At 68.4% G+C, this 56,803-nt stretch carries 52 protein-coding genes and 1 pseudogene (2 of these 53 cut by a window edge); 17 read left to right on the top strand and 36 right to left on the bottom strand.

Translation table 11 applies throughout. The features are described from left to right. Positions 1–396, top strand: partial view of an OmpL47-type beta-barrel domain-containing protein gene (locus tag ACL9RL_RS10960; RefSeq protein ID WP_422780288.1) — the 3' end only. Its footprint begins 2,478 nt before the window's first position; 396 of the gene's 2,874 nt are visible here — the last part of the coding sequence; the start codon falls outside the window, past its left edge; the stop codon is at positions 394–396. Positions 397–554: 158 nt separating this feature from the next. Here the strand turns inward: ACL9RL_RS10960 and ACL9RL_RS10965 are convergent, their stop codons facing one another. The 8 genes from ACL9RL_RS10965 to ACL9RL_RS11000 form a co-directional block, all read right to left on the bottom strand. Next, the gene (locus tag ACL9RL_RS10965; RefSeq protein WP_422780289.1) at positions 555–899 is read right to left on the bottom strand and encodes a hypothetical protein; all 345 of its coding nucleotides are present in this window, start codon (positions 897–899) and stop codon (positions 555–557) included. A 10-nt stretch (positions 900–909) separates the two neighbouring features. Next, the gene (locus ACL9RL_RS10970) at positions 910–2,355 is read right to left on the bottom strand and encodes an ABC transporter ATP-binding protein (RefSeq protein ID WP_422780290.1); all 1,446 of its coding nucleotides are present in this window, start codon (positions 2,353–2,355) and stop codon (positions 910–912) included. Then, positions 2,352–4,190 carry an ABC transporter ATP-binding protein gene (locus tag ACL9RL_RS10975; protein ID WP_422780291.1) on the bottom strand — a complete coding sequence of 613 codons (1,839 nt, stop codon included), beginning with the start codon at positions 4,188–4,190 and terminating at the stop codon, positions 2,352–2,354. The genes ACL9RL_RS10970 and ACL9RL_RS10975 overlap by 4 nt, the downstream gene beginning before the upstream one ends. Before the next feature lie 128 nt (positions 4,191–4,318). Then, positions 4,319–5,296, bottom strand: a complete 978-nt coding sequence (locus tag ACL9RL_RS10980) for a FecCD family ABC transporter permease (RefSeq protein ID WP_422780292.1) — start codon at positions 5,294–5,296, stop codon at positions 4,319–4,321. After that, entirely contained in the window at positions 5,293–6,351 is a 1,059-nt protein-coding gene (locus ACL9RL_RS10985; protein WP_422780293.1) for a FecCD family ABC transporter permease, read from the bottom strand. The genes ACL9RL_RS10980 and ACL9RL_RS10985 overlap by 4 nt, the downstream gene beginning before the upstream one ends. Before the next feature lie 77 nt (positions 6,352–6,428). After that, the gene (locus tag ACL9RL_RS10990; protein ID WP_422780294.1) at positions 6,429–7,451 is read right to left on the bottom strand and encodes an ABC transporter substrate-binding protein; all 1,023 of its coding nucleotides are present in this window, start codon (positions 7,449–7,451) and stop codon (positions 6,429–6,431) included. 93 nt (positions 7,452–7,544) lie between these two features. Further along, positions 7,545–8,192 (bottom strand): TetR/AcrR family transcriptional regulator, encoded by a 648-nt coding sequence (locus ACL9RL_RS10995; protein ID WP_422780295.1) that lies wholly within the window; start codon positions 8,190–8,192, stop codon positions 7,545–7,547. Between the two features lie 30 nt (positions 8,193–8,222). Beyond that, positions 8,223–8,528 carry an ArsR/SmtB family transcription factor gene (locus ACL9RL_RS11000; protein WP_422780296.1) on the bottom strand — a complete coding sequence of 102 codons (306 nt, stop codon included), beginning with the start codon at positions 8,526–8,528 and terminating at the stop codon, positions 8,223–8,225. Between the two features lie 69 nt (positions 8,529–8,597). Here ACL9RL_RS11000 and ACL9RL_RS11005 point away from each other — a divergent pair, with 69 nt between their 5' ends. Then, complete coding sequence (locus ACL9RL_RS11005; protein WP_422780297.1) at positions 8,598–9,815, top strand: MFS transporter; 1,218 nt, start codon at positions 8,598–8,600, stop codon at positions 9,813–9,815. 109 nt (positions 9,816–9,924) lie between these two features. Here the strand turns inward: ACL9RL_RS11005 and ACL9RL_RS11010 are convergent, their stop codons facing one another. Both ACL9RL_RS11010 and ACL9RL_RS11015 read right to left on the bottom strand, forming a co-directional pair. Continuing rightward, positions 9,925–11,352 carry a GmrSD restriction endonuclease domain-containing protein gene (locus tag ACL9RL_RS11010; RefSeq protein WP_422780404.1) on the bottom strand — a complete coding sequence of 476 codons (1,428 nt, stop codon included), beginning with the start codon at positions 11,350–11,352 and terminating at the stop codon, positions 9,925–9,927. Between the two features lie 27 nt (positions 11,353–11,379). Next, positions 11,380–11,493 (bottom strand): annotated as a pseudogene (locus tag ACL9RL_RS11015) (DUF2510 domain-containing protein); the annotation flags it as partial. Between the two features lie 163 nt (positions 11,494–11,656). Here ACL9RL_RS11015 and ACL9RL_RS11020 point away from each other — a divergent pair. After that, on the top strand, positions 11,657–12,358 hold the full coding sequence (locus ACL9RL_RS11020) for a TMEM175 family protein (protein WP_422780298.1): 702 nt from the start codon (positions 11,657–11,659) through the stop codon (positions 12,356–12,358). A gap of 168 nt (positions 12,359–12,526) precedes the next feature. On the opposite strand, the gene ACL9RL_RS11025 is transcribed toward ACL9RL_RS11020, so the two are convergent. The 6 genes from ACL9RL_RS11025 to ACL9RL_RS11050 all read right to left on the bottom strand — a co-directional run bounded on the left by ACL9RL_RS11025 (position 12,527) and on the right by ACL9RL_RS11050 (position 20,292). After that, the gene (locus ACL9RL_RS11025) at positions 12,527–14,980 is read right to left on the bottom strand and encodes an HAD-IC family P-type ATPase (RefSeq protein ID WP_422780299.1); all 2,454 of its coding nucleotides are present in this window, start codon (positions 14,978–14,980) and stop codon (positions 12,527–12,529) included. Continuing rightward, positions 14,968–16,155 carry an LCP family protein gene (locus tag ACL9RL_RS11030; protein WP_422780300.1) on the bottom strand — a complete coding sequence of 396 codons (1,188 nt, stop codon included), beginning with the start codon at positions 16,153–16,155 and terminating at the stop codon, positions 14,968–14,970. The genes ACL9RL_RS11025 and ACL9RL_RS11030 overlap by 13 nt, the downstream gene beginning before the upstream one ends. A 128-nt stretch (positions 16,156–16,283) precedes the next feature. Beyond that, entirely contained in the window at positions 16,284–17,072 is a 789-nt protein-coding gene (locus ACL9RL_RS11035; protein ID WP_422780301.1) for an NAD-dependent epimerase/dehydratase family protein, read from the bottom strand. A gap of 24 nt (positions 17,073–17,096) precedes the next feature. Beyond that, entirely contained in the window at positions 17,097–18,137 is a 1,041-nt protein-coding gene (locus ACL9RL_RS11040; RefSeq protein WP_422780302.1) for an alpha/beta hydrolase, read from the bottom strand. A gap of 91 nt (positions 18,138–18,228) precedes the next feature. Beyond that, complete coding sequence (locus tag ACL9RL_RS11045) at positions 18,229–19,149, bottom strand: hypothetical protein (protein WP_422780303.1); 921 nt, start codon at positions 19,147–19,149, stop codon at positions 18,229–18,231. A 195-nt stretch (positions 19,150–19,344) separates the two neighbouring features. Beyond that, a complete protein-coding gene (locus ACL9RL_RS11050; protein WP_422780304.1) occupies positions 19,345–20,292 on the bottom strand; it encodes an alpha/beta fold hydrolase in 948 nt (315 codons plus the stop codon). A gap of 171 nt (positions 20,293–20,463) precedes the next feature. Here ACL9RL_RS11050 and ACL9RL_RS11055 point away from each other — a divergent pair, with 171 nt between their 5' ends. The 4 genes from ACL9RL_RS11055 (at position 20,464) to ACL9RL_RS11070 (ending at position 24,642) form a co-directional block, all read left to right on the top strand. Continuing rightward, a complete protein-coding gene (locus ACL9RL_RS11055) occupies positions 20,464–20,916 on the top strand; it encodes a MarR family winged helix-turn-helix transcriptional regulator (protein ID WP_422780305.1) in 453 nt (150 codons plus the stop codon). A 113-nt stretch (positions 20,917–21,029) separates the two neighbouring features. Beyond that, positions 21,030–22,334, top strand: a complete 1,305-nt coding sequence (locus tag ACL9RL_RS11060) for an MFS transporter (protein WP_422780306.1) — start codon at positions 21,030–21,032, stop codon at positions 22,332–22,334. Positions 22,335–22,482: 148 nt separating this feature from the next. Next, complete coding sequence (locus ACL9RL_RS11065; RefSeq protein ID WP_422780307.1) at positions 22,483–24,294, top strand: DEAD/DEAH box helicase; 1,812 nt, start codon at positions 22,483–22,485, stop codon at positions 24,292–24,294. A gap of 129 nt (positions 24,295–24,423) precedes the next feature. Then, the gene (locus ACL9RL_RS11070; protein WP_422780308.1) at positions 24,424–24,642 is read left to right on the top strand and encodes a hypothetical protein; all 219 of its coding nucleotides are present in this window, start codon (positions 24,424–24,426) and stop codon (positions 24,640–24,642) included. Between the two features lie 99 nt (positions 24,643–24,741). Here the strand turns inward: ACL9RL_RS11070 and ACL9RL_RS11075 are convergent, their stop codons facing one another. Together ACL9RL_RS11075 and ACL9RL_RS11080 are read right to left on the bottom strand one after the other, a co-directional pair. Beyond that, complete coding sequence (locus ACL9RL_RS11075) at positions 24,742–26,514, bottom strand: ParB-like protein (RefSeq protein ID WP_422780309.1); 1,773 nt, start codon at positions 26,512–26,514, stop codon at positions 24,742–24,744. 206 nt (positions 26,515–26,720) lie between these two features. After that, positions 26,721–27,842 carry a glycosyltransferase gene (locus ACL9RL_RS11080; RefSeq protein WP_422780310.1) on the bottom strand — a complete coding sequence of 374 codons (1,122 nt, stop codon included), beginning with the start codon at positions 27,840–27,842 and terminating at the stop codon, positions 26,721–26,723. An 89-nt stretch (positions 27,843–27,931) separates the two neighbouring features. Between ACL9RL_RS11080 and ACL9RL_RS11085 the strand changes: the two genes are divergently transcribed. After that, on the top strand, positions 27,932–28,555 hold the full coding sequence (locus ACL9RL_RS11085; protein ID WP_422780311.1) for a TetR/AcrR family transcriptional regulator: 624 nt from the start codon (positions 27,932–27,934) through the stop codon (positions 28,553–28,555). 80 nt (positions 28,556–28,635) lie between these two features. On the opposite strand, the gene ACL9RL_RS11090 is transcribed toward ACL9RL_RS11085, so the two are convergent. The 4 genes from ACL9RL_RS11090 to ACL9RL_RS11105 all read right to left on the bottom strand — a co-directional run bounded on the left by ACL9RL_RS11090 (position 28,636) and on the right by ACL9RL_RS11105 (position 31,232). Further along, entirely contained in the window at positions 28,636–28,890 is a 255-nt protein-coding gene (locus ACL9RL_RS11090; protein ID WP_422780312.1) for a DUF86 domain-containing protein, read from the bottom strand. A gap of 78 nt (positions 28,891–28,968) precedes the next feature. Then, positions 28,969–29,289: a nucleotidyltransferase family protein gene (locus tag ACL9RL_RS11095; protein WP_422780313.1), complete on the bottom strand. Its 321-nt coding sequence runs from the start codon at positions 29,287–29,289 to the stop codon at positions 28,969–28,971. 111 nt (positions 29,290–29,400) lie between these two features. Further along, positions 29,401–29,799 (bottom strand): hypothetical protein, encoded by a 399-nt coding sequence (locus ACL9RL_RS11100; RefSeq protein ID WP_422780314.1) that lies wholly within the window; start codon positions 29,797–29,799, stop codon positions 29,401–29,403. Between the two features lie 140 nt (positions 29,800–29,939). After that, positions 29,940–31,232 carry a DUF1254 domain-containing protein gene (locus ACL9RL_RS11105; protein ID WP_422780315.1) on the bottom strand — a complete coding sequence of 431 codons (1,293 nt, stop codon included), beginning with the start codon at positions 31,230–31,232 and terminating at the stop codon, positions 29,940–29,942. A gap of 204 nt (positions 31,233–31,436) precedes the next feature. Here ACL9RL_RS11105 and ACL9RL_RS11110 point away from each other — a divergent pair, with 204 nt between their 5' ends. After that, a complete protein-coding gene (locus tag ACL9RL_RS11110) occupies positions 31,437–32,108 on the top strand; it encodes a GAP family protein (protein ID WP_422780316.1) in 672 nt (223 codons plus the stop codon). A 56-nt stretch (positions 32,109–32,164) separates the two neighbouring features. Here the strand turns inward: ACL9RL_RS11110 and ACL9RL_RS11115 are convergent, their stop codons facing one another. Further along, positions 32,165–32,749, bottom strand: a complete 585-nt coding sequence (locus ACL9RL_RS11115) for a TetR/AcrR family transcriptional regulator (RefSeq protein WP_422780317.1) — start codon at positions 32,747–32,749, stop codon at positions 32,165–32,167. Positions 32,750–32,853: 104 nt separating this feature from the next. Between ACL9RL_RS11115 and ACL9RL_RS11120 the strand changes: the two genes are divergently transcribed. After that, on the top strand, positions 32,854–33,579 hold the full coding sequence (locus ACL9RL_RS11120) for an MBL fold metallo-hydrolase (RefSeq protein WP_422780318.1): 726 nt from the start codon (positions 32,854–32,856) through the stop codon (positions 33,577–33,579). A gap of 43 nt (positions 33,580–33,622) precedes the next feature. On the opposite strand, the gene ACL9RL_RS11125 is transcribed toward ACL9RL_RS11120, so the two are convergent. The 6 genes from ACL9RL_RS11125 to ACL9RL_RS11150 form a co-directional block, all read right to left on the bottom strand. Further along, positions 33,623–34,435, bottom strand: a complete 813-nt coding sequence (locus ACL9RL_RS11125; protein ID WP_422780319.1) for an SDR family NAD(P)-dependent oxidoreductase — start codon at positions 34,433–34,435, stop codon at positions 33,623–33,625. A gap of 130 nt (positions 34,436–34,565) precedes the next feature. Continuing rightward, entirely contained in the window at positions 34,566–37,118 is a 2,553-nt protein-coding gene (locus tag ACL9RL_RS11130) for a polynucleotide kinase-phosphatase (RefSeq protein ID WP_422780320.1), read from the bottom strand. Further along, positions 37,115–38,548, bottom strand: coding sequence for a 3' terminal RNA ribose 2'-O-methyltransferase Hen1 (locus ACL9RL_RS11135; protein ID WP_422780321.1), 1,434 nt, complete (start codon positions 38,546–38,548; stop codon positions 37,115–37,117). The genes ACL9RL_RS11130 and ACL9RL_RS11135 overlap by 4 nt, the downstream gene beginning before the upstream one ends. A gap of 190 nt (positions 38,549–38,738) precedes the next feature. Continuing rightward, positions 38,739–39,596 (bottom strand): siderophore-interacting protein, encoded by an 858-nt coding sequence (locus tag ACL9RL_RS11140; RefSeq protein ID WP_422780322.1) that lies wholly within the window; start codon positions 39,594–39,596, stop codon positions 38,739–38,741. Further along, a complete protein-coding gene (locus ACL9RL_RS11145; protein ID WP_422780323.1) occupies positions 39,596–40,453 on the bottom strand; it encodes a helix-turn-helix domain-containing protein in 858 nt (285 codons plus the stop codon). Before ACL9RL_RS11145 ends, ACL9RL_RS11140 begins: the two co-directional genes overlap by 1 nt. 149 nt (positions 40,454–40,602) lie before the next feature. Next, the gene (locus ACL9RL_RS11150) at positions 40,603–41,595 is read right to left on the bottom strand and encodes an ABC transporter substrate-binding protein (RefSeq protein WP_422780324.1); all 993 of its coding nucleotides are present in this window, start codon (positions 41,593–41,595) and stop codon (positions 40,603–40,605) included. Positions 41,596–42,012: 417 nt separating this feature from the next. Here ACL9RL_RS11150 and ACL9RL_RS11155 point away from each other — a divergent pair, with 417 nt between their 5' ends. Next, on the top strand, positions 42,013–42,966 hold the full coding sequence (locus ACL9RL_RS11155; RefSeq protein WP_422780325.1) for an alpha/beta fold hydrolase: 954 nt from the start codon (positions 42,013–42,015) through the stop codon (positions 42,964–42,966). An 83-nt stretch (positions 42,967–43,049) separates the two neighbouring features. On the opposite strand, the gene ACL9RL_RS11160 is transcribed toward ACL9RL_RS11155, so the two are convergent. The 7 genes from ACL9RL_RS11160 to ACL9RL_RS11190 all read right to left on the bottom strand — a co-directional run bounded on the left by ACL9RL_RS11160 (position 43,050) and on the right by ACL9RL_RS11190 (position 50,424). Next, on the bottom strand, positions 43,050–43,907 hold the full coding sequence (locus tag ACL9RL_RS11160; RefSeq protein WP_422780326.1) for a 3-hydroxyacyl-CoA dehydrogenase: 858 nt from the start codon (positions 43,905–43,907) through the stop codon (positions 43,050–43,052). Positions 43,908–43,987: 80 nt separating this feature from the next. Then, positions 43,988–44,638: a TetR/AcrR family transcriptional regulator gene (locus ACL9RL_RS11165; RefSeq protein ID WP_422780327.1), complete on the bottom strand. Its 651-nt coding sequence runs from the start codon at positions 44,636–44,638 to the stop codon at positions 43,988–43,990. 82 nt (positions 44,639–44,720) lie between these two features. Continuing rightward, positions 44,721–45,752, bottom strand: coding sequence for an SDR family oxidoreductase (locus ACL9RL_RS11170; protein WP_422780328.1), 1,032 nt, complete (start codon positions 45,750–45,752; stop codon positions 44,721–44,723). Between the two features lie 197 nt (positions 45,753–45,949). Beyond that, entirely contained in the window at positions 45,950–47,671 is a 1,722-nt protein-coding gene (locus ACL9RL_RS11175; RefSeq protein WP_422780329.1) for an ABC1 kinase family protein, read from the bottom strand. A gap of 5 nt (positions 47,672–47,676) precedes the next feature. Beyond that, positions 47,677–48,234, bottom strand: a complete 558-nt coding sequence (locus ACL9RL_RS11180; protein WP_422780330.1) for a PadR family transcriptional regulator — start codon at positions 48,232–48,234, stop codon at positions 47,677–47,679. Positions 48,235–48,431: 197 nt separating this feature from the next. After that, entirely contained in the window at positions 48,432–49,199 is a 768-nt protein-coding gene (locus ACL9RL_RS11185; RefSeq protein WP_422780331.1) for an SDR family NAD(P)-dependent oxidoreductase, read from the bottom strand. Between the two features lie 34 nt (positions 49,200–49,233). Beyond that, positions 49,234–50,424 carry an ROK family protein gene (locus ACL9RL_RS11190; protein ID WP_422780332.1) on the bottom strand — a complete coding sequence of 397 codons (1,191 nt, stop codon included), beginning with the start codon at positions 50,422–50,424 and terminating at the stop codon, positions 49,234–49,236. 182 nt (positions 50,425–50,606) lie between these two features. Between ACL9RL_RS11190 and ACL9RL_RS11195 the strand changes: the two genes are divergently transcribed. The 6 genes from ACL9RL_RS11195 to ACL9RL_RS11220 all read left to right on the top strand — a co-directional run. Further along, positions 50,607–51,377, top strand: a complete 771-nt coding sequence (locus tag ACL9RL_RS11195) for an amino acid ABC transporter ATP-binding protein (RefSeq protein WP_422780333.1) — start codon at positions 50,607–50,609, stop codon at positions 51,375–51,377. Positions 51,378–51,498: 121 nt separating this feature from the next. Beyond that, positions 51,499–52,455, top strand: a complete 957-nt coding sequence (locus ACL9RL_RS11200; protein WP_422780334.1) for a glutamate ABC transporter substrate-binding protein — start codon at positions 51,499–51,501, stop codon at positions 52,453–52,455. A gap of 135 nt (positions 52,456–52,590) precedes the next feature. Next, positions 52,591–53,235, top strand: coding sequence for an amino acid ABC transporter permease (locus ACL9RL_RS11205; protein WP_422780335.1), 645 nt, complete (start codon positions 52,591–52,593; stop codon positions 53,233–53,235). Further along, positions 53,232–54,158 carry an amino acid ABC transporter permease gene (locus ACL9RL_RS11210; protein ID WP_422780336.1) on the top strand — a complete coding sequence of 309 codons (927 nt, stop codon included), beginning with the start codon at positions 53,232–53,234 and terminating at the stop codon, positions 54,156–54,158. The genes ACL9RL_RS11205 and ACL9RL_RS11210 overlap by 4 nt, the downstream gene beginning before the upstream one ends. A 122-nt stretch (positions 54,159–54,280) precedes the next feature. After that, on the top strand, positions 54,281–55,309 hold the full coding sequence (locus ACL9RL_RS11215) for an asparaginase (protein WP_422780337.1): 1,029 nt from the start codon (positions 54,281–54,283) through the stop codon (positions 55,307–55,309). Beyond that, positions 55,306–56,803, top strand: the 5' portion of a protein-coding gene (locus ACL9RL_RS11220) for a copper homeostasis protein CutC (protein ID WP_422780338.1). It continues 302 nt past the right edge of the window; only the first 1,498 of its 1,800 coding nucleotides appear in the window; the start codon lies at positions 55,306–55,308; its stop codon lies off the right edge, out of view. Before ACL9RL_RS11215 ends, ACL9RL_RS11220 begins: the two co-directional genes overlap by 4 nt.

Consider the following 56,803-nt stretch of genomic DNA (forward strand, 5'->3'; position numbering starts at 1 on the left):
CCTGGTCAGCAGGTCTCGCTGACGGGCTCTGGCATCCCGGCCGGCGCCTACACGGTCGTGTTCCGCTCCGAGCCGGTGACGGTCGCTTCGACCTCCGTCGACGGGGCAGGCACGCTCGCCGTGACCTTCCGGGTTCCGACGGATGCGACGGCCGGTGCGCACCGCATCGAGCTGACCGCGGCCGACGGCACCGTCATCGCCTCGGCAGATGCGACCGTCGTCGCGGCGGCCGGGGCCGGCACGGGGTCCGGTCTGCTGTCGAGCACCGGCTTCGGAACGGGAGGGCCGTTCCTGGTCGCGTCGCTCCTGTTGCTGCTCGCGGGTGGTGCGCTGCTCATCGCGCGCCGTCGTGCCGCAGCGGCGAAGCTGCACGCGGACGGCTCCGTGACCGAGTAGTCGGGAGACATCCGACGGCGATGCCGACGCGCAGCCTGCGCGTCGGCATCGTCCGTTCAGCCCGACGATCCGGCCGGCTGTCTCAGCGAGGCGACCCAGGCAGGCGAGTCAGCCGACCGGCCTCGCTCACCCGGGCCTACACACCAGGCAACCTCTCATCACTCCGGTCGCTCCGCACCGGCCCCGACCGCGGCGATCCGCCAGCCGGCGGCCTGCGAGCGCTCCCGCCAGTACGCCGCATACACACCCCCCTCCGCCAGCAACGCGGTGTGACTGCCGCGTTCCGCGACGACCGATCCCTCCTCGCCCGGCCCGAGCACCACGATCTCGTCGGCGGTCCGGATGGTTGCGAGACGGTGGGCGATCACGATGATCGTCTTGTCCGCCCGCAACTCGTCGAGCGCCGTCTGCACGATCCGCTCGTTGTGCGGGTCGAGAGCTGCCGTCGCTTCGTCGAGGAGGAGGATCGGCGCGTCCTTGAGGATCGCCCTGGCGATCGACACCCGCTGCCGCTCACCGCCGGACAGCAGCCGTCCCCCCCTCGCCCACCGGCGCGTCCCAGCCCTCGGAGAGACGCGCGGCGATCTCGTCCACACCCGCATGCCGCGCCGCACGTCGCCACTGCGTCTCAGAAGCGTCCGGACGTCCGACCCGCACGCTCTCCTCCAGCGTCTGGTCGAACAGGTACACGTCCTGGAACACCATCGCGACCGCGTCCATGACCGTCTCCGTGGTGAGGTCCCTGATGTCGACTCCCCCGATGAGCACGGCGCCGGATCCGACGTCGGCGAACCGGGGCACCAGACTCAGCAGCGTCGATTTGCCCACGCCGGACGGGCCGACCAATGCGACGAGCGACCCCTGCTTCGCCGTGAACGACACCGAGCCGATCACCCGGTCGCCGCCCGGGTAGCCGAAACCGACGTCGCGGAACTCCACGTCGCCAGGTGCGACGGCGCCGGCGTCAGGAGCGTCGCCATCAGGAGCGGCGGCGTCGACCGCTGGGGCCGGCAGCGGCTGCTCCTCGAGCACCGCGGTGATGCGCGCCAGGTCCGCGCGCGCCATCCGGACGGCTCCCATCAGGTCGCCGACCTCCGCGAGCGGCCCGGTGAACCGTGCGGCGAGCACGAGCGAGGCGATGACCGTGGCCGGTTCCACCGCGGCGCCGAGGGCCAAAGACGCGCCGGTGATGATCACGACGGAGAACGCGAACTGCACGGTCAGTCCGACGAGGAGGGTGCCCGGGACGACGGTGCGGAGCATCGCCGCACGCGACCGTCCGTGCTCGGCGAGGCTCCGCTCGAGCGGCTCGTAGACGCGGCCGGTCCCCCCGAACGCGCGCAGCACGCGCATCGTCCTCGCGTACTCGACGACCCGTTCGCCGACTTCGGCTGACGCCGCATCGACCAGACGGTCACCGCGTTCGATCAGCCGACTCGACCACCAGAACGCGAGCGCGAGCAGGGGCGCCGTCAGCAGGGCGGCCACGCCGATGCGCCAGTCCAGGAAGAGCAGGCACACGACAACGGTCGCCGGGGTGACGATCCCCGTGACGAGCGGTGTGAGCAGGTGCGCGGGCAGCGAGCCGAGGTTCATCGTCCCGTTGGTCACGATGCGGGACAACCGGCCGATCCGCTCCGTCTGGAACCAGCCGAGCGGGAGGGTCGCGACATGGTCGCCGATGCGGTTCTGCAGTGTGCGCAGGAGCGCGAGGGCGACCCGGAAGCCGCGCATCGCCTGACCGTACGACGCGATGGAGGCCACGAGGACGGCGACCGCCATCACCCCGAGCCAGGCCCAGCCCTCGTCGAAGCGAGCGTCGAGCATCGCGGACAGGACGAGTACGAGGGCGGTGACGGCGAGGCCCTGCAACACGGCGGAGGCGAGGAGCCACCCCAGGTACACGCGGAGCTTCCGTCCCTCCACTGGGCCGAGGATGAGTGCGAGCTGGCGGATCATGCTGGGTTCCCATCGTGTGCAGGGGTCGTGGCGGAAACGGTGGCGGTGACGGACGATGCGGAGGCGGAGGATGCGGACGCCGGCGCAGCGCCGACGAGCGCCGGATCCGGCCCCGTCTGCGCCGCCCACAACCGGGCGTATTCTCCCTCCGCCACAAGCAGCGCTTCATGTCGTCCCTGTTCGACGATCCGTCCGTCGCGGAGCACCACGATGTGGTCCGCGCCCGTGATCGTGTGCAGCCGGTGGGCGACCACCAACACCGTCCGGCCGACGATCAACCGCGACAACGCACTCTGGATGGCGGCTTCCGACTGCGGATCGGCGAACGCCGTGGCCTCGTCGAGGACGAGGATCGGGGCGTTGTGCAGGATCGCCCGTGCGATGGAGATCCGTTGCAGCTCACCGCCGGAGAACCGCGCGTCCTCACCGACGACCGAGTCGTACCCGCGTGGCAAGGCCTCGACGCGCGTGTGGATCTGCGCGGCTTCGGCCGCAGCTCTGACCTCCGCATCGCTCGCGTCCTGGCGCCCGAGCCGGATGTTGTCCGCAACGCTGCCGGTCAGCAGTGCGACGTCCTGCAGGACGAATGAGACGTGACGGTAGAGCTCGTCGCCCGCGATTTCGCGAACGTCGACCCCGCCGATCGTGACGGCGCCGACGCTCGCATCCCAGAATCGTGGCAGGAGTTCGACGAGGGTCGACTTGCCTGCACCCGACGGGCCGACGACCGCCGTGACGGTACCTGGCGAACACTCGAGGTCGATGCCCTGGAGGACGTCCCGCTCCCCGTCGTAGGAGAACGAGACCCCGGCGAAGACGACGGTGTTGTCGGCTGGGACGCGCGGCGAGACCGGCTCGACGAGGGACGGCGTGTCCAGGAGGGCCTGGATGCGTCCAGCGGCCGCTGTCGCCTCGCGTTTCGCCGACGCGCCGAATCCGAGGGTCACGAGGACGCCGGGGATCATCACGGCGATCATCAGCTCGGTGACCGCCGCGACCGGCCCGACGACTCCCCCTGAGACGAGCCACAGGCATCCGGCGAGGCTCACGAGCAGCACGACCGGCGGCGTCACCGCGAGGGAGCCGAGCGCGTCGGTGCGCAGCATCGGCCCCACCCAGGCCGCATACGTCTGCCCGAACGTCTCCGCGGCCTCCCGATACGCACGATGCGCCCGGCGCCCGCCGCCGTAGGTCTTGACCACGGCGATCCCCGACACGAACTCGACGAGCGAACTGCTCACCGCGCCGAGCGCTGCGTTCATCTTCAGCATCTGCTCACCCATCCCCCTGGTCATGACCGCGTAGGCCACGACGTACACCGGGATCGTGACGACCGCGAGGATGGCGAGACGCCAGTCGACGGCGACGAGGTACGCGAGCGCACCGAGCGGGAGGACGACCGCTGCGACGGTCTCCACCCTGGCGTGTGCGACGAGGTAGTGGAGGTCGTGTACGTCGTTCTGCACGGTCTTCCGCAGTTGCCCGGACGTCCGCCCGGCGAACCAGCCGAGCGGGAGGGTGGAGAGGTGGGCCGCCATGCGGCGTGCGAGCGTCGCCTGGAGGATCGCGTCCGCCTGGTGTGTCATCGCGAGCGCCGCCCCCATCAGCATCGTGCGCCCGAGCAGGCCGCCGATGACGAGCCAGACCGTCGTCCACACACCGGCCGCGCCTGCGCCGGGGCCATCACCGGCGAGGAGCAGCCTGGTCAGTTCGGCGACCGCGATGAACGGGACGATGCCACACAGCGAGGCGAGAGCGGCGAGCACCATCGCAGCGGTGGTGACACCCCGCACCGGGCGGGTGAGGGTGGTGACGGGGTTCTGTGGTGTGGCCATCAGGTGCCTTTCAGAGCTGGTTCGGCGATGGATCGGGGCGAGTCGGTGGAGCTGGGCTGGAGCCGGAGCGGGGTGAATCAAGCCGGTCGGCGCGAGGGGGTCAGCGGGAACGGGTCAGCGCGAACAGGTCAGCGCGAACGGGTGAGGAGGAGGACCAGCAGGAAGACGCCGCCGACGCACACCGTGACGACGCCGACGGGCAACTGGGCCGGTGCGATCAGACGTTGCGCGACGACATCGGCCGCCCCGAGCACGACTGCGCCGCAGAGCCCGGCGGCAACCGGTCGGAAGCCGGGCGCGCCCGTGAGCAGCCGGGCGAGATGGGGTGCGACGAGCGCGACGAACGCGATGGGTCCGGCCGCAGACACGACCGCCGCCGTGAGGATGACACCGGCGAGCCCGATGCTCCACCGCACCCTGGTCGGTCTGATGCCGAGAGCGGTCGCGAGGTCGTCGCCGAGTTCGAGTGTGCGCGTCGGTCCTGCGCAGACGCCCACGAGAACGACTCCGGCGAGGATCGCGACGGCCGGTGCACCGAGGAGGTCCCAGCGCATGCCGGTCAGCGTGCCCATGCCCCACACGCTCGCCGCCTGCGCCACCTCGACCCGCGCGGTCAGGAGCAGCCAGGTGTTCACGGAGGTCAGCATCCCTGCGACGGCGACTCCGGTGAGGATGAGGCGCAGCCCGGAGCCACGCCGGCCGGCCGCGAGCGCGAACACGATGATCGCGGCTGCCACCCCGCCCACGAGCGCTCCGAGCGTCGTCGCGGTCCGACCGGCCCCGAAGACGAGCATCGCCACGAGCGCGCCCGTGTAGGACCCGGCACCCAGACCGATCACGTCGGGGCTGCCGAGCGGATTGCGGGTGATCGATTGGAAGACCGACCCGCTGACACCGAGCGCCGCACCGAACAGGATCCAGGCAGCCACACGCGGAGCACGCCATTCGGTGACGACCCGGTGCGCGAACCCGTCGCCCAGGAACGCCTGGAGCGTCTCCGCCGGCGAGAGCGGATAGTCGCCAGAGCCGAGCGCCACCACCGCGAGCACCATGATGAGCACCGCGAGTGCGCCGATGACGACGGCCCTCCTCCTGGACACCGTCACCGCCGTCCCTCCAAACGTCCGCTACGGACGGCGACGATGAGCGCCGGCCCGCCGATGAACGTCGCGACGATCCCGGCCGGCACCTCGCCGTCCGTCAACAGCACCCGTCCGACGATGTCCGCCAGCACCACCACAACGGCACCGAACACCGCGGACAGCCCGAGGACCCAGCCGAACCGCGGACCGGCGAACGCCCTCGCGATGAGCGGAGCGACCAGACCGATGAATGCGATGGGACCGGCCACCGCCGTGGCCGCCGACGCCAGCAGTGCGGCGATGAGCACGGCGAGGAGGGTGATCCGTCCAACCGGGACGCCGAAGCTCCGCGCCACGTCCTCCCCCAGTTGCACGGCGCCGAGGCCGCGTGCACAGCAGATCAGCGCAACCGTCGCCACGAGGACGACGAGCGCGGACGCTGCAGGCAGCGACACGTCGTAGACCGCGATCGATCCGGCGAGCCAGCCCTGCATTCTGGCGAACGCCATCGGATCCGCCAGTCCGATGGCGACGGTGACGCCGGTCAGCACGGCGGCGATCGCGACGCCGACGAGCGTCGACTCGAGCGGGTTGCCCCGTCGACCCGAGCGGAGCGCCAGCACCACGACCGTGGTCGCAACCACCAGCGAGCCGCAGAATGCGCCGAGGAGGAGCGCTCCGGGCGACCCGCCTGCTCCGGCCGCGACCACGATGGCGACCGCGAGCGCGGCCCCGGCGTTGATGCCGAGGACACCGGGGTCCGCGATCGGGTTGCGGGTCACGACCTGCACGACCGCACCGGCCAGACCGAGCGAGGCGCCGACGAGCAGGCCCACCATCGTGCGGGGCCATCGGAGCGATGCGACCACCGCCTCCGGCGATCCCGGTCTCGGATCAACGAGCCCTGCGAGCACCTCGGCCGGTGAGAGCGGCCTGGCTCCGATCATCAGGCTGAGCACGATGACGACGACGAGCGAGGCGATGGCGGTCGCCAGCCCGAGCGCGATCCTCCTGCGTCGCCGCGCGCCGGCCGCGAGGACGGTCGACGCGGGCTGGGAGACGAGTTCGGACACTGGCACCGGTTCGGAGGTCGATTCTGTTGTGGATTCGGTCGTGGTGTCGCTGGCAGGTTCCGGGCCGGGGCGACCCGCCGGGCTCAGTGCTTGACGAGCGCCGAGAACGACGCCCATCGCGCAGCCGCATCGGCAGCGGTCCCGAGCGCGGTGCTGCCGCCGGCGAGGGTCTGGAGGTCGCTCAACACCCAGAAGATGCCGAAGGGGTGGCTGCCGAACCAGGCGTCGCCGTCCGCAAGGGCGACTCGGGTGCCGGCGAAGGTCGGTGCGCCCTGGACGACGGCCGGGTCGTAGTATCCCCCGCTCAGCACGACCGTCGTGTCGGCCGCGTGGTCGGCGAGCTTCTCCGGCGAGACGGGCACGGTCGCATCCGCGCCCTCGGCCGAGGGAATGTTCTGCTCAGACGCTGGACGGGTGACTCCGACGTCGGCGAGGAGCCGGGACAGCGGCGCATCGCTCGCCGGCGTCATGATCATGTCCTGGAATCCGAGCAGGACGGAGGTCGTCCCGCTGTGCTGGCGCACCTGGCTCGCGACCTCGTCCTCGAACGCGCCGAGACGCTTCGTGACGTGTTCGGCAGCCTGTTCTGCGCCGAACGCCTTGCCGGTCTCGCCGACGATCGTGCGCCAGTCGGTTGCGAAGGGCAGGGCGACGACGGGCGCCACCTCGGAGAGCTGCTGGTAGACGGGGACGAGCGGGCCGGTGTTGCTCATCACGAGGACGTCCGGGTGCAGGGAGGCGAGCGCCTCGATGTTGGGGCTCGTGAGGAACGTCGGGTCGTCGATGAGGTCGGTTCCCGTCTGTTCGAGCGCCGCGCCGGATGTGGCCGACTGGAGCGAACGGTAGACGTGCGTCGGTTTGACGCCGACGGAGAGGAGGTCCATCGCGGCGTACTCGTCGAGCGCCACGATGTTCTTCGGCGCAGTGGGGATGGTGACCGTGCCGAGCTCGTGGGTGACGGTACGGGTCGCGGCGTTCGATGCGTCGCTCGACGCGGCTGGTGTGGTCGAGGAACAGGCGCTCAGCACCAGCGACGCAGTGATGGCGGCGACGACGGGGAGGGCGTGGCGAAGACGGGGACGGGACGGCAGGACGGATCGGGACATGACTGCTCTCAGAGTTATCGAATGGGGTTCGATAACAAGTTAGCATGCCCTTAGTTACTGGGCCACCCTCGTCGTATCACCACACGTCGACCACTATCCGACCGCCCCCACACGAAGGGCGAATCCATCCAGGAACACGTCGATCTTGTCGTGCATGTCGCCGATCGGGTCGCCGGCCGTGAGCACGTAGCGATACTCGACCGTCCTGACACGATCCGGCAACGGTTCGACGTCGCCCGCGAGCGCGGCGTCCATCGCGAGGCGCCCGAGCACCGAGAGTGCGAGACCGGCATCCCGCTCGGACACCCCGAGGGCGAGCAGCCGATCCGCCGTCTCCTGCAGTGCCCTCGCCAGCCGCGGCGGCGGATAGGAGAGCGACTGCAGCGCCCTGGCCAGACCCGGCCTCGCGAGCAACTCACCGACGAGCAGATCGGCGAGCGCGGTCAGGTCTGAGCGCCAGTCGTCGGACCCCGCCGGCCAGACCACCTCAGCGAGCGCAGCGTCGGCCGCGAGCAGGATGAGCTCGCCGCGGCCGTCGACATGGTGATAGAGGGACGACACACCGACGCCCAACTGCTTCGCGACCCGCCCGACGGTGATGCCGTCGATCGTCGCGAGTGCCGCCTGAGCGATGGCCTCCCGCGTGATCCCCGACGGCCTCCCCGCCCGCCGCCTGCCCGTCGCCGGATCGATCGAGCGGGACTCAGAAGCCGACGGGACGCTGGCCGATGGTTCGATCATGCGCCCATGCTAGCCGGGTGCGACGGCGACTCAGGCCTGGAGTAGCACGTCGACGAGACCGGGGAAGCGGCCTTCGAGCTCCGTGCGACGCAACTGGATGGCGTGCGTGCGGCCGGTCACGATCGTCCGCGTGATGCCGGCCTCGCGCAGCGTCTTGAAGTGATACGAGAGCGCTGACTTCTGCAACTCGAACCCCCACTCGTCCGCACCTTTCGCGTGCGGCTCCCCGTCGGCGAGGACACGGACGATCTGCAATCTGACGGGGTCGGCTACGGCGCGCAGCACCGTGACCAACTGCACGTCGGCCATGTCCGGGACGGGGTATTCGTCGCTCATCGTCATCAATCCGTTCAAGTGTGACGAAAAAGTGTTCAAACTATTTTGAACAGTGCTATCGTCCATCGTATGAAGAATGTTGAACAATCGTACTCCGTCCGCGGACTGTATCCACGATTGGCCGTCCTCGCCGCCGGACTGTTCGTCGTCGGCACCAACGCCTTTGTCATCGCCGGCCTCCTGCCGTCGATCGCCGCATCGCTCGGCGTCCACACCAACGATGTCAGCTACTCGATCACCTTCTACTCCGTCGTTGTGGCGATCGCGGCTCCGGCAGTCTCCATCCTGCTCCCCCGCCTGTCGCGCACGACCCTGATGGCGGTCGGCATGGTGCTCGTCGCGATCGGAACCGTGATCGCCGCCGCATCGCCGACACTGCTCGTCTTCACCCTCGGACGCATCCTCGCCGCACTCGGCGGGGCGGCCATCGTGCCGGCGGCCACAGCGGCTGCCGCTGCCCTCGCCCCGGCTGAACGCCGCGGAAAGGCGATGGCGTTCGTCCTCATCGGCTTCGCGGGGGCGACAGCGTTCGGCGCCCCGCTCGGCACCGCGATCGCCGCCGTCGGCGGCTGGCGCGTACCGTTGTTCGCCCTCGCCGGCCTGGCCGTGCTCGTTGCGATCGCCGTGTCGCTGTTCGTGCGCCACGTCCCGCTCAGCCCGCCGGTCTCGATCGGCCGGCGCTTCGCCGTCCTCCGGGAGCCGCGCATCCTGCTGACCCTCGTCGCGACGACGCTCGTGGTCTGCGGCTTCAACACCGTCTACATCTTCAGCTCGACCGTGGCCGCGACGACGACCGGCGGCTCCGCATCGCTGCTCGCCCTGCTCCTGCTCGCGTTCGGCGTCGCCGGAATCGGCGGGAACCTCGCGGCCGGGCCCCTCATCGACCGCTTCGGCAACCGGCGGACGGCACTCGTCATCCACGCGTCACAGGTGGTGCTGCTCGTGGCACTGCCGTTCGTCGCGACCAATTTCGTCGAGACGTTCATCGTGTTCGCACTGTGGGGCCTGACCGCGAATGCGGCGCAACTGCCGATCCAGCATCGCCTGGTCGAGATCGACCCGGTGGCAGCGGGCATCACGCTGTCCTGGAATTCGACCGCGATGTACGCGGGCATCGCGCTGGCCCCACCGCTCGGAGCCGCCGCAGTGACGCTCGGAGGCGGCACCCTCGTCCCGATCTTCGGCGCCGCGGCGATCACGCTGGCGCTCATCGCGTTCCAGGTGGGTTCGCTGCCCGCCCGCGCGCCGCGCGCCGCGGCCGAACACGAGCGCTCCCTCGCCTCCTGACCCATCCCACTTCACCCCACCTCGCCGAGAAGCGGCGGGTTGTCGTTCCAGACGTTCCCGAACGACAACGCGCCTCCCCTCGGCAGGGGTTTGGCGGATGGGTGCGCCGCTAGTACCAGATGGCGACGCCGCCATGGTGCGAACAGGTGCCTCGGCGATGCGCGGAGTACGAGAGCGTGCCGTCGTTGCAGAGCGCGGTCGCACCGCCGCCCGACACCTCGTCGGGAGCCGCTGGAGGCGCGGGGGCCGGCTCGGGGTCAGGAGCCGGCGCCGGCTCCGGCTCTGGCGCCGGTGCGGGCTCGGGCACCACGACCGGCTCCGGCTTCGGCGGGGTGAACTGCGAGCTCACGGCCTGCTGATCCGGGCACCCGGCCAGGATGCCAGCGAGGGCGGTCTTCTCCGGCTGAGTCACCCACAACCCGTACGTGGCCTTCACACTGATCTGCCTCGCGGCGAAATCGCAGCGGAAGCCACTGTTCTTCGGCAGCCACGTCGCGGCGTCTCCCGCGCCCTTCTGCGTGTTCGAGGCCGCATCGACCGCGATGAGGTTGAGCGGATCGTTCGCAAGCGTGATCCGCTGCGCCTGGGTGAGCTGCTGCGCACCGGTCTGCCAGGCGTTCGACAGCGAGACGACATGGTCGATCTGGACGAGTGCTGAGGTGTCGTTGCCGCGGACGAAGCTCAGGCTCGTCCCGGTGTACGGATTCTGCAGCGTTCCGGCGGTGACCTTGCAGGCGCCGGCCTTCTGCGCATCGCCCAGGTCCCTCGCGAGGACGTCGTTGCGCGTGTCGCATCCGTTGCCGTCCACATCGAGCCATGCCTTGCCGAACTTCGCGGTGCGCTCGTACCCGGTCTTCGGCGCTTTACCCTTGACCGTCAAGGTGTCGAGCACCGCGAGGGCGGGGCCGGAGGTTGCGGCCGTGTCGGCAGCGACGACCGATGCGGTGATGCCGGCCGACTGCGCGACCTCGGGATCGAGGGGATCACCCGTCGGTGTGGGCGTCGGCGTCGGGGACGGGGTGCGGGTCGGCGTCGCGGTCGTGGTCGGTGTGGCGCTTGATCCAGAGAGGAACGGACGGGCGGCACTGGACGCGCTCGGTCCGGCCGTCGCGCTCGTGATGCTCACGCCCAGCACGAGGACGACGAGCGCACCGCCGACGACTCCGAGCGCGATGCCACGCGACGGAATGCCGAGCCACCCCGGTCGACGCGTGGCGAGCGTGAAGATGCCGGTGACGGCCGCGACGAGGCTGGCCATCATGAACAGCCCGCCGAGACCGCCGACGAGTGACATGGACAGCAGGATCAGGGTCAGTACGATGCCCAACCAGGTCGCGGGGCGGAAGCTCCGCACGATGGTGAGGAGCCGGTCGTTGAGCGACGGCTCGGCCGATGCGGTCGGCGGCGCAGGCGGAGCGGGTGCGGTCGGCGGAGCGGGTACGGCAGGCGGAGCGGCGGCTGGTGACGCTCGCCGGGCAAGCCACCGCCTCCAGCTCGGAGCAGGACCGGACACGGGAGCCGACACTGGAGCGGACACAGCACCAGCAAACGATGCTGCAGCGGGCACCGGGGCTGCGGACGCCGTCCAGGCAGCACCGTCCCACCACCGGACTTCGAGCGGGTTTTCTGGATTCGGGTACCAGCCGGGAGGCGGCGCAAGAGGATTCGGGTTTGTCATACGACTTTCTTTCACGGGTGCCTCCGAGCGTATCGGAGCAGCACCAGCACCCCGGACCAACCGCCCCGGACTGGGGGCACGATCCGCCGCAGCTCAAGCGATTCCGAGCAGCCGCATCGCCTCGATCTGACAGACTCGGGCCAGGACGAGGAAGGGCGACGACATGACGGATGCAGCAGCAGACGCCGACGCAGACGCAGCGACTGGCGTTTCGGAGGGCGGCTCCGCTCGGCAGCGCTCAACCGTCCAGGAAGGCGTCGGACGCCTCGTCGGGTTCACGGACGCCGTCGTCGCCATCGCGATCACGCTCATCGTCCTTCCGCTGGTTGATGCCGCCCGTTCGATCGGGAACCGTCCGGCGTCGGATTTCCTCGCGGAGAACGGTTTCAACCTCCTGGCTGCTGCACTGAGCTTCGTCGTGATCGCGACGTTCTGGAAGGATCACCACCGGCTGTATCGCCAGGTGACCGGGTCGACGAAGGCGCTCATCAATACCAATCTGCTCTGGCTCGCCGGCATCGTCTTCCTCCCGTTGCCGACGGTGCTCATCGTGAACTCCCCCGGCCACGACCCGGTCGCGGCCGGGCTCTACATCGGGACCATCCTCGTGACCGAGGTCGCGGTCCGGCTGCAGGAGGTCGTCATCGTCCGGGCCGGACTCGCCCCGGGAGAGGCGCTGCCGTCGCGAACGCTGTGGACCGACTGGATCGTCGTCGCGCTCACCTTCGTCGCCCTCGTCATCACACTGACCGTCCCGGCGACCGGCCTCTACCCGCTCCTGCTCGCGCTCTTGACACGACCGCTGCGCTGGCTGCTGCAACGGGCCTCGTCCGCCACCGCCGACCAGCGCACCGGCCTCCTCTAGCCTCGCCCCAGCCCCTCGCCCTCTCGACCCGCGCCCTTCGCCCTCTAGCCCTTCGCCGCACCACTGCTTCCACAATTCAGGAACGTCCACAGAATTCAGGAGGAATTGCGCCCGTACGCACCGGATTCGTCCTGAATCACGGAAAACTTCCTGAATTGTGAAGTGCGGTTAGGGGTGCGGGAGGTGCGAGGCGTGCGATTGGGAGCGTGGGCGTCTGCGCGCGAGGAACCACCAGGTCAGTTGCACCAGGACGATGCCGGCGACCGCAACTGCCAGTCCAATGAGCGTGAACTCGAGATTGCTGGGGTCGAGTTCGAACAGACGCTGGCCGAGCGGCGTCAGGAGCAACGCAGCCGGCCCACCGGCCATCACGATGACAAGAGCGACCTTCCATGGCGCAAACGGCCGGGCGACGACCCCGAGGATCCACAGCGCGATCACGAGGAGCGTGATGAGCGCCGTCGTCGAGGCCTGCACCTGCGAACCGCCGCCGACTCCCCGCTCGAACACGAGCAGGAACGAGGTGAGCGTCGCCGCCGCGACCCAGAAGCCGGCCGGCACCGCGAGCCGCAGCACCCGTGGCACGAATCCCGTCCGTGCGCGCTCCGTGTTCGGGGCGAGCGACAGCAGGAATGCCGGGATGCCGATCGTGAACCACGCGATGATCGTGATGTGCCGCGGCAGGAACGGGAACGGGACGGCGGCGATGACCGTGAAGAGCGCGAGCAGGACCGAATAGACGGTCTTCGTGAGGAACAGCGTCGAGACCCGCTCGATGTTCCCGATGACACGACGGCCTTCCGCGACGACGTGCGGCAGCGTCGCGAAGCTGTCGTCGAGGAGCACGATGCGCGACACCGCGCGGCTGGCGGGACTGCCGGACCCCATCGCGACCCCGACATCCGCGTCCTTCAACGCCAGCACGTCGTTCACGCCGTCGCCCGTCATCGCGACCGTGCGCCCCTGCGAGCGCAGTGACCGGACGAGCTGTCGCTTCTGCTCCGGACTCACCCGGCCGAACACGGCCGCGTCGGCCGCGATCCGGTCGAAGTCCTCGCCAGGCTCCGGCAGGCTCCTCGCATCGACGGGCGCTCCGACGCCCGCGATGCCGAGCGTCCTCGCGACCGCGCCGACGCTCGCCGCGTTGTCACCAGACACGACCTTCACCGCAACGTCCTGCTCCGCGAAGAAGTCGAGCGCACCCTGCGCCTCCGGCCGCACCCGCTGCTCGAGCACGATGATGGCGCGCGCGGCGATCCCTGCGGGCAGGCGGTCGACGGCGATGTCGGCGTCGCAGCGTGCGACGAGCAGCACACGCAGCCCGTCCGCACCGATCCGTTCCGCTTCGACGCGAACGGGGTCCCCTGACGGGAGCAGCACATCCGGTGCGCCGAGCACCCACGCGCCCGCCTCGCCAAGGTCCGCAGCGCACCACTTCCGTGCGGACGAGAACGGGATCGAGACGAGCGGGTGGAGCAGCGGCGCCGATGCTCCCCCGAGCCCGTCCAGGATCGCGACCATGCTCGCGTTGGGCTTCGACTCCGCCCTGCCCAACGCGATGAGCGCGGCTTCGGTGCCCGGATCAGGGACGACGGCGCGGAGTTCGGCGAGCGACATCCCGTTCTCGGTCAACGTCCCGGTCTTGTCGGTGCAGACGACGTCGACCCGTGCGAGCTCCTCGATCGCGGGGAGGTCCTGCACGAGCGCGTTCCGCCGACCCAACCGGATGACCCCGACCGCCATCGCGACGCTCGTCATCAGCACGAGCCCCTCCGGCACCATCGGGACGAGAGCCGCGACCATGCCGCGCAACGCCTCCGACAGGTCCTGGTGGTTGCGGAACAGCTGATTGACGATCGTCAGGATGCCGACCGGGATGAGGACCCACGTGATGATGCGCAGGATCTGGTTGATGCCGGTGCGCAGCTCCCCGGGCGACGGACGGAAACCACGCGCCTCGGCGGCGAGCTTCTGCGCGAACGACTCCGCCCCCAGCCGCTCGGCACGGTACGCGCCCGTCCCGGCGATCACGAAGCTGCCGGAGAGCACCTCGTCGCCGACGGCTTTCAGCACCGGGTCGCTCTCACCGGTGAGCATCGACTCGTCGACTTCGAGACTGGTTGTCGCAAGCACCGGCCCGTCGACCACGATCGTGTCGCCCGTGGACAGGAGGACGATGTCGTCGGCGACGATGTCTGCCGCCTCGACTCCCAGCGTCGCCCCGTCCCGCAGCACGATCGGATCTGACCGACCGACGATCGCGAGGCGGTCGAGGGTCCGTTTCGCCCGGATCTCCTGCACCATGCCGACGGCGCTGTTCACCACGATGAGTGCACCGAACAGCCCGTCGAGGTAGTGGCCGGTGGACATCACGATCGCGAAGAGGATCGCGTAGATCGCGTTGATGCGGGTGAACACGTTGGAGCGGACGATGTCCCAACCGGAGCGGCTCGTGGTGCGCTCGACGCGGTTCGTGCACCCGGCAGCGACCCGCTCGGCGACCTCGTTCGCCGTCAGACCGGTGAGACCGGTGAGCCCGGTCAGGCCAGTCAGGCCAGACGGGCCAGCCGGGCCGGCCTCGCCGGCACCTCCCGAACCGTCGGCGTCCCCTACTGCGCGCACGAGGTGTCCTTCGCCGTCTGTCCGCGCGCAGCATCCGGGAGCGCCACGGCGCTGGAAGTGCCCGATCTTGCCGGAGGGGTCTGCGGGACGCTCGGCTCCTCCAGAGCCGGCGCGTCCTCGTCCGGCGACTCCGGCACCGGCGCGTCGAAGGTCAACGGCAGATCCGCCCGCAGGGCCGCGAAGATCTGCTCGGAGGCGTCAGCGATGGGCTGCACCCGGTTGTCGTCCGCCCAATAGTCCTCGACCGGCAGCTGGATCAGCACCATCCGGTCGAGCTCGACCCCGGCGAGCGTCCCGGCGAGTCCGGCGAGCGCCGGAACGGAACCGAGCGCCTCATCGACCGTGATCGACTTCGACGCCGCGTCGGCGAGGTTGAACAGCGTCACGGGGTTACTGAGCGTCCCGGCGCTCTTCACCTTGCGGGCCAGCGCGGAGAGGAACGTCTGCTGCGCGGAGATCCGACCGAGGTCGCTGCCGTCCGCGAAGCCGTGCCGCGTGCGCAGGAAGGCGAGTGCCTGGGCGCCCTTGATCGAGTGCTCTCCAGCCGTCAACGAGAGCCCGGAGTAGGCGTCTTCGACATCGTCGACGACGCACACGTCGACGCCGCCGATGGCGTTGGTCACGTTGATGGCCGCGTCGAAGTCGACGACGATGAAGTGGCTGACGTCGAGGCCGGTGAAGTCGCGGATCGCGTCGAGCGAACAGTGCGGGCCGTGGTTGAGCGCACCGTTGATCTGGGCCTCGTCCTCGGCTTCGAAGACCTCGCCTTCGGCGTTCGTGCACTCGGGGATCGGCATCATCGTGTCGCGTGGGAAGCTCACGAGGGTCGCATCGTGGTGGTCGGCCGAGACGTGCAGGAGCATCATCACGTCGGAACGGGTGCCGGCCTCGTCCTGGCCGTAGTCGCCGGAGGTGAGCCCGTCCCGGGTGTCGGATCCCATGATGAGGAGGTTGACCGGACCACTCCAGTCCGGGCCGTCGACCGGGCCGGACTGACCGGGCCTGGCGACGACGTTGTCGGAGATGTTCCCAACGACCTTGAGGTAGGTGTTGGCGACGAACACGATGGTCGCGACGATGGAGGCGACCGCGAGAACCGCGAGCCCTGCCACGATGCGGCGCCGGCGGAAGCGTCGCTTGCGGACCGCTGCTTGAGCGACGTCCTGGCGCGTCATCGTCGGTTCGGTCCGGCTCGATCCGGGCTGGTTCGGTCGGCGCACAGGGGCCCTTTCAGGTCGATCGCGTCTCACGGCGGCACTCGGCGACCGTTCCGGAAGCCTACCCGACCCGGATTGCAGGAACCTCAGCGACGCATGCGTTCCAAGGAATACTCAGCGCTCGCGTACACGCCGCCCTGCATCGACCCCGTCGGCATCCGGCCGAGATCGCCGAATGCGGCGGCGTCGTCCTCTGGCGTGTACCCGATCCGCTCGCCGGCTTCGAGGTCCCACCAGCGGTCCGTGTTGCGGGAGACCGCGTAGAACACCGCGGTGTGCGCATCCGTCGCCATCGCGGCGTCGAAGGCTCGCATCGCGTCCGCGTGGCTCAGCCAGGTGTGCGATTCACGCGCCGACGTCGGACGCTCCTCGTAGCTGCCGATCCGGATGCTGACCGTGCTCAACCCGAAGGTGTCCGCATACAACTGGCAGAGCGCCTCCCCTGCCACCTTGGACACGCCGTAGAACCCGTCCGGGCGCGGCGGCATCGTCGGGTCGACGACGACCGATGCCGGATACGCGCCCGTGAGGCGGTTGCTGCTCGCGAAGACGACGCGTGCGGCGCCGGCTCGGCGGGCGGCTTCGAGCACGTGGTACGTCCCGACGATGTTCACCTCCGCGAGGTCTTGGAAGTCCGCTTCGTCGGCGAGCCCGCCGAGGTGGAGGACCCCCGTGACGCCCTCGAACGCCGCCGTCAGCGCTTCGAGGTCGCGGACGTCCACCCGCATGACCTCGTCCGTGGCCGAGACGGGCTCGGCGTCGATGATGTCGAGCGAGCGCAGTCGGATCCCCCGGCCGGCGAGGTGCGCACGCAGCGCCTGGCCGATGGTGCCCGCCGCGCCGGTCACACACCATCGTGCGTCGTCAGTGTCCATGGGACGACCCTAGGGCAGCGCGCCTCACTGCGCGACGAGCGCCTGCTGCAACACGTCCACCGCGGAGCCGAGCGCGATCGAGCTCGTGCGGCCGACGCCCGTCGAATTCACGAACGCGTGGATGTGTCCCCGCTCCACCTGGAGCGTCACGAGGACGCCGGCGCGGCGGAGGCGTTCCGCGTAGGCGATGCCCTCGTCGCGCAGGACGTCGAATCCGGAGACGGCGACGTGCGCGGGCGGCAGTCGGTGCAGCGATTCCGCGAGCAGGGGCGACACCCGCGGATCGGTCGGAGGCGTCTCGCCGAGGTAATCCACGCGATACCAGTCCATCTGCTTCTCGGTCAGGAAGTACCCGTCGGAGAACAATTCGTAGGAGCGATGCTTCGTGCTCAGATCGGTGACGGGGAAGAAGAGCAACTGGAAGTCCGGACCTCCGGCTGCATCGTCGACCGTCTCGGTGCAGACCACGGTCGCGAGATTGCCACCGGCGCTGTCACCGGCGACCGCGACCCTGGCAGCGGCGCCCCAGCGCTCCCCTGCTGTGTCCCTGACCCAACGGAACGCATCCACCGCATCGGTCAGCCCTGCGGGGAACGGATGCTCCGGCGCGAGTCGATAGCCCACGGCGACCACCAGCAGATTTGTGCGTTCTGCGATGAACCGGCACACGGAATCGGCGCTCTCCAGGCTGCCGACGACCCAGCCTCCGCCGTGGAAGTAGACGACGGACCCCTCGACGGGCGCGGCCGGGTCCCCGAGATAGGCACGCGCCGGAATGTCGCCGTAGGCACCCGGGATCACGATGTCCTCGACCAGGCCGACCACCGGTTTCGACCCGAAGATGCGCGCCTCCGCATCCACTTGTGCCCGTGCCTGATCGATCGGCAGATCCTCGAAGCTCGAACCGGGCAGTGCGTTCAGCAGACGCAGCGCCATCTGGACCTCGGTCGAGAGCCGTTGGCCGTCGATGTCGACGGGTGGGCCTGCGATGAACCGTTGCAACCGCTCCGGCGCGGCCCCGAGCGCCCTGATGAACCCGCGGGTCAGGCTTTCCTGCACTGGCATCGTCGTTTGGTCCTCCTTGACCGAGCGACGACCGCGGTTCATCCCGCAGCCGATGCTCCCGACCATACCGGGTCGAACGCCCCACTGGCCATCACCCGAGCAGCGCGTGCTCCAGGACGGATCCGGCCGGGACCATGACCTCGACGAGCGCCGAGCCGATCCTGATGACGATGACGTCGACACCCTCGTAGTCGCGATGCGGGTGCATCGTGATCTCGTCGATCAACCCGACTGGGAGGATCGTGTGCGCGCGGGAGAGCACCGGCGCCCCTCCGCGCACGAGCCAGTCGTTGCGGGAGAACACGTGCAGTTCCGCCTCGGACCTGCAGATGAGCGCGCCGTGGAGCGTCATCGGGTACACCGCGTGGAGGGCTTTCGAGACGATGCCGCCTCGGGGAGTGAGTCTGGTCCGGCCGTTCGCGGCGAGCAGCCACACACCGAGCTCGCGGCGCGCGAGATCGCGGAACGAGGTGACGAAGCCGACGTCGTGCTTCCCGAGGTCGTCGAGCTCGAGCGGCGCGGGTGGTGTGGCGAGCCGGGTCTGCCGCGGCAGCCTGGCGGACGGCCGCGGCGGGTCGGTGACGGCCGGCGATGCGGAACGGAGGATCTCGACGAGTCCGATCATCGTGCGCTCCGACGCACCGCTGTACCTGATCTCGACCATGGCGCCGTCGATCGTCTGCAGCCGGAGCTTCGCATCCAGGAGGTTCACCCGGTTGGAGATGGCGGCGATCCGGTCGTATCTGACGGACGACTCGGTGAACCTCGCCCCCACTCGGGTGAGCACCGTCAGCCGGTCCGTCCCGGCGATGAGCAGCGCGTCGTAGAGGTCCATCGTCGGCGACGCGTCGCGGCGGCTGATGTCGCGCGGCACTTTGAGCACGAGTCTGCTCGCGGGGAAGTCGATGGGATACCTCGCGTACAGACGTGGGACGTCATCCGGGCCGAGCACCTGGTCGACCCACGGACCGAACGCGTCGAACTCCGCCGTGCTCGCGAATTCTGCGCCCATCTCCACCCGGCTCCCCGTCGACGGATCCCTGCCAGGACACCCGTCCGGGCCCGTGTGACGAACCCGGGCGTCGCATCACGCTGATGCCCGTGTCCTCATCTGGGGTCGAGCCTACGCCCGAGTCGCGCGCACGTCTCCCCTGCGGTCGACGCCGGACCGGGCGCACCGTGCACTGCCCCGGTCAGCGCTGTAACCTCACCACACCGCACGCACGGCGGCGAGGACGGCCTCCGGACGCTCGACGGCCGCGAAATGCCCGACGCCGGCCACCTTGACCTCGGCGAAGTCCGGGATGAGCGCTGCGAACGCCGCGCCGTCGCCCGGTCCGACGAACACGTCACGGTCGCCGTGGAGCGCTCTGACGGGACTCACGATACGGGACCAGCGCCGTTCGTCGTAAGCCGCCGCAGCCCGGCAGGCGAGCACGAACGAGGCCGGCCTGACCTCGTCGGCGAGCGCCGCGACGACGGAGTCGTCGACCGCACGCGCCGACGCGAACACGGGTGAGGCCAACCATCGCAGCACGCCCTCGCCGTGCAGCCAGCGCAGGACGGCCCTCGCCGATGGACCGAGCACGGACAGCGTGCGCATGGCGAGCAGCATGCCGGCGAACCATGGCAGCTTCACCCCGCCGCCGAACGGGTGCCGCACGGCGTCGAGGATCGCACGCCCCGTCCCGGACACGAGGTCGACGGAGAGGGTCTGCTCCGGGGTGTTCGCTGCGAGGTCGAGCGCGATGAAGCCGCCGAGGGAGTGCCCGATGACGTGCCATTCGCTGTAGCCGAGCGCTCTCGCGACGTCTTCGACGGCTTCGCTCATCATGGCGACGGTGATGGGCGGCTCAGCCTGCCCGCCCGCCTCGTCCCGGCGCTCGGGAAGCGGAGACTCCCCCCAGCCGGGCAGATCGACGGCGACGACGTCCGTGAGCGGCGTGCCGGCGGCATCGGCCGTGGCCAACAGGGGTGTCCATGTGGTCCAGGAGCCGGCCGCGCCGTGCAGCAGGATCGTCGCCGGCCCGCCCCGCTCCCGACCGACCCTCGCCACAACGGGTCCGATCCGCGTCGGGACCACCACGCGCCAGAGTCCGAGCCTGGCGCCGTCCGTCTCGATGCGTTGCCTGGTGCTCGGTGCAGTCGTCGTCATGCAGCGTGTTCGGAGCCCTCCGCCGGATGGACCGCTGTTTTCAGGAAGATCTCGGGTTCATCCGTCCTCGCGCTCCGACCCCAAGGTCCGCACGTTCAGCGCACACTAAGTCGTCAGGCAAACTAACAAGTTTTTCTTGCAAGAAGAACTGTCCATTTGTAGAGTCGAAGTATGGAACGCACGATCGACCCCACGATGCTGCTCGCCGCACAACGACTCAGGCTCAACACCGATCGTCTGCGTCGCATCGTTCGCAAGGCAGGCGTCTTCGAGGGGCTGTCGCGTTCCCAGGAGTCGGTCCTCAGCCTCCTCGACCGACAGGGGCCGCTCAGTACGGCCGACCTCGCCCGTCGCGAGCCGCTCCGGCCGCAGTCGATGGGCACGATCGTCGCCGACCTCATCGCGAAGGAGTTCGTGGAGAAGCGCCCGGATCCGAACGACGGGCGGCGTGTGCTCGTGACCCTCACCGATGCCGGCCGCACGATCATCGCCGAGGTCAGCCGCACGAGGGACTCCGATCTCGCAGCGCTCCTCACGGCGTCGCTCACCCCGGACGAGCAGTCGACGCTGACCACGGCGATCGGCCTGCTCGAACGCCTCACGATCGATACCGACGCCAGATGACCGACGCCCGCCGTCCAGACGACTCACGCCGCCCGCACGCCGCAACCGGATTCGGTGGCCGGTTCGCGGCCCCCGTCCTCATCGGGCCGGCGCTCAACCCGATCAACACGACCATGATCTCGGTCGCGTTGACCCCCATCGCGCACGCCGTCGGGGTGTCGGCGGCCACGGTCATCTGGCTCGTCGCCGGACTCTACCTCGTGAGCGCCGTGAGCCAACCGGCGATGGGCAAGCTCGCCGATGCCTTCGGCCCGCGCCGCATCTATCTGGCCGGTCTCGCGATCGTCGCCGTCGCAGGCGTTGTGCCGTTGCTCTTCCCGACCTTCGCCGGCGTCCTCGCCGCGCGCCTCCTCCTCGGGCTCGGCACCTCGGCCGCGTATCCGTCCGCGATGACGCTCATCAGCGACCAGTCGAAGCGACTCGATCGCGATCCACCGCAGATCCTCCTGTCCGGCCTGTCGATCTCCTCGCTCGTGACGGCGTCGATCGGCCCGGTGCTCGGCGGAGTGCTCATCGAGTCGTTCGGCTGGCAGTCGATCTTCCTCGTGAACGTCCCCCTCGCACTGACCGCATTCGTGCTCGCATGGTTCTGGCTCCCGGCGGACGACACGCGGGTCTCTGCCGCAGGCGGCGACCGGGCGCGCACCGGGTCCGCGTGGCGCGCCATCGACCCGGTCGGCCTCGTCCTGTTCGCCCTCACGATCGTGACGACCCTGCTATTCCTGCTGGACCTCCGGTCCGGCCTGTACTGGCTCATCCCGATCGCCGTCGCCTCGCTCATCACGCTGATCTGGTGGGAGCGTCGTGTCCCGCTGCCGTTCATCGACGTCCGGATGCTCGCACGCAACGGCCCGTTGTCTCGCACGTACCTGCGGTTGATGCTCGTGTACACCGCCGCCTACCTCGTGGTGTACGGCATGAGCCAGTGGTTGCAGAGCGTCGTCGGGCTGGACAGTTCGGCGGCCGGGCTCGCACAATTGCCTGCCGCGGTCATCGCCGGCATCGCGTCGACGCTCGTCGCACGGACCAAGGTCGTGCGGATCCCGTTGCTCATCTCGGCGAGCGCCCCGCTCGTCGGCGGTCTGCTCATCGCATTCCTCACCTCGACGAGTCCGATGTGGTTCATCCTGATCACGATCGCGCTCTTCGGCATCCCGCAGGGGCTCTCGTCCATCTCCAACCAGGCGGCGCTCTACCGTCAGGCGCCGAAGGACCAGATCGGTGTCGCCGCCGGCCTGTCGAGGACGTCCGTGCAGCTCGGCGCCATCGTTGCCTCGAGCATCATCGGCCTCGTGTTCGGGCAGGAACCGACCGATGCCGGCATCAACACGATCGGCTGGATCGTCTTCGGGCTCGCGGCGGCCGCCGTCACCCTCACCGCACTGGACCGTTCCCTCCGATCCGCTGCGCGGCCCTGATCTCACGGTCGTCACGCCCGCGATCCCGCCGTTTGCCGGACCAGCCGAACGCCGAATGCGCATCACGGCCGACACCCACGTCTTCCAGAAAACTCACGATTTGAGGGTTGTGACTCGCGCGGTCAGCCTGACAGACTACCGTTGGAGTATGACGCCTCCTGATACGACAGTCCCGGCCGAGGCAGACACTGCCCCTGAAACGCCGCTCTTCACCGAACTCGGCCTCGACGACGCAGTGCTCAAAGCACTCAAGGACGTCGGCTACGAAAAGCCCTCGGCCATCCAGGCCGCCACCATTCCCCCACTCCTCGCCGGTCGCGACGTCGTCGGCCTCGCCCAGACCGGCACCGGCAAGACCGCCGCGTTCGCCCTGCCGATCCTCTCGCGCATCGACCTCTCGCAGAAGAACCCGCAGGCGCTTGTGCTCGCTCCGACGCGTGAACTCGCCCTCCAGGTCTGCGAGGCGTTCGAGAAGTACGCGTCGCACCTGCGCGGCGTGCACGTCCTGCCCGTCTACGGCGGCCAGGGCTACGGCATCCAGTTGTCCGCGCTGCGTCGCGGCGTCCACATCGTCGTCGGCACGCCGGGCCGCATCATGGACCACCTGGAGAAGGGCACGCTCGACCTCTCCGAGCTCAAGTACCTCGTGCTCGACGAGGCCGACGAGATGCTCAAGATGGGCTTCGCCGAGGACGTCGAGACGATCCTCGCCGACACCCCGGACGACAAGCAGGTGGCCCTGTTCTCCGCCACGATGCCGGCTTCGATCCGCCGCATCTCCGCGAAGTACCTGCACGACCCGGAAGAGATCACGGTCAAGAACAAGACCACGACCTCCGCCAACATCTCGCAGCGGTACCTCATGGTGTCGTACCCGCAGAAGGTCGATGCGCTGAACCGCATCCTCGAAGTCGAGAACTTCGAGGGCATGATCGTCTTCGTTCGCACGAAGAACGAGACGGAGACCCTCGCAGAGAAGCTGCGTGCGCGCGGCTACTCCGCCGCAGCCATCAACGGCGACGTCGCCCAGGTGCAGCGCGAGCGCACGGTCAACCAGTTGAAGTCGGGCAAGCTCGACATCCTGGTCGCCACCGATGTCGCCGCGCGCGGTCTCGACGTCGACCGCATCAGCCACGTCGTCAACTACGACATCCCGATCGACACCGAGTCCTACGTGCACCGCATCGGCCGCACGGGCCGCGCCGGTCGCAGCGGTGCGGCGATCAGCTTCGTCACCCCGCGTGAGCGTCACCTCCTGAAGGCGATCGAGCGCGCAACGCGTCAGCCACTCGAGCAGATGCAGCTGCCGAGCGTCGACGACGTCAACGCCACGCGTCTGACACGCTTCGACGATGCGATCACCGAGGCGCTCAGCCAGACCGAGCGCATCGAGTCCTTCCGCGATGTCATCGGCCACTACGTCGCGCACCACGACGTCCCGGAGGCCGATGTCGCCGCTGCTCTCGCCGTCGTCGCCCAGGGCGAGACGCCGCTGCTGCTCTCCCCGGAGGACGAGCGTGCGCAGCGTCGTGAGCGCGAGGAGCGCGAGCGGGCGGAGCGTCCGGCCCGCAGCGAACGTGGTGCTGGCGATCGTTGGGACCGCCCGGACCGTGACCGCGGCGACCGCGGCGGCCGGACCGAGCGTCCGGAGCGTCGTTCACGCCCGAGCGGCGCGATGGCGTCCTACCGCATCGCGGTCGGCAAGCGTCAGAAGGTCGAACCGCGTCAGATCGTCGGCGCCCTCGCCAACGAAGGCGGCCTGAGCCGTGAGGACTTCGGCGCCATCCAGATCCGCCCGGACTTCTCGCTCGTCGAGCTTCCGGCGAACCTGTCGGAGGATGTCCTGTCCAAGCTCGAGAACACGCGCATCGGCGGCAAGCTCATCGAGATGCGTCCGGACCGTGGCGGCCCCCGCCGCGAGGACCGCGACGACCGCCCGCCGCGGAAGCCGCGCTACTAGCCAGCAGCTGCGTTCTCTACGACGACCGTCGGGCATCATGCCCGGCGGTCGTTGTCGTCCCCTCCCCCGATCCCCCAAACGCTGAGCGCATGCTGTCGCATTCGACGCCCGCTTGCTAGGTTCGAAGGCATGGACCGCCGCGAAGAAGCGAACGAAAGCCTGCCAGGACCGCCAGCCGTCGAGACCGAACCAGAGTTCCAGCCGCTCGTCCCCGGGCTCGAACGCGTCTCGCACGATGCGTTCCGCAAGGGGACGTTCAGTCGTCGCAGGATCGTGCGGGCCGCCATCGTCTTCGTCGTCGCGCTCGTCATCATCGGCGCCGTCGTCTGGTTCGCCCGGCCGATGTGACGCTGGCGCTCCCCCATCGGAGCGCAGCACCTGGACCAACGACGACGTGCCCGCCGACCTGATGGTCGACGAGCACGTCCGCGTTGTGTGCGGCCGGGATCAGCGCTCTGCGCGGTCCCGGCGACGCAGCACCACAACGGTGCCTGCACCGGCGACGAGGAACGCGAGCGCGATCCAGATCAGCCCGCCGCCGTCGAAGCCGGTCGACGCGAGACCGGCCTGCACACCGGAGCCGGCGGCAGGGGAAGCCGACGGAGTCGGGGTCGGGGTCGCAGGATCGGTCGGCGCGGCAGCCACGGAGATCTCAGCGCTCGAAACCTCGGTGCCGTTGATCAGGACGACGATGGAGTGCGTGCCCGCCGGAGTCGCGGCCGGGATCTTCGCCTTGAGCGTGAACGCGCCCTTCTCATCGGTGTCGACCGTACCGAGGCTCTGCGGCGCAGAGTGGATCTCGACGGCGAACCCGTTGGTCGAGGCGGCGAATCCGGTGCCCTCGATCGTGATGGAACCGCCGGCCCGCAGCGAACCGGTCACCTGGACCGACCCCTTGACCGTTCCCGGGTCCACCGGAGCAGGCGGGACGACGACCTGTGCGGACGCCGGCGAGGCGACGGAGGTGCCGATGGCGTTGGTCGCGGTGACCGTCGCCGAGTACGACCCTGCAGCGAGACCCGTGAAGGTGTAGCTCGTGGTGTTGCCGGGGACGGAGACCGGCGTGCCACCGTTGAGGGAGACGCCGTAGCCCGAGATCGCGGCTCCGCCGTTGGCCGGAGCCACCCAGGTGACGGTGACGTCCGAGCCCTGGACTGCTGCGGTCGGCGCAGCCGGTGTGGCCGGGGCGGTCGGGGCCGGCAGGGTCGCCTTGTACGCGAGCGCGTAGGCGAGCTTGCCCGGCTTGGCCTCGGAGTACGGCACGGAGAGCTTCGCGAACTCGCCCTTGTTGACGGCCTTGCCGTCGTTCCACGAGGTGAGGGCGCCGAGCTGATCGGCCGTGAACCCGCTGTCGATGACGGTGTCGCGGGCGATCGACGTCTGCTTCTCGGTCATCGCCTTGACGGTCGCGAGGTAGCTGGCGAGGTTGTTGGCGTCCCAGGTGCTGAGGTCGATCGGCTTCGCGTCGCGGATCCACGATCCCCAGTAGAACTCCTGGAACGGCAGGCTGCCGGCGCTGTAGCCGATGTCACGGCCGAAGTAGAGGAGGCTCCGGTACTGGTCGTTCTGGAAGTTCGCAAGGCCAACGCTCTTCGGCAGCTGAGCTGGCGTGATCGCCTTGCCGTCGACATCGCGCAGCCAGTCCCACTTGTTCGTGGCCATGGCATCCCAGAACGCCGTGTCGCTGAGGGTGCTCAGGTTGCCGAGGACGCGCAGACGGACGTGCATGTTTGGGCCGCCGTCCGGCGTCTCGTAGAAGGACGTGAGCGTGTGGTGGCCGTCCGTCAGGTACAGCTTCCCGCCCGGGCCGATCACGACGGTCTTCATCGGTGCGATGCTGTCGGGCGTCTCGGAGCCGACGGCGACCTTGCAGGTGAAGGAGCTGGGGTCGGCGAGCGTCGACGCGGGGGTCGCGGTCTTCGCTTCGACCTGACCGTTGGCCTCGCACCAGTCGTCGAACTTCTTGTTGATCGCGTCCTTGCCGAGCGTGTATCGGCCGAGCTTGTAGTAGACCTCGTCGTAGCCGAGGGAGGGCTGCGTCGGAAGGACGTCGCCGATGCGCACGTCGACGAGGTCGCCGACCTTCGCGTTGAGGTAGTCGGGGGTCGGGGTCGACGGTGCGGCCTGGGCGATCCCGGCCGATGCGAGCGTTGCGCCCGCGATGGCCGTCACGAGCAGGACGGACATCGTCGCCCGTCGTGCGGAGGAGAGAAGCTTCACGAATGTTCCTTCACGAGTCTGGGCAGGGAAGTGCCTCCCAGATCGTGTCGGAGCGGGGTTTCCGGTGACGCTCGCGTCGGTTGCCACGAGTCGAACGGACGGTGAACGATTGTGATCGTCGGTTCGTCGCGGCGACCCGACCCGACCCGACCCGACCCGGCAGCACCCCTGGCGTGTCCGGCCGAGTCGAGTCGCCGCAGGCTGGCTCAGCCGACCGGGATGAGCCCGGCGACCACGTGCGCCGCATCCGGCATCGCGGCGATCTCGTCCGCAACACGCACCGACGCATCGCCGAACGACCGCTCCATGATGATGCGCTGCACTGCGGCGCCGACGTCGGCCGGGTCGGCGACCACGATCGCCGCGCCGACGGCTGCGGCACGCGCTGCGTTGATGGGCTGATCCGCACCCTGCGGGATCAACACCATCGGACGCTTGTGCTCGAGCGCGGCGAGCACCGTCCCGGCGCCACCGGCGGAGATCACGATGTCTGCATGCGGCAGCAGTTCGGCCATCGGAACGAAGGAGACGTAGCGCACGTCCGCCGTGTCGACCGGCTCGGCCCCGCCTGGGACGACGCCGAGCGTCGCGACGACGGAGACCGAACGCAGGTCGAGGCTCGCGATGATGGCCTGAAGGAGGTCCGGCCGGGTGAACACGGTTCCCAGGGTGACGAGCACTCGCACCCGGTAGTCGGCGCCGACGAAGACCGGAGGCACCCATAACGGCTCCGCCTGGCGATGCGCCTCCGGTCGAATCGGCGCGTGCGCAACGGGAGCCTGCCAGCCGGGGACCTGGAGCGACTGCGGGCACGGGTCGAGGTAGCTCTGCGGCGCAGTCGGCACGATGCCGCGGCTCGCATACCGGGGTCCGACGACGGCGAACATCGGCGCAGTGAACTCCTCGGGAACGGCCGGCCCGAACGCGAGGACGTGCCAGGGGATCCCGAGGGACGCGGCGACGAGGGGACCGACGAAGTCCCCCGCCTCGGCGACGACGACGTCTGGCTTCCACTCCGCGGCGCTTTCGAGCGCTTCATCCGCGGTGAGGTCGACTCGGGCGCCGGCGAAGAACTCCGCGACGGCTGCGGGGTCCTGCCCGGTCAACGCGTCCGCGCCCGTCCGACGCGCGACCTCCGCGAACAGCGCGTCCGGCATCGGTCCAGCCGGCAGGAGTTCGACGCCCGGCAGTTCGTGAGCCACCGCATCGGCGAGACCGGCGCTCGTCAGGAGTGCGACCTGATGGCCGGCTGCGCATGCCGCGCGGGCGAGGGGGACGAGTGGGAGGACGTGTCCGAACGCGGGGACGGCACTCAGGAGGAGACGCATAATTGCCTTTCAATAGAATCAGGTTCAATTGACCGTAATTGGATTCCACTGAATGTAGGCTGAGTCTCCCGAAGGAGTAGGCTGCCCTGATGACAACGAGGACCTACCGATCGACGCGCCGCGACGAAGCCGCATCGATCACGCGGGCGGTCATCCTGGACACGGCGCTCGAACGCTTCACCGCACAGGGATACTCGGCAACGACCATCGCCGACATCGCCACGCACGCAGACGTGGCAGTCAACACGATCTACGCGAGCATCGGTGGCAAGGCGCAACTCGTCCTGGCACTCATCGAACGCGCCAGGACGGATCCGTCGATCACGTCCACATTGGATGGAGTCGGACGAACGGACACCGGTCGAGCAGCACTCGAACGGCTCGCGCACGGCGTCAGGACCTCCTCAGAGCACTCCCAGCGCGTCATCGCCGTGATGCAGGACGCCGCAGCGTCCGAGCCGAGCGTCGCGGACGCCGTTCATCGAACCGAACTCGGCTACCGTGCGAACCTCGACTCCACGGTCGGCCACCTGCGATCGCTGCCCGACTTCCGCGACGAGCTCGACACGAGAGCCGTCCAGGACGCGCTGTGGTTCTACTTCGGCTTCTCCCCCTGGCGAACCCTGATCGCACTCGGATGGGACTGGGATCGCACCGAGCACTGGCTCGCCCTGCAAGCGTGGCGCGAGATCTACCGGGTGCCCCAGGACTGAACGCCTCAGGAGACGGGCTTCGCTCGCTTCGGTTGCCACCAGCCATATGAGCCGTGAACGATCGAGTCAGCGGCGAACCTTCAGCGCCGCTCAATGGCTGCTCGCAACGGCACGAGTTCGTTGTCCAACACGTCAACTATCAACAACCGATCGATGCGAAAGTACTCGTGAACAACCACATTCCGAAGGCCTGCAATGCTCGCCCATGGGATCTCGGGAGCAAAGTCCTTCTCTCCGTCCTGCAATGCGCGAACTGCTTCACCAATGACTGCGAGATTTCGAAGTACAGCGTCGAACAGCGTCGAACGCCATCGACGCCACGACCGGATCATCATCCGCAAGGTGCATCCGATACTCGAGACACCGGTCAATGGCGCGAACGATGTCGGCGAATCGGGCCTCTCCCGGACGACTCACAATGGCACTGCATCGGCGCGTGCGGTCGCCGCCACCGGCTCCCGAAGCAGCCCCTCAGTGACGACATCGACACGAACACCAAGCAGACGCCCGAATTCTTCGCCAATTCCCGCGACTCTCATCAGGGGATTACCCTGCATCGGCGTGAGGTCAACAATGAGATCCACGTCGCTCGACGCTGTCGCATCCTCACGTGCGACGGAGCCGAACACCCTCGGATTCACGGCGCCATAGCGCTCCAGGACAAGCAGCAGCTCGGCACGATGACGGTCGATCTCCGCGCGAAGAGTCTGGGATTGCGCTGAAAGCGAGTTCATACCCGCAGGATAGCCGGAACAGCTCGAAGAGTCATCGACTCAACCGCACGTCCAAATGATGAGCAAGCTCGCTCGCACCGGTCAGCGCATGCGGGATCTCGGAGGAGGTCGTCAGGAGACGGGCTTCGCCCTGCGGTCCTTGATCTTGTCCTTCAGGAAGATCGCACCGAGGATCCAGCCGCCGAGCGCCGTTACGATCCAGACGACGAGCGGGGTTACCACCCAGGCGAGCGCGTCGTGCAGGGTGATCCCACCGGGGAAGAGCGTCGCGATGAACAGGGCGACGAGGGTCGACACGAGGCCGATGCCACCGAGGATCGGCGATGCGTACTGGCGGGCGATGTTGAAGATGAAGGGCGACAGGATCGCCTGGGCGACCGTGAAGACGACAACCGCGATGATGAATCCGGAGATCGTCACGGACACGCCGGGAACGAGCCACGCTGCGATCAACAGGCCGATCGCAGAGGTGCCCAGATTGATGAGCGTCCGAATCAAGAATCGAATCACAGTGGTCCCCGCCATCCTGTACAGCACACATGTCGGCAAACGACCGCTTGCCCGCCCCAATCCTAGTGATCGTGCGGCTCGGCCCGCGAGAGGCGCGGGCGCGTCCGCCACGGCAGGTCATCCTGCGCGAATCCTCCCGCTCAGTCGATGCGCTGGATCTCCGGGTACCCGTACGTCCCGTCGAGGATGCTCGCACCGGGCAGGTACAACCGGAAGACCAACCGGAACGCGGCGTCGGGGCTCGGCAACCAATTGGCACGCTCAGTCGGGTCGCTCGGTCGTTCATGGGCGATGGTGATGCGGAGCGATCCGTCCGCTTCGTGTCGGATCCCGGCCGTTCGATCGCCGATGGAGTAGCGGTCGATCGGGTTTTCCACCAGGAAGTACCGGGGGATGTCATACAGCGTGATCGACCAGAACGCGCCGACCGGCGGCTGCGAGGCGAAGTCCATCCGGTACCGGTGACCCCCCGTCAACGGCGATCCCGCGATGTCGGTGAACGCCTGCGCGTACACCGCCTCGTACGCATGGTTCCCCCACAGCCCTAAGCGGCAGGCAATGGCCCGCTGGAGGATGCGTTCGTCCTCGTCCGCAATCTTCCACTCCGGCGCATCGATGGTGCCGAGGTCCAGCGTGTGCACGTTGTAGTCGAAGACGTGCAGCCCGACGGTCCAACCGTTGTACACCGGCGCGTGGCCGTGCTTGGTCTCGGATTCGAGGGCGGCCGCACCCGCAGTGAACCCGTCGACGAGCGCAGCACGATCCACATCAGGTGCCCACAGCGGGGCGTACCGCACAAGATAGTCGGCTTCGACGGCAGGGGCCGGGAATGCGTGCGCCCACGCGTGCGCCTGCGCCCAGAACAGGAGTTCAGCCGAGTCGGCCTCGGCCACGACTGGAATCCCGCTGAGTGGAGCGTCCGGCGTCACCCGTTCGAGCACAACCGCATCCTGCAGCGCAGCGACTGCCTGGATGTCCTCCGGCCCGGTACACGCGAACCGCCCGACGATCGACACGACATCCGTCGAGGCCCGAATGACCGGCACCTCCGATTCACCGCCCCACCCGGGCGGGACGATCAGGAAGGTTCCGGCTTCGTTACCCGTCGCCCGCGTACCGACGTAAGCGATGTTGTTCGTCCACGCGTCCACGAACTGCAACACGAAGTAGCGATCCCCGGTCGCCGGGACGTGCAGACGCAGCGGGCCGCCGGAGAGGTCGAGTTGCGCCATCGAGTACACGGTGTCGTTGTTGATCGTGACGAAGGTGTCCTCCGGACCGGCGAGTTTCCGCGCGTGCGAGAAGGAGTTGAACGGCGCCGCCGGATTCGAGCCGACGCCTGTCGTCACGTATCGCCCCACCTGGCGGAGGTTCTCGACCAGCGGGTAGAAGTACGGATAGGCGGCGATGGCGATGGCGGTCGTTGCGTTCACGGCGTTCCTCTCGTCGGTGAGTCCTCGCACGCTATCGCGAGCGCCGCGCGACGGCAACAACCCGCAAGAGAGCGCCTCGATCACCCCGGTCGGTTTCATCCGATGCGGATGATTCCGCGCGAAGGGGTCGCGCTCCTCGACGACCAGCTGCCATGCTGAGGTCCATGCGGCTGGAGGGCAGCCGTCGATCGATGTGGGGTGGACATGGTTCAGGTGTTGGGTGAGACCTTGGCGCTCGTGGCCGGCATCGCGCTCAGTCCGGTGCCGATCATCGCCGCGATCCTGATGCTGCTCTCACCTCGGGCGCGATCCACGGCTCCCGGGTTCCTGATCGGCTGGTTCGTCGGCATCGTCGTCGCACTCGTGGTGTTCATCGCGCTCGCCTCCGTCCTGCCGGATGCCGGCGAGACCGGGCCGCAGCCGGTCATCGGCGTCATCAAGATCGTGCTCGGCCTGCTGCTGTTCGTGCTCGCGATCAGGCAGTGGCGCAGCCGTCCGAAGAAGGGCGAGGAGGCGAAGCTGCCGGGTTGGATGGCGTCGATCGACACCATGAAGGCGCCGAGGGCGTTCATCCTCGCCTTCCTGCTGTCTGCGGTGAATCCGAAGAACCTCGTCCTCGCGGCGTCGGCCGGGATCATCGTGGGGTCGGCCGGACTGTCGGTCGGGAGCATCATCGGCGTGGTGGCGATCCTCGCAGTGATCGCTTCGCTCACGATCGCGCTCCCGGTCATCCTGTATCTGGTCGCATCCAAGCGGATGGCCGGCCCGCTCGACAGCCTCCGCGCGTGGCTCTCGCAGAACAATGCCGCGGTGATGGCGACGCTCTTCCTCGTCTTCGCCTTCGTCGTCATCGGCAAGGGCCTGTCGAGCTTCTAGCCCGTTCCTCTCCTCTGCTTCTGCCGAGGGGTCGCAAGCTGCGGGTCCCACGCGGATCAACCCGCAGTTTGCGACCCCTCGGCAGAAGCGAAGGCCGACGTCAGGGCTCGGATGCCGAAGGCGAAGGCTTCGTCGACGTCGCCACCGAGGTTGAAGGCGCCGGCGAGCTCCATGCTGACGAAACCGTGGGCCCACGCGGTCAACGTCCTGGCGGCCTCGAGCGCGTGATCCGGGCCGGCGAGCGCCCCCGCGACGTCGAGCAGCGGCTCGCTCGAGAGGACGATCGACTCCTGGGACGGCCGCGTCGACGCCTGCCCGAACGCGAAGATGAGCTGATACCCGGCCGGGAACCGATGCGCGAACGCCCGGAAGCCCACCGCGACCGCTGCGACTCGCGATGCGGGCTCCTCAGCCCGCGCCACGGCATCGCGGACTTCCGCAGCCAACTCCTCCAGTATCGCCTCGCTGATGAGCTGCACGAGATCATCGCGATTCCGCACCCGCTTGTAGAGCGATGGCGCCTTCACCCCGACTCGCTGCGCGACCGCCTGCATGGTCAGCCCCGCCAGCCCGTCGCGTTCCAGGATCTCGCGTCCGACCGCGATGATCGCGTCACGACTGGTGCGTTCCGGAGTGGGCATTGGTCCTCGATCCATTCATGATGCACGATAGCTATTGACCGTAGCCATCATGGCTATGTACCATAGCCATGCAGTCAGCGTAGCAACCGGAAAGGTGCCAGACAATGCAACTCGCTCCAGGACTTCATCGTGTCGGCAACGACATCGTGGCATTCCACCTCATCGAAACGGCCGACGGGATCACGATGATCGACGCCGGACTCCCCGGGCACTGGTCCGACCTCCTCGCGGAACTCTCGTCGATGGGCCGCACGCCGGACGAGATCCGCGGCGTCGTCCTCACCCACGGCGACAGCGACCACATCGGCATCGCGGAACGACTCCGCCGCGACCACGGTGTGCCGGTCCACGTGCACGCTGCCGATGCGGCCCGTGCACGCGGCGAAGTGACCTCACACGCGGCCGGCGGGCCGAAGCGCCTCGGTGCGATGCTCGGATTCGCCGTGTACGCCCTCCGCAAGGGCGGCGCGAAGACGAACCGGCTGACCGAGGTCGTCGAGATGCACGATGGCGACGTCCTGGACCTGCCAGGGTCACCGCAGATCGTCGGCCTGCCGGGTCACTCCCCCGGAAGCGTCGCCGTGTTCGTGCCGCTCGTGGACACGGTGTTCGTCGGGGACGCGCTCACGACGCGCAACGTGCTCACGGGCGTCGTCGGTCCGCAGCCGGCCCCGTTCACCGACGATCCCGCCGAGGCGCTCAGCTCCCTCGACGCGCTCTCCGCGCTCGACGCGCATCGGATCGTCCCCGGTCACGGCGCTCCCTGGTCTGGCAACATCCCCGACGCCATCCGCCTCATCCGCGGCCCGCGAGGGGTCGCAAACGGCTAGTCCGACCCCCGTCACACCCGCCATTTGCGACCCCTCGCGGGCTTCACGCGTGGTCGCCGGAGGAGCGGCGGTCGTAGAGGAGCATGCTCAGACCGGCGTCGACGCGGACCGTCTGGCCGGCGACGGCCCACGCCGCATCCGAGAGCAGGAACGCAGCCACCTCGCCGATGTCGCGCGGCTCGACCGCCCGATTCAGGACCTGCTGGGTCGCGCTGTGCTCATGGATCGCCTCCACCGGATCGGCGGCGTCGAATCCGTACCGATCCGCGACCCGCTCGTCGAACACCGCCCCCGGCGCCACCGCATTGCATCGGATGCCGTGCATCCCGAGCTCCGCCGCGAACCCGCGAGTGAGCCCTTCGACGGCACCCTTCGCACCGGCGTACAAACCGAACCGGTTCTGCGTGTGCGTGCCGTGGACCGATGACACCTTCACGATGGCTCCGCCTCCACCGACGGCGATGCGATGGGTCACGAACGCGCGGGTCATGAGCCAGAGCCCTTTGACGTCGATCGCGTAGAGGTGGTCGAACTCGGCCTCAGTGGCGAGGTGCGCCGGCGTCCGCAGTCCGATGCCGGCGTTGTTGACGAGTCCGTCGACGCGCCCGTGCCGATCGATTCCGGCATGCACGATCGCTTCGACGTCGTCCGCCCGCGTGATGTCGCCTGGAGCAAGCACCGCATCCGGGAAGCGCGCCGCTGCAGCATCCAGCGCATCGGCCGTGGTGTCGTTCACCACCAGCAGCGCGCCGGCAGCCTGGACCGCTTCGGCGACTCCCCCGCCGACGCCGTACCCGCCGGCGCCCGTGACGATGACGACCTTTCCGTCGAGCCGGCCCCCTGCTGATGCACCCATAGGTCTCTCCTCTCGGCCGGCCCCATCGCCGCCCGTCTCCCCACCTTGCCCGCGAGGGGTCGCATCTGGCTAGTGCGAATACCGCCGCACCAGCCGTTTGCGACCCCTCGCGGGCTGGGGAACGAGAGCGCTACAGGCGCGGGTCGACGGGGTCAGACTCGAGCGCAAGGACGCTGAAGACCGCCTGGTGCACACGCCAGAGCGCCTCGCCGGCGGTGAACCGACGCAACGCCTCAAGGCCCAGGGCGTACTCGCGTGCCGCCATCGAACGCTTCCGTCCGGTGTCACGTTCGCGAAGCCGATCCAGGTTGTGCGGAAGGGTGTAGTCCGGCCCGTAGATGATGCGCAGGTACTCGCGTCCGCGGACCTTGATGCCCGGCTGCGCGGCACCGGAAGCCGTACGCACCCGATTGGCGAACGGTTTGACGACCATCCCCTCGCCTCCCGCATCGGTTCGGGCGCTCCACCAGGCGATCGCAGCCGCGACTGCCGCATCGTCCCGCAGATCGACCCGCAGTCGTGCCGTGTCCGCGATGACCTCCGGCGCGACCTCCCGAAGCCGGTCAGCGACACCGAGATGCCACCCGTGATCGCGCTCCTCGAACGTCGCCGATCCCGCCGCCAGCACCTGGAACGGCGCGAATCGCGTCTCCGATGCAACACCGACGTACCGGCGATACGCGTCACGGAACAGCAGCGCGTCGGTGTGGCGAACGGCGTTGCGCTCCGTCAACGCCGAGACGTCGACACCCGATGCCGCGGCGCGGGCGAGCACATCGGCCGCCGCGCCGGTCGCTGCGACGGCTGCGGCGCCGGTCGACGCGTACAGGTCGCGGATGAGTTCACCCGCCTTGAGCGACCACGGCAGCATCTCGCCGTCCAACAGCACCCAATCCGCGTCCAGTTCCGCCCAGAGGCCGGCACGCTCCATCGCGGAATCGACCGATTCCAGGAACGTCCGTTCGCGGGCCGCATCGAAGAACGGACGCCCCGTGCGGGTGTGCACCGCGCCGATCCAACCGGCGGGAGCATGGAACCGCCTCGGATCGCGAGCGACGAGCACCACGGCCCGGGAGCCCATGTGCTTCTCCTCGCAGATGACGTCGTCGACCCCCTGGTCCAGGAACGCCGCGAACGCCTCCGCCGGGTGTTCCAGGTAGCCGGGCTCCTTCGAGGTGTTCGGCGGAGACATCGTGGGCGGCAGGTAGATCAGCCAGCGCGGGTCGGTCGCCCATCGGCTCATCACCTCGAGACCGCCGGCGGCCTGCGCCTCCTTGATGCCGATGCGTCCGTGACCGCTCGTCTCGATGAACAGCTTGCCCTGGACATCGGCGAGGTCGAGCACACCGTGCGCGCGCTCGGCGTCCCTCCCGTCCTGCCCGTCGCCCTGCCCGCTCGCCGGGTCGATGAGCGGGCGCACCGGCTCGAACCAGACGCGCTCGGCCGGCACGGACACGACCTCGCGTTCTGGGTATCGCATGGCGCTCAGCGCGCCGCCGAACACACACCCGGTGTCGAGGCAGGCAGTGTTGTTGATCCACTCGACCGTCGGGACCGGCGTGTGACCGTACAGGACGACCGCGTCCCCCCGGTACTCGTCGGCCCACGCATAGCGGATGGGCAGGCCGAACTCGTCGGTCTCGCCGTTGGTCTCGCCGTACAGCGCGAAGTCGCGCACCCGGCTGGATGCGCGCCCCTGGTACTGCTCCTTGAGGCCGGCGTGCGCGACGACGAGCCTGCCGTCATCGAGCACCAGATGCGACACCAGGTCGTAGCAGAACGTCGCGACCCGGTCGCGGAACTCCTGGGTCTCCCCCGCCAGCTGGGCGAGCGTCTCCCCGAGACCGTGCGAGACGGTCACCTTCGCACCCCGCAGGGCACGCACGAGTTTGGACTCGTGGTTGCCGGGGACCGCGAGCGCGTTCCCGGACGCGACCATGCCCATCGCGAGCCTCAGGACCCCGACGACGTCAGGGCCACGGTCGACGAGGTCGCCGAGGAACACGACGCGCCTGCCCTCCGGGTGCGCTGCATCGATCGGTCGACCTTCTGCGTCCCGACTGATCGTGTACCCCAGCGCGTCCAGGAGTGATTCGAGCTCCGACCGGCACCCGTGCACGTCGCCGATCGCATCGAACGGCCCGCGCTCGTCGCGCCGGTCGTTGAGCAGCGGGGTCCGGACGATGGAGGCTGCTGCGACCTCGGCCGGATCGCGCAGCACGTGGATCTTCCGGAATCCCTCCTTCGTCAGCCCGCGCATGCCGCGACGCAGCTGATCCAGTTGCCGTTTGACGACGCGAGGCGGGATGTCCCGGTCGCCGCGCTCCGCATTGCGGGCGACGCAGACCGCCTCCGGCAGATCGAACACGATGGCGACCGGCAGCAGATCGTGCGACTTCGCGAGAGCGACGAGCGAACGACGCGATTCCGGCTGCACACTCGTCGCGTCGATCACCGTCAGCAGGCCGGCCTCGAGTCGCTTGCCGACGACGTACTGCAGCGCGTCGAACGCCGCCGGGGTCGCCGCCTGATCGCTCTCGTCGTTGGACACGTAGCCGCGGAACGTGTCGCTCGACAGCGTCTCGTAGGGCAGGAAGTGCTCGCGCGCGAACGTGGACTTCCCCGAACCTGACGGGCCGACGAGGACGACGAGCGACTTCGCCGGGATGTCGAGGACGCTCATGCGGCACTCCTTCTGAACAGGGCCATCTGGGTCGGCGACCCGTGATCGGCGTCCTCGCCGCCGACCGAGCGGAATTCGACCGTGTATCCACGACGGGCGGCAACGCCGTCAGCCCACCGGGCGAACTCGTCACGGGACCACTCGAATCGGTGGTCCGTGTGACGGAACGCTCCGGGCGGGAGCGACTCGTAGATCGGGTTGTAGTCCGCATTCGGCGTCGTGACGATGACCGAACTCGGCTTCGCATCCGTGAACACGGCGTCTTCGAGCGCATCGAGCCGTGATTCGTCGATGTGTTCGATGACCTCCATCAGCACCAGCGCGTCGAACCCGCGCAGACGCTCGTCCCGGTAGACGACGGAGCCGTGCAGGAGGTGGAGGCGCTCACGTTCCGCATCCGAGGCGCGCTGCAGGTTGAGCACTCTGGACGCGGTTTCGAGCGCTTGGGCCGAGACGTCGGTGCCGACGATCTCGGTGAACGTGCGGTCGCTCGCGAGACGTCGCAACAGTGCTCCCTGGCCGCAGCCGATGTCGACGACGCGGCGGGCGCCAACATCGTGCAGGGCCGCGATGACGGCATCGGCTCGAAGCGCGCGGAGCGGAGCCGGTCGATCGGCGCCGGCTGCTGCTGCCGATGCGTCGACGCCAGCGGGTGCGGCATCGGATGATCCGGCCGTCACACCGCCCAAGGCGCTCTCGGCCTGCTCCACGAGGGACTGCTGATGCATGAGATAGCGACGGATGATGAGCTCGCGTTCCGGATGCTCGTTGAGCCAGCCCTCGCCCGACCGGACGAGCTTCGCGACCTCGTCGTCGCCGACCCAGTAGTGCTTGGAATCATCGAGCACGGGCAGGATCACGTAGAGCTGCCGCAGCGCCTCACCCAACCGGACCTCACCGGTCAGGGTCAGCGCGCTGTACCGGGAGTCGCCCCACTCCGGATGGGTCTCGTCGAGCGCGATCGGCCGCTCGTCGAGCATCCACCCGAGCGGGTCGAACAGGCGCCGGATGATGTCCTCGACGCCCGAGCCGCGAACGGAGATGACGGGGATGTCGATGCGCAACGGCAGCGGCCGCTCCGCCAGCTCGGGATAGGAGTCGCTCCGGCCGGTCATCGCCGTGCGGAACACTGTGCCGAGCGCGACGGCGAGGAGACTCGACGCGACGTACGGGCGGTCGTTGACGTAGTGGTCGAGGGCGAGGGCGTCGCCGCGGAACCGCTTGTTGCGCACCAGACCGACGGCGTCGACCTCCAGGAGGACGGCCGCAGTGCACCGCTCCGGTGTCGCTTCCGGATAGAAGACGTGGATGTCGCCGACCGGCGCCTGGAACGTCTGCACCTTCCGCGGGTGCTTGTGCAGCAGATATCCGAGCACCGTCGCATCGATTCCGGCGTCGTTCGGCGGTTCAAAGCTGATCGTCAGCAGCACGCAGTCCCCCAGTCGTGTCGTTCCGGTCCCCGTCAGCCGATGCTACGGGATCCCACCCATTCCCGGACCCGACACCCGTCCCCCATCCCTTCCCATCCCATCCCGCCTCATCCCGCGAGGGGTCGCAAATTGTGGGTGTCAGAGCGGAACACCCGCAGATTGCGACCCCTCGGCAGATTGACGGGACGGGTCAGGACTGTTCGATGTGGCCGGAGCGACCGGCGGTCCAATAGCCGATGGCGTGATGCCGGGCGCGCGGCAGTGCGCGCACGCTGCGCAGGTGGCTGCGGATCGACCGGCTCACGGCGGCCTCGCACGCGACCCACGCATAACCGGGCGTGGCCGGCAGATCGAGCGATGCCACGGCGTCGAGCAGCCTGCTCGGCGCGAGTCCCAGCCCGCTCCCGTGCAACCAGATGTACTCGACGTCGCCGCTCGTCTCGAACGACTGCTCGTCCGCTACCGTCGGCACTTCGATGATCGCGCGTACCCGCGCGCCGTCCGGCAGTTCCTCGATGATGCGCCCGAGCCCCGGCAGTCCGGTCGCGTCCGCGACGAGCAACTGCCACTCCGCGTCGTCCGGCGCGCCGTAATAGGAACTGGAATCGCCACTCACGAACGTGCCGAGGATGTGGCCGGGTTCAGCGCGCATCGCCCACTCCGCCGCGAGGCCGCCTTCGTGCACCACGAAGTCGACCGTGAACGACCTCCCGCCGTCCCGAACCGCTCTGACCGTGTAGTGCCGCCACAGCGGCGAGTCCTCCGGGTCCGTCTCGTCAGGATGTTCGTGCTCGGCGTGCTCGTGCTCGTGCTCGGCGTGCTCGTGCTCACCGTGTTCGACCTCACCCGCCCGCCCGTAGTCGTCCCGGTTGAAGTATTCGATGCGTGCGACGGTCTCGCCGGGGAAGGGAAAAGCGAGATCGATGCGCTCATCGCCGAACCCGTCATCGAACCACCGCCAATCACCGACTGCCTCGAAGTCGATGCGGATCATGTTCGGGGTCAGCCGCTCGGCGCGGACGACGCGCGCTGGTTCGCAGAAAGCCATTACTCGGTGGCCGCCTCTCGTGTGAAGGATTGGAAATAGGTGCCGGGGGTGTGCCCGGTGGTGCGTTTGAAGAGGTCGATGAACGCACTCCGATTCGAGTACCCGAGCTTCCGCGCGACGGCGGCGATCGGCATCCCGGCCGCGATGTCGATGAGCGCCGCACGGATACGCACCAGGATGCGCCACTGGGTGAGTGTCGATCCGGTCTCACGCAGGAAGCCGCGCGAGAGCGTGCGGGTGCTGATCCGCAGCGACTCCGCCCACTCCATCGCCGTACGGTCGTCGGCTGGGTTCTCGATGATCGCCTCGGCGACGGCCCGCAGCTCCGGGTCGACAGGCAACCTGATGTTGAGCGATGCCGTCTCGACCGGCGTCAGGAGATCGACGGTGAGTGACTGCAGGCGTAGCCGCCGCTCCTCGGGCATCTCGATGTTCTTGTTGTGCAGCATCAACTCACGGATGACGCCGGTCAGGCTGATCCCGGTCACGCCGGTCCACGGCACGCGCATGCGTTCGGGATGGAAGTAGGTGATCGAGAGCAGCGATCCGCTGTCCGCGGTGACGCGGTGCACGGTGTTTGCGGGGAGCCAGATGCCGAGTCCAGGCGCGACCATCCAGAACTGCTCCCCGGTCTCGACCGTGACCGTGCCGCCCTCCGACCAGATGAGGCAGTGTTCGCGATGCGAGTGCGCCGACCATTCCTCCGGGATGTCGCTCTTGTACGTGCCCGTGGACATGATCCACGGCGCTTCGAGCAGCCACGGCACGTCCGCGGAGGCCACGGCCGGGTGCACGATGCTCCGCACGGCTCTGGTGCTCTCGCGGACCTGCTGCGCGGTCGCCACGCTGAGGATCACCCGATGGTCGTCCGCACCCGGACGCGATGCCGCACCCGCTGCCGCGCCCGTTACTGATCCCGGTGCCGGACCAGCGGCCGCTCCGGCACCCGCCGCAGCCACCCCAGCCACCCCAGCCACCCCAGCCATCGACATCGTGTCCTGGACGATCACGCCTTCGCGGCCAGCGGCTTGAGGACGACCGTCTCGACCGCATCGAGCCAGGCGAGCGCCGAGCTGTAGTCGGTCACGGTGCTGTAGACCCAGTAGACGTTGCCGGCCTTGACCGCAGGCAATTCGGAGAACAGCGGCGCATCGATGACCGACTGGATCTTCGGGTGCAGCCGGCCGTCGGCCTGAGCCGGCGCCACGATGACGTCGGCATCGCCGAGGACCGTGGTGGTGAGTTCCGCCGACACGTAGTCGAAGCCGTTGTCGTTCGACGCGGGGACACCGGGGGCGATGGTGGCCCCGAGGTCCTTGAACCACAGCGCACCGACGACGCCCCTCGGGTAGAGCACGGAGAAGCCGTCGCCGGTCTCGCCCTCGGACACGCCGGCCCATCGCTTGGTCGTGAGGACGTCGTGGTAGGTGTCGGTCAGTTCTTCAGCGCGTTGGTCGTACTGGGTCGCGAGGGTGTCGAACTCGCTCGACTTGTTGACCGCATCGGCCACGCCCTTGCCGATCGTGCGCCAGTCTCCGCGGTAGTCGGCGGAGAAGATGGCGGTCGGGGCGATGTCGGAGAGCTTCTTGTAGAGCTGGTCGTCGATCTCGAGGGCGTCGCCGACGATGAGGTCTGGTTTGGCCGCTGCGACGGATTCGAGGCTCAGGGCGAAGAAGCTGCCGACGGTGGGCAGGCCGTCGACGAAGGCTTCGGCCTCCGCGGTGAACTGGCCGGGGTACGCGCTGTAGTCCTGCACTGCGACGGGGCGGACGCCGACGGATTGCAACTGCCAGGGCGTGTCGTAGGAGACGGTGACGACGCGCTTGGGCGCGACCGGGACGTCGACGGCGCCGTAGTGGGTCTCGACCGTTCGTGTCTCCCCTGCGCCGGCATCGCCCGCTGCAGTGGTGGAGGAGCACCCGCTCAGCCCGAGGCCGAGTGCCGCCGCCCCGGCGACGAGGGCGATGGCTATGGAACGGAACGAGGAACGGGATTTCACGATGGGGACTCTCTGACGTGCGATTCGAGCGGCGCGCTCGGGTTAGGTTTGCCTATCCTCACCAAGGCTAAACCAAGTCACTCCCGTCAGGTTCGACACCCTAGTCCGGTAACCGGACACCTCCTCCGCTGCCGAGGGGTCGCAAATGGTGGGTGTTCGGCGCCAGCACCCACCATTTGCGACCCCTCGGCGGCGGAGGAGGATGGGGCCGTCAGGCGATGGGCAGCAAGTGTTGGGTAGGGTGGATGCGAACCCACGTGATTTGCGATGCGCCTTCACTGACCGGATGCGTGGGGATCGGAACGCCACGATGGTCGTGTCTACGGGCACGCCACGCGTCCCAGGACACGCCGTTGGGCATCAGCAGCTCGTCAGCCGCGAACGCGGTGATCGGCGAGCCGACACAACGGAATGAATATGAAGAAATTCTTGAAGGTAGCACTCATCACCCTCGGCTCGATCGTGGGGGTCATCGCCCTGACACTCGCCACGACGAGCATCGTCAACGCGGTCGCCAGCAACTCGGAAGCATCCGAACTGAAGACCTACGGCACGCTCGTGCCCGTCGACGGCAAGCAGATGAATGTGGTCATCCACGGCGACGACACTGGCAAGGAAACCGACACCGTCGTCCTCATCCCCGGCTTCGGCACCGCGGCTCCCGATGTGGACTTCGGCCTCCTGATCAAGGAGCTCGAACCGACGCATCGCGTCGTCGTCGTCGAACCGTTCGGCTACGGCCTGAGCGACGGCACGGACAAGCCCCGCACCTCCGCCAACATCGTGAGCGAGATCCACGAGGCGCTGCAGCAGGTGAAGGTCAACAAGTTCGTCCTGATGGGCCACTCGATCGCCGGCATCTACGGACTCGAATACGTCAACGCGTACCCGAGCGACGTCACGGCGTTCGTCGGGATCGACAGCAGCGTGCCGACGCAGCCCGGCATGGACACGAAGTTCCCGATCAGCGCCCTCCAGACGGCGAAGTCGCTCGGATTGGTGCGCGTCGCCACCGCTCTCGGCGGGGACGCCTACGCCGGCACCGACTTCACCGAGGACGCCAAGACGCAGATGAACATCCTCAGCAACCGCAACTCGCTCTCCGACACCTACGCGGATGAGATGTCACGCTTCTCGGAGAACTTCACCAACGCGCAGCGACTGTCGTTCCCGAAGGACCTGCCGGTTCTGGAGTTCATCGTCAAGGACGTCACGGTCAAGGGGTGGACCGAGCTGCACGAGGAGCAGGTCGCGAGCGTCGATCACGGCGAGCTCGTCATCCTGAAGGGCGACCACTACCTGCACCACACGCAGTCCAAGGCGATCGCGCAGTCGTTCAACGACTTCATGGCCGGTCTCCCGACGAGCTGATCCAGCCCAGCAGAAATGAGTGATGCCCGACACGGTCATGTGTCGGGCATCACTCATTTCCCGAGGGAAGCGAACCGGGGCGACTACTTGTCGTAGCGGTAGAAGCCCTCGCCGGTCGCGACGCCGAGCTTGCCCTGGTCGATGTAGTTCTCCTTCAGCCATGCGGCAAGCTGCTGCGCGTGCTCGTCGCCGTTGGTGAGGATGTTGTACGGCGTTGTCAGGCCGATGATGTCGTAGAACTGGAACGGCCCCATGGGGGCTCCCGTCGCGATGCGCCACACCTTGTCGACGTCGTGCGGGTCGGAGTATCCGCCTGCTGCGAGTTCGAGGCCGGCGTTCAGGAACGGGACGAGGAGCGAGTTGAGGACGTATCCTGCCTTCTCCTTGTGGATCGGGATCGGGACCATGCCGATCTCGCCGGCGAACTCGACGACCTCGTCGAAGACCTCCGGGGCAGTGTCTGCAGTTCCCATGACCTCACCGGTGTTGAACTTCCACACGCGGTTGGCGAAGTGCAGCGCGAGGAACTTCTCCGGACGACCGGTGAAGTCCTTCATGTCGCTCGGGAGGAGCGTCGAGGAGTTGGTGGCGAAGATCGTCTTCGCGGGTGCGAGCTTGTCGAGCGCCTCATAGGTGGTGCGCTTGAGGTCGAGGACTTCGGGGATCGCCTCGATGACGAGGTCGGCGTCCGCGACGGCTGCGGCCAGGTCGGAGGAGAAGGTGACGCGGGTGAGCGCCTCGTCCGCCTTGCCGCCGGCCGCACCATCCACCTCGGACGTGTACGTCTCTGCGAGTCCTGCGAACCGCTTCTTGGCGCCTTCGATCACCTCGTCGTTGATGTCGTACGCCGTGACCTGGAAGCCGCTGTACGCGGTCTGATAGGCGATCTGGGATCCCAGGACGCCGGTGCCGAGGACGGTCACGTTGGTGATGCTGCTCATCGTGCTCTCTCTTTCATATCGGGTTGTGCCTGATGGCCGGCGCCGCCGGATTGTGTCCGATGGCGCCTGTCGGGTGGGGTTCAGGGTGCGGCTGGTGACGCGAGCGTCGCGAGGTAGCCGCTGACGATCTGGCCGATCTGGACGCGGAGGTCGTCGATCGCGTCGGTGTCGGCGATGGCCCCCATCGAGGACCGGACGACGGCGAGGTGCACGATCGCGAAGATGCCGCTGCTCGCGAGGGCCGCGGCATGCTCATCGGCCTGCGGGCGCCGCGCACGCGCCTCCTGGAGCAGTCGTGAGGCGATGCGCGCTTCGAGTTCCGCAACGATCGCGAGGCCCTCTGCACGGAACTGTTCGGTGTCGGGTCCGAAGATCAGTTCACGTTGGAAGACCTGGCTGTTCTCGGGATTCACACCGACGCGAGCGATGATCGGCAGCACCAGCTGCACGATGGCCTCCACGACGTCGCCCTCCCTGCCGGCGCGCTCCTCGCCGATGCGCAGCGCATCGCGGAACTCGTCGTTGTAGACCATCAGCAGCAGCTCCCCCTTGGAGGACGCGTACCGGAAGAGCGTGCCGGCGGCGACGTCAGCCCGTTCGGACACCTGTTGCGTCGACACGGCGGCGAACCCGCGCTCTGCGAAGAGCTCTGCGGCGGCATTGAAGATCCGTTCGCGCTTGTCGCGCATGTTGCGATCGCGGCGCCCGACGGCGCCTGTCGATCCACTCATGATCCGCACTCCTTACTGAGTTTGCTCATTTATGAGTCTACTCAGTTTTGTGCAGAAGTCCAGCTGCCAGGCGGGCTGCTGTTCAGCCCACGAGACCCTTGCGCACGATGCTCTCGCCCGCAGCCTCGATCGCCTCGACGGAGGGACGCGGCTCCCAACCGAGCACCCGACGCGCCCTCTCCGCGGAGATCCGCTTCCGGTAGCCGAGGTCGGGCACGAGGGGACGGAACGCCGGGTTGAACACCGATGCCGCCCGGACCACCAGGCTCGGGATGGAGCGGGTCGGCACGTGAGCGGCGGCGGCGCCGAGTCGGGCCCGCAGCACGGAGCCGATCTCGCGCATCGCCGTCACCGGACCGCTCGCGAGCAGGAACCGTTGACCTGCGGCGTCCGGCGTCGTCATCGCGAGGATGTGCGCCCGGGCCACGTCGCGGACGTCCACGATGGGGATCCACACGTCGGGGAAGGCCGGCATCCCGCCGGAGAGCATCCGTTGGATGATGTGGTTCGACCCGGAGATCTCATGCCCCATCACCGGTCCCATCACGGCTACGGGCAGCATCGTCACCAGTTCCATCTCGCCACCCTCCTCCGCGATGAAATCCCACGCGGCCCGCTCCGCGAGCACCTTGCTCCGACCGTAGGCATCCATGCCGGGGCCGTCGAGCACCGACCAGTCATCCTCGGTGAACACATGGTCGGTGTGCGGATGCCCGAAGCCGACGGCATGGAAGGCGGAGGTGAGGACAACACGACGCACACCGGCATCCCGCGCGGCACGCAACACACGGATCGTGCCCTCGCGCGCCGGCCGGATGACGTCGTCCTCGTTCTCGACGGCGCCGATGTGCACCGGTGACGCGACGTGCAGCACAGCATCGCAGTCCGCGACGGCGTCCGCCCAGCCCGCATCACTCGTGAGGTCGGCGGCCACGAAGCTGAGCGCATCGCCGTGCGTCATCCCGGCGTCTTCGAGGACCGCGCGCACGGATGACTCACGCGTGAGCGACCGGACCGTGGTCCGCACCCGGTACCCCTGATCGAGGAGTTGCAGGATGATGTGCCCGGCGATGAAGCCGGATCCGCCGGTGACGAGGACGCGTTGCTGAGGCATGGTCGATGATTCCTTCGAGTTGCGATGCGGCCGTTCAGGCCTGCGCCAACTCTGCGCTCATCGAGGTGTCACAACCAGTGCCTTCGTAGTCCCAGGGAACCAGCGGCACAGGATCGATCCAACGTCCGAGCACAACGTGTCGGTCGCCAGGCGGCGGCCCGACAGCGGCGCGCCACCTGGACAGACCAACCCGCGTCCTACTCCCGCCGACCCCCGAAGAGCGCGTGGAGCAACGGCAGCACGGACACGATCATCAGGATCGTGCCGAACACGGGATCGTTCGTATGCAGCACGGCTCCGGCGATGAGCAACGACCCGAACAGGATCGCCGACACGAGCCGAAGCGCCGTCCGCTCCAACCGGGCGACCCGACGCTCCAACCGCGGACTCGTGACCGCGAGGGTCCCCTCCTCGAGCTTCGTGATGACCGTATCGAGCCGCTTCGGCAGCCGCACGGCGATCCCTGCGATCTCGAGCGCCTGCTTCGCGACGTCCTGGACGACATTGCCGCCCTCATCGCGCAGCAGCTGCGTCGCATAGGGCTCAACCGAGTCCCACAGGTTGAACCCCGGATCGAGTGCGCTGCACACCCCAGATGTGAGCGACATCGCCCGGATGATGAGCAGGAAATTCTCCGGCAACTGGAACGGCAACGACCGCACCACATGCCCGAACTGCGCGCCGAACTCGCGGAACTCTCGCGGATCGACCTCCCGCAGCTCCGCGAACCCCATCCCGCCGAACCGCGCGAAGAGCTGCGTCATCGCCCGTTCGAGATCGGTCGTCTCGGCCGATGGTAGGAGGACGCCGACGTCGCGGATCGCGTCGACCAGCCCCTTCCCGTCGCGCGATGCCGCAGCGATCAGCAGCTTCCGCAACCCGCTGCGGGTGTTCGCCGGGACCTCGCCCATCATCCCGAAGTCGATGAACGTGAGCTTCCACGGCCGCGGACCCTCGCCGCCGGCCGGAGCCGGCCCGACCGGCGTCACGAAGATGTTGCCCGGGTGCGGATCGGCGTGGAAGAACCCGTTGATGAACAGCTGGTCGAACATGACCGCCGCGAACACCGGGGCGACCGCGGCCGGATCGATGCCGGCCGCTCGCAGTGCGTCCGCGTCGGTGATCTTGATGGCCGTGACGTCTTCGAGCGTCAGCACCCGCCTGGTGGTCCTCTCCCACACGACAGCCGGCACCGCCACCCGATCGTCACCGGCGAAGTCCTCAGCGAACCGCTCGGAACTCGTCGCCTCGTGCAGATAGTCGATCTCTTCGAGGCTCGTCGCGGCGAACTCCTCGACGAGCGCAGGCATGTCCACACGATCGGAGACGATGCGCACCCGGCTGAGCCAGCGCCCCACCTTTCGGAGCGCGGCCAGGTCGACATCCACGATCGCGTCGATACCCGGCCGTTGCACCTTGAGGATGACGCCGCCGAGCCCGGTGTCGGCCGCATCGAGTTCACCCAAACGCGCTCGGTGCGCCTGCCCGAGCGACGCGGCGGCGACCGGCGTCTCATCGATCCATGCGAACGCGCGCTCCAGCGGCACCCCGAGTTCGGCCTCCGCAAGCGCACGAATCTGCGCGAACGGCACCGCAGGAACCTCGTCCTGCAGCCCTTCGAGCTCCGACGTGATCTCCGGCGGCAGCACGTCGAGCCGCGACGACATGAACTGGCCGACCTTGATCATCAGTCCACCGAGATCGACCGCGAGCACATGGAAGCGCTGCGCGAACCGCGTCATCCGCTTCGTGCGCGTACGCTCCGCGACGCTCGTCAGGCCGATGCGCGGCAGAAAGAGCTCGTACCACCAGGTGACGGCCAGATTCCAGCCGGCGAACCGCAGGATGCGGCGATATCTGGCGCGGGTGTCTCCAGCGCCGGGACCGGAGTCTCCCCGATCCCGACGATCCGACGGCACTCTGCTCAGTCCTGGGCGAGGATCGAGTAGAGCCGCTTGCGTGCTTCATCGAGCACGGTCACGGCCTGCTGGATCTGCTCCGGCGTGCCGGTGCGACCGACCTGCGACGCCGCCTGCGCGAGGTCGACTCCAGCCTTCGGCAATGCGCCGAACCCGGACCGCGAGCCATCGGCGGAACCCGCCCCGGCGGTCTCCCACGGAGCAGACGCATCCGATCCCGCGACCTCGTCGCGACCGGCCTCCGTCAAGACGTAGGTCTTGCGACCGTTGGACTCCTCCGCGCTGATCAGGCCCTCATCGGCGAGGAGTTGAAGCGTCGGATAGACCGAACCAGCGCTGGGCTTCCAGCTGCCGCCGCTGCGATCCTCGATCTCACGGATGATCTGGTAGCCGTGCATGGGCTGCTCGGCTAGCAACGAGAGCACCGCCGCGCGGACGTCGCCGCGACCGACGCGCGTCCCGGCACGCTTCTCGAACGTGGAGCGCAACTGCTCCATGACCTGCCACATGCCGTCGGTGTGCGTGCCGGCGCCGAACCCGCCTGCGGGGAATGAACCACCCATAACAACCTCCTGGAGAGAATCGTGAACGATACTCAACGATATATCGGTACTGGCGCGAGCGACAGGGATGTGCGGCACACGTTCGGCGAGCTCACAGACGGGGTGTCGGCAGTGCGGTGGACGGGCACTTCGACAGGCTCAGTGACCGGGGCTCCACGGTCGGTGGGCGGGCACTTCGACAGGCTCAGTGACCGGGGTTAGAAGAGGGTGAAGCCGCCGTCGACGGTGACGATGGAACCCGTCATAAAGCTCGACGCCTCGCTCGCGAGGAAGATTGCGACCGGACCGAGCTCGTGCGGCTCACCCCAGCGCTTCATCGCGGCCGGGTCGACGCACCATTCCTTGTATTCGGGCTGATCGACCGGCGACATCTCTGTCAGGAAGTAGCCCGGCGCCATCGCGTTGACCCGGATCCCGAGCGGCGCCCACTCTGCAGCCAACCCCTTCGTCAGCTGGTGCACGGCCGCCTTCGACGTCAGATACGAGATCTGCCAGCGCGGCTGATTCACGATCTGCGCCGACATCGACCCGATGTTCACGATCGTCCCGCCGCCACGCTTCGCCATCCGGCGGGCGACGGCACGCGAGCAGTACCAGACGCCGTCGACATTGGTGGACATGACCTCGTGCCAGGAACTGTCCGGCGTCTCGAACGCCTTCCCGCCGATCCCGATGCCCGCGTTGTTCACGAGCACGTCGATCTCACCGAACCGCTCACTCACCTCCGCGACCGCACGCTCGACGTCATCGACGTCGGACACCTCCAACTGCACACCGTAGGACCGGATGCCGAGCGCGGACAGTTCCGCCGCAGCGGCCTGCGCAGCCTCGAGCGTCCGGGCGGTGACGGCGACCGATGCGCCGGCCTCACCGAATGCTTGCGCCATCGCACGGCCCAAACCGCGACTGCCACCGGTCAGGAGGACGGTCTTGCCCTCGAGCGAGAATTTCTGCAAAGCGTTCATGATGCCTTCCTGGCTGACGAACGGGAATCGGACCTCACGACAGAGTCCGGACGCCCTCGGTGGAGAACACCTGGTCGAGGAACATCCGGGCCGCGCCGCGCAGCCCGCCGGTGCCCTGGTGCCGCGTGACGTCGACCGTCAGCTGCTCCGTCGCCATCGGCAGACAGTCGGCGAAGAGCGTCGACCGGACACCGGCCACGAACACGGCGGAATCGGCGAGTACTCCCCCGAGCACCAGCCGATCCGGGTTGAAGAAGTTGACGATCGTCGCGAGCACCCCGCCGGTCATCACCCCGGCGTTCCGCAGCAGCCGCGTCGCGAGCGGGTGCGAGTCCCTCGCGAGCGCGATCATCGCCTCGACCGACGGCACATCGAACCCGGCCAGCTGCATCTCGCGTACGAGCGCGTTGCCGGAGGCCATCGCATCGAGGCAGCCCATCCGCCCGCACGAGCACGGCACATCACCGGCCCCCGGGACGGCGACGTGACTGATGTCACCGGCCCAGCCGTTGCTGCCGGTGTACAGCTGCCCGCCCGAGATGATGCCGCAGCCGATGCCCGACCCCACCTTGACGTACACCTGGTTCGCGTATGCGGCGTCCGCCGCGTTGAGCAGTTCCCCGGCCGCCATCAGGTTGGCGTCGTTGTTGACGATCACGGGGACCTGGATGTCGCGCTGCACGATCTCGGCGACGGAGACGCCGTTCCAGCCCGGCATCCTGGACGGCGCGATGACTCTCGACGACGTCGAGGAGACCGGCCCTGGGACCCCGATGGAGACGCCGCGCAACCGCGTGTGCTCGGGAACGTCGGCGTGCTCGACCATGTCGACGAGCTCACGGACGACGAAGGACAGCACCTCCCGGGGACCGGCAGCGATGTCGAGGGCGGTGTGACGCTCGGCGAGGAGCGTTCCGGCGAAGTCGACGAGCCCGAACGATGCGCGGTCGACGCCGAGGTCGACACAGCCGACGAGGCCGGCGTCGCCGCGGATCGTCAGGCGTCTGGGGCGACGGCCGCCGCGCGACTCCCCCTCGCCGGTCTCCACGACGTGCCCCTGCATGATGAGGTCTTCCACACGCGATGCGACGGTGGACGGCGACAATCCCGTCACCTTCGCGAGCGCGGCGCGACTGGTGGCACGGCCAGATCGCAACGGGCCGAGGATCTCCACATTCTGCGGCGCGTGATGCGGCGGGGTGCGGAACGTCTCGCTCGAAGTCATCGGTCTCTTCCGGTCGGAACGGGCGCGGATCCTTCCGCAGTTGCTCCAGTATTGCACAAAGTTAGTCGAAATATCCCTGTAACAATGACTTGTTAGGTTGAATCCGTCATCAGGGATGCGGGGATCCGACCGAGGATGGCAATGCGGCCCCGACAGCCGCATTTCACGAGAAAGCGGCAACGATGGTTCAGACACCCAGCGCTCCCAGCGGAACGGCGACCGACATGGTCGTGATGGCCGACGTGCAGAAGCACTACGGCGACCACCACGTCCTGAAGGACGTCACCCTGTCGATCGCGCCGAAGGAGGTCGTGGTCGTCGTCGGCCCGTCCGGCTCCGGCAAGTCGACCCTGTGCCGCTGCATCAACCGGCTCGAAACCATCACGAGTGGTGAGATCCGCATCGACGGCGTCGCGCTCCCAGAAGAGGGCAAGGCGCTCGCAAAGCTCCGCAGCGAGGTGGGGATGGTCTTCCAGTCCTTCAACCTCTTCGCGCACCGCACGATCCTCGACAACGTGACGCTCGCCCCCATCACGGTGCGCCGCGAATCGAAGAAGGAAGCGGAGCACCACGGCCTCGAACTCCTCGACCGCGTCGGCATCGCCGACAAGGCCGACAGCTTCCCGGCCCAGCTCTCCGGCGGACAGCAGCAGCGCGCCGCCATCGCCCGCGCGCTCGCCATGCGTCCGAAGGTCATGCTCTTCGACGAACCGACGTCGGCCCTCGACCCCGAAATGGTCACCGAGGTGCTCGACGTGATGGTGTCCCTCGCAAAAGAGGGCATGACGATGGTCGTCGTCACGCACGAGATGGGCTTCGCCCGTCGCGCAGCCGACCGCGTCGTCTTTATGGACGACGGCCGGATCGTCGAGCAGAACACCCCGGCGGCGTTCTTCGACCACCCGGAGAGCGAGCGCGCACAGGCGTTCCTCTCCAAGATCCTGACCCACTGATCCGCTGATCCACCCACCCGATCCAGCACCGATCCATACCCGGCATCACCGCTGCATCCAGCATCACCGTCCCACCCAGCACCGCAACACACGCATTTTCAGAGAAGAGAAAGGCACTCCTTTGCGCAGCTCCACCTCCCCCATCCGCCGGGCGCTCCCGGTCGTCGCCGTCGCCCTCACCGCGATGCTCGGCCTCGCAGCGTGCTCCGGTGGCGACGCAGCCGTCCCCGGCGCGGACCCCAGCGCTTCGGCATCGACCTCGAAGCTCGCCGACGTCTACAAGAACGCGGTCGTCGCAGACGCCGCAGCGCTCCTGCCCGACTCGACGATGGCCAAGATCAAGGCCCGCGGCAAGCTCATCGTCGGCGAAGCCCTCGACGCACCGCTGCTGTCGCAGCAGGACCCGTCGAACCCCGACGACGTCGAAGGCTTCGACGCCGACCTCGCCAAGCTCCTCGCCATCTACATCATCGGCAAGCCGAGCGTCGAGATCATCCCGCCGGCATCGGAAACCCGTGAAGCGCTCCTGCAGATCGGCACCGTCGACGTGGTCTTCAACACCTACACGATCACGGAGGAGCGCGCCAAGCAGGTCTCCTTCGCCGGCCCGTACCTCGAGTCCGGTCTCGCCGTCGCCGTCAAGGCCGACAACAAGGAAATCAAGGGCATCGACGACCTCGGCGGCAAGACCGTCATCGTCGGCGCGAACACCCCGGCAGTGACCGCGGTCCCCGAGAAGCAGCCGACGGCGACGATCGTGTCCTTCGCGACCGATCCGCAGGCCATGCAGGCTTTGAAGCAGGGCCGAGGCGACGCCTACGTGCAGGACTTCACGCTCCTCGCCTCGAACGCAGCGTCCGACCCGGCCATCAAGGTCGTCGGCCAGCCCTTCACGACCGAGGCCTACGGCATCGGCCTGAAGCACGACGACACGCAGTTCAAGTCGTTCATCAACGACTGGCTGCTGAAGATCCAGGCCGACGGCACGTGGGCAAAGGTCTGGGACGCGACGCTCGGCGCAGCCGTCGAGTCGAAGACGCCTGACGCACCGAAGATCGGTTCGGTCCCCGGCTCCTAGCCACACCGGCCGGTCGCCGGGCCCAACCGCCCGGCGACCGGCATCCTCCCGTGCTGCACACTGCACGCAGAACACCGCACGCTCCGGCTGCACCCACCCGCTGCACACAGCACCACTCACCGTCTGAAGGAAGTTATGGATATCTTCGTCGACAGCGCCGGCCCGTTCCTGGGCGCGCTCGCAACGACGATCGTGATGGCGATCACCGCGGGGATCGGTTCCCTCGTGGTTGGCACGCTCATCGCCGCGGCGCGCATCAGCCCGATCCCGGTGCTCCGCGGAGCCGCGTTCGTCTACGTGCAGTTCTTCGTCAACGTCCCGCTCCTGGCTCTCCTGATCCTCGCGGTGTTCGCCCTGCCGGACGCCGGCATCATCATGCCACTCGCCCCGACGACCGTCGTCGTCCTCGCCCTCTATGAGGCCGCCTACGTCGCCGAGGCGATCCGCAGCGGCGTCAACACGGTGAGCAACGGCCAGATCGAGGCCAGCCGAGCCCTCGGCTTCACCCTCGGTCAGACCCTCCGTCTTGTCGTGCTGCCGCAGTCGTTCCGGGCCGCGGTCCAGCCGATCGGCAACGTCATGATCGCCCTCACGATGAACACCGCACTGGCAGCTGCCGTCGGCGTCGTCGAACTCACCGCTGCCGCCAACAAACTCAACCTCGTACAGGCGCAGCCCATCCTCATCTTCACGGCGGCCGGTGTCATCTACATGCTGCTCGCCCTCGTCATCGGCCTGAGCGCCGGACGCATCGAACGAAAGGTGGCGATCGTCCGATGAGCGCAGCATCCCCAGGCGTCGCGAAGAACGCAGCATCGAAGCGCCAAGCTCCCAAGCGCACGGCGCGCCAGACGGTCTCCCTCTACGACGAGCCAGGCCCGAAGACCAGACGCAACATCCGCATCTGGTCAGCCGTCGTCATCCTCCTCCTCGTCGGCATGGTCGTCGCCGGCCTCATCCAGTTCGGCTCGAAGGGCCAGCTCGATGCGGCCAAGTGGACGCCGTTCCTGTCCTGGCCGGTCTGGGAGTACCTCCTCGTCGGCCTGTGGGGCACGATCCAGGCCGCTGCGCTCGTCGCCGTCCTCGGCGGCTTCTTCGGACTCTTCCTCGCCCTCGGCCGGTTGAGCCGGATCCGTCCGATCCGCTGGGTCTCGACCGCGTACATCGAGATCGCGCGGACCATCCCGGTCCTGCTCCTCATCTACCTCATGCTGTTCGGGCTCCCCCAGCTGGGACTGAACTTCCCGCTCATCTGGAAGCTCGTCATCCCGCTCACGATCGCCAACTCTGCTGCGTTCGCGGAGATCATCCGCGCCGGCATCCTCGGTCTGCCGAGCGGACAGCGGGAGGCAGGCATCAGCCTCGGCATGTCCGAGGCCCAGACGACGAGGCTCATCGTCCTGCCGCAGGCATTGCGATTCGTCACGCCGTCACTCGTGACGCAGCTCGTGAGCCTCGTCAAGGACACCTCGCTCGGATACATCGTCGCGTTCACGGAGCTGCTCTACCGCGGTCAGGTGCTGTCCTCGTTCAACCACCTGCTCATCCAGACGTTCGTCGTCGTCACCCTCATCTACCTGGTGTTCAACGGCACCCTCTCGACGGTGGCTGCGCGGCTGCGGGCCCGCCCGTCGAAGCGCAGCATCCGGAAGCCGGACGCCCAGGAGCCGGCGCCCATCGTCGGAACCCCCGTGCTCGACTGAGCCGAACGCGATCAGCCGCCACCGGCGGATCCACCAGCACGACCGGCTCGACCTGCACCACCGGCACCACCGCACGACCCAGCACAGACGCATCAACCCAGCACAACGCACAAGGAGCACCCGTGGCATCCCCACACACCGAGACGCAGTCCACCAACGGCACGAGCCCGGCCGATGAGGTCGATCTCGCAGAGCTCGCCGTCCTGATCCGCTCCGGCGTCATCGAGAGCCGCCACTTCGGCTGGCTCGTCGCCCTCGGCGCAGACGGAAGCGTCGTCGCCGACCTCGGCCGGGGCTCGACGCAGGTGCTCCCCCGATCCACGACGAAGCCGTTGCAGGCCCTCGCCTGCCTGCTCGCAGGAGCGGAGCTGACCGGCGAGGACCTCGCGATCGCGGCCGGCAGCCACACGGGCGAGGACGCGCACGTCGAAGCGGTGCGCCGCATCATGGCGCGGGCCGGACTCGACGAGTCAGCACTCGGCTGCCCGGTCGACTGGCCGGAGGACGAGCCGACGCGTGAGCGGCTCATCCGCGACGGTGAGACCCGTTCGCGCGTGCGGATGAACTGCTCGGGCAAGCACGCCGCGATGCTGCTGGCGTGCGTCACCAACGGCTGGGACACGGACACCTATCTCGAGCCGACGCACCCGCTGCAGCAGCTCGTGCGCGAGACCGTCGAGCGGGTCAGCGGCGAGGCCGTCGAGTACACGGCCGTCGACGGCTGCGGCGCTCCCCTGTTCAGCACGACCGTCGAGGGGCTCGCCCGATCCTTCCGGGCGCTCGTCATCGCCGAGGAGGGCACGCCGGAGCGGCAGGTCGCCGACGCGATGCGCGAGCACCCCTTCTACGTGGGCGGCGACCACCACGCCAACAGTGACAGCATGACCCGGATCCCCGGTGTGCTCGCCAAGGGCGGCGCCGAGGGCGTCATCGGGATGGCTGCCGCCACCGGCGAAGCCGTGTCGATGAAGATCGTGGACGGCAACCCCCGCGCAACGACGCTGCTCGCCGTGACCGTGCTGGGTGCGCTCGGAGTCGACGTCTCGTCCGCGGGCTCCCTCGTCGAACTCCCCGTGCTCGGCGGCGGCGTGCCCGTCGGCGAGATCACGCTCGGCGCGGACGTGCAGTCCTGGGTCGACGCACAGCGATGACTGATTCCAGCAGCACCTCGACTGCTCCCACCCCGTCCGATCCCCCGTCCGGCCCCGACCAACTCTCGACCATGACCGTGCCGAGGGCCGTCGCCGTCGAGATCTGCGTCGACGACGTCGATGGCGCGCTCACCGCCGATGCGGCCGGCGCGACCAGGATCGAACTCTGCGCGAACCTGCTCGAAGGCGGAACGACCCCGAGCTTCGGGACCATCCGATCCGTGCTCAGTACCGTGCGGAGCGCCGGTGTGCAGATCATCGTGCGCCCCCGCGGCGGCGACTTCGTGCACACCGAAGCGGAAATCGACGTGATGTGCTCCGATCTCGAAGCCATCGTCGACGCTGCGGCGGATGCGAGCACACCCGTCGGCGTTGTCCTCGGTGCGCTCACGGCGGCAGGTGAGATCGACGTCGAGGCGATGCATCGACTCATCGTCGCAGCCGATCCGCTCCCCATCACGTTCCACAAGGCGTTCGATGCGACTCCGGACCTCCTCGCCGCGTACGAGACGCTGCGCGGACTGGGGATCGCGCGTGTGCTCACCTCGGGCGGCCCCGGCGCGGCGGCCGACAACATCGAGGTCCTCAGAGAGCTCGTCCGGCACTCGGAGACACCGGACGGCGGTCCGATCGTGCTGGTCGGCGGATCCTTGCGTGCCGCCAACGTGCACGGCATCCTCGCCGCCACCGGAGCGAGTGAGGTCCACCTGCGCGCCCAGACCGAATCGCCACGCGGTGATGGCACCCTCCGGACGGACGCCTCCATCATCGGCGAGCTGTTCACGGCCATCGACGCCGACGAGGTCACGCCGGCCGATGATTCCTCCGTGGTCATCGCCCTCGACATCGGCGGGACGAACCTCAAGGGGGCGATCGTCGATGCATCCGGTCGCGCCATCGCATCCCGGTCGATCGGCGCCGGCAGCACCGGCGACGAATCCATCCAGCGCATCATCGACCTCCTCACGGGACTGCGCGCGCAGACCGAGGAGTCCGGGCACACGGTCGTCGGCGTCGGCGTCGTCACACCGGGCATGGTCGATGCGGCGAACGGCGTGGTCCGGTATGCGTCGACGCTCGACTGGACCGATGTCCCGCTCGGCCCGATCCTCTCCGCCGAGCTGGGCGTCCCGGTCGAGATCGGTCATGACGTGCGGTCGAGCGGGCTTGCGGAGAGCCTGTTCGGCGCGTCGGCCGGCGTCGCCAACTCGGTGCTCGTCGCCATCGGCACGGGTGTCGCCGCGTCGGTCCTGAGTGACGGCCATCCGGTCGTCGGCGCAGTCACCACCGCGGGTGAGCTCGGCCACATCCCGGCGATCCCCGATGGGGAGGACTGCACGTGCGGACAGCACGGCTGCCTCGAGGTCTACCTCTCGGGCGCGGGCCTGGCCCGCCGCTACGCCGCCGCCGGTGGCGAGGCCGGGCTCGATGCCGCGGCCATCTCGACGAGGCTCGGCACCGATCCCATCGCCGACCGCATCTGGGCGGACGGCG

It is taken from the genome of Plantibacter sp. Mn2098, assembly GCF_049319745.1.
Classification (GTDB): Bacteria; Actinomycetota; Actinomycetes; order Actinomycetales; family Microbacteriaceae; genus Plantibacter.

Bases quoted from the DNA above. Each gene is read 5' to 3' on its own strand.
- ACL9RL_RS11005 (WP_422780297.1), top strand. From the start codon at position 8,598: ATGAAGAATGTTGAACAATCGTACTCCGTCCGCGGACTGTATCCACGA.
- ACL9RL_RS11160 (WP_422780326.1), bottom strand. From the start codon at position 43,907: ATGAGCAGCATCACCAACGTGACCGTCCTCGGCACCGGCGTCCTGGGA.
- ACL9RL_RS11180 (WP_422780330.1), bottom strand. From the start codon at position 48,234: ATGGGTGGTTCATTCCCCGCAGGCGGGTTCGGCGCCGGCACGCACACC.
- ACL9RL_RS11210 (WP_422780336.1), top strand. From the start codon at position 53,232: ATGAGCGCAGCATCCCCAGGCGTCGCGAAGAACGCAGCATCGAAGCGC.
- ACL9RL_RS11110 (WP_422780316.1), top strand. From the start codon at position 31,437: ATGGTTCAGGTGTTGGGTGAGACCTTGGCGCTCGTGGCCGGCATCGCG.
- ACL9RL_RS11165 (WP_422780327.1), bottom strand. From the start codon at position 44,638: ATGAGTGGATCGACAGGCGCCGTCGGGCGCCGCGATCGCAACATGCGC.
- ACL9RL_RS11095 (WP_422780313.1), bottom strand. From the start codon at position 29,289: ATGAACTCGCTTTCAGCGCAATCCCAGACTCTTCGCGCGGAGATCGAC.
- ACL9RL_RS11030 (WP_422780300.1), bottom strand. From the start codon at position 16,155: ATGACGCGCCAGGACGTCGCTCAAGCAGCGGTCCGCAAGCGACGCTTC.
- ACL9RL_RS11035 (WP_422780301.1), bottom strand. From the start codon at position 17,072: ATGGACACTGACGACGCACGATGGTGTGTGACCGGCGCGGCGGGCACC.
- ACL9RL_RS11040 (WP_422780302.1), bottom strand. From the start codon at position 18,137: ATGCCAGTGCAGGAAAGCCTGACCCGCGGGTTCATCAGGGCGCTCGGG.
- ACL9RL_RS11045 (WP_422780303.1), bottom strand. From the start codon at position 19,149: ATGGGCGCAGAATTCGCGAGCACGGCGGAGTTCGACGCGTTCGGTCCG.
- ACL9RL_RS11055 (WP_422780305.1), top strand. From the start codon at position 20,464: ATGGAACGCACGATCGACCCCACGATGCTGCTCGCCGCACAACGACTC.
- ACL9RL_RS11190 (WP_422780332.1), bottom strand. From the start codon at position 50,424: ATGACTTCGAGCGAGACGTTCCGCACCCCGCCGCATCACGCGCCGCAG.
- ACL9RL_RS11090 (WP_422780312.1), bottom strand. From the start codon at position 28,890: ATGATGATCCGGTCGTGGCGTCGATGGCGTTCGACGCTGTTCGACGCT.
- ACL9RL_RS10990 (WP_422780294.1), bottom strand. From the start codon at position 7,451: ATGTCCCGATCCGTCCTGCCGTCCCGTCCCCGTCTTCGCCACGCCCTC.
- ACL9RL_RS11130 (WP_422780320.1), bottom strand. From the start codon at position 37,118: ATGAGCGTCCTCGACATCCCGGCGAAGTCGCTCGTCGTCCTCGTCGGC.
- ACL9RL_RS11195 (WP_422780333.1), top strand. From the start codon at position 50,607: ATGGTTCAGACACCCAGCGCTCCCAGCGGAACGGCGACCGACATGGTC.
- ACL9RL_RS11125 (WP_422780319.1), bottom strand. From the start codon at position 34,435: ATGGGTGCATCAGCAGGGGGCCGGCTCGACGGAAAGGTCGTCATCGTC.
- ACL9RL_RS11170 (WP_422780328.1), bottom strand. From the start codon at position 45,752: ATGCCTCAGCAACGCGTCCTCGTCACCGGCGGATCCGGCTTCATCGCC.
- ACL9RL_RS11065 (WP_422780307.1), top strand. From the start codon at position 22,483: ATGACGCCTCCTGATACGACAGTCCCGGCCGAGGCAGACACTGCCCCT.
- ACL9RL_RS11050 (WP_422780304.1), bottom strand. From the start codon at position 20,292: ATGACGACGACTGCACCGAGCACCAGGCAACGCATCGAGACGGACGGC.
- ACL9RL_RS11000 (WP_422780296.1), bottom strand. From the start codon at position 8,528: ATGAGCGACGAATACCCCGTCCCGGACATGGCCGACGTGCAGTTGGTC.
- ACL9RL_RS11070 (WP_422780308.1), top strand. From the start codon at position 24,424: ATGGACCGCCGCGAAGAAGCGAACGAAAGCCTGCCAGGACCGCCAGCC.
- ACL9RL_RS11185 (WP_422780331.1), bottom strand. From the start codon at position 49,199: ATGAACGCTTTGCAGAAATTCTCGCTCGAGGGCAAGACCGTCCTCCTG.
- ACL9RL_RS11020 (WP_422780298.1), top strand. From the start codon at position 11,657: ATGACGGATGCAGCAGCAGACGCCGACGCAGACGCAGCGACTGGCGTT.
- ACL9RL_RS11115 (WP_422780317.1), bottom strand. From the start codon at position 32,749: ATGCCCACTCCGGAACGCACCAGTCGTGACGCGATCATCGCGGTCGGA.
- ACL9RL_RS11060 (WP_422780306.1), top strand. From the start codon at position 21,030: ATGATCTCGGTCGCGTTGACCCCCATCGCGCACGCCGTCGGGGTGTCG.
- ACL9RL_RS11085 (WP_422780311.1), top strand. From the start codon at position 27,932: ATGACAACGAGGACCTACCGATCGACGCGCCGCGACGAAGCCGCATCG.
- ACL9RL_RS10995 (WP_422780295.1), bottom strand. From the start codon at position 8,192: ATGATCGAACCATCGGCCAGCGTCCCGTCGGCTTCTGAGTCCCGCTCG.
- ACL9RL_RS11155 (WP_422780325.1), top strand. From the start codon at position 42,013: ATGAAGAAATTCTTGAAGGTAGCACTCATCACCCTCGGCTCGATCGTG.
- ACL9RL_RS10975 (WP_422780291.1), bottom strand. From the start codon at position 4,190: ATGGCCACACCACAGAACCCCGTCACCACCCTCACCCGCCCGGTGCGG.
- ACL9RL_RS11080 (WP_422780310.1), bottom strand. From the start codon at position 27,842: ATGCGTCTCCTCCTGAGTGCCGTCCCCGCGTTCGGACACGTCCTCCCA.
- ACL9RL_RS11205 (WP_422780335.1), top strand. From the start codon at position 52,591: ATGGATATCTTCGTCGACAGCGCCGGCCCGTTCCTGGGCGCGCTCGCA.
- ACL9RL_RS10970 (WP_422780290.1), bottom strand. From the start codon at position 2,355: ATGATCCGCCAGCTCGCACTCATCCTCGGCCCAGTGGAGGGACGGAAG.
- ACL9RL_RS11140 (WP_422780322.1), bottom strand. From the start codon at position 39,596: ATGGCTTTCTGCGAACCAGCGCGCGTCGTCCGCGCCGAGCGGCTGACC.
- ACL9RL_RS11120 (WP_422780318.1), top strand. From the start codon at position 32,854: ATGCAACTCGCTCCAGGACTTCATCGTGTCGGCAACGACATCGTGGCA.